At 74.4% G+C, this 55178-nt stretch carries 52 protein-coding genes and 1 pseudogene (1 of these 53 cut by a window edge); 25 read left to right on the forward strand and 28 right to left on the reverse strand.

What is annotated here, in order from left to right; translation table 11 throughout:
* Window positions 1-140: 140 nt before the first annotated feature.
* From AB0J21_RS20820 to AB0J21_RS20830, 3 genes are all read right to left on the reverse strand, one after another.
* Window positions 141-455, reverse strand: a complete 315-nt coding sequence (locus tag AB0J21_RS20820) for a hypothetical protein (RefSeq protein WP_363147506.1) — start codon at window positions 453-455, stop codon at window positions 141-143.
* Between the two features lie 62 nt (window positions 456-517).
* Window positions 518-775: a DUF5133 domain-containing protein gene (locus AB0J21_RS20825; RefSeq protein WP_363147507.1), complete on the reverse strand. Its 258-nt coding sequence runs from the start codon at window positions 773-775 to the stop codon at window positions 518-520.
* 140 nt (window positions 776-915) lie between these two features.
* On the reverse strand, window positions 916-1638 hold the full coding sequence (locus AB0J21_RS20830; RefSeq protein WP_363147508.1) for a siderophore-interacting protein: 723 nt from the start codon (window positions 1636-1638) through the stop codon (window positions 916-918).
* 174 nt (window positions 1639-1812) lie between these two features.
* Between AB0J21_RS20830 and AB0J21_RS20835 the strand changes: the two genes are divergently transcribed.
* Window positions 1813-4503: a GNAT family N-acetyltransferase gene (locus tag AB0J21_RS20835; protein WP_363147509.1), complete on the forward strand. Its 2691-nt coding sequence runs from the start codon at window positions 1813-1815 to the stop codon at window positions 4501-4503.
* 14 nt (window positions 4504-4517) lie between these two features.
* Here the strand turns inward: AB0J21_RS20835 and AB0J21_RS20840 are convergent, their stop codons facing one another.
* Together AB0J21_RS20840 and AB0J21_RS20845 are read right to left on the reverse strand one after the other, a co-directional pair.
* Window positions 4518-5369: an aminoglycoside phosphotransferase family protein gene (locus tag AB0J21_RS20840; RefSeq protein ID WP_363147510.1), complete on the reverse strand. Its 852-nt coding sequence runs from the start codon at window positions 5367-5369 to the stop codon at window positions 4518-4520.
* Window positions 5370-5406: 37 nt separating this feature from the next.
* Complete coding sequence (locus AB0J21_RS20845; RefSeq protein WP_363147511.1) at window positions 5407-5763, reverse strand: PRC-barrel domain-containing protein; 357 nt, start codon at window positions 5761-5763, stop codon at window positions 5407-5409.
* 188 nt (window positions 5764-5951) lie between these two features.
* Here AB0J21_RS20845 and AB0J21_RS20850 point away from each other — a divergent pair, with 188 nt between their 5' ends.
* Together AB0J21_RS20850 and AB0J21_RS20855 are read left to right on the forward strand one after the other, a co-directional pair.
* Window positions 5952-7976, forward strand: a complete 2025-nt coding sequence (locus AB0J21_RS20850; RefSeq protein WP_363147512.1) for an NB-ARC domain-containing protein — start codon at window positions 5952-5954, stop codon at window positions 7974-7976.
* A gap of 372 nt (window positions 7977-8348) precedes the next feature.
* The gene (locus AB0J21_RS20855) at window positions 8349-8879 is read left to right on the forward strand and encodes a GNAT family N-acetyltransferase (RefSeq protein ID WP_363147513.1); all 531 of its coding nucleotides are present in this window, start codon (window positions 8349-8351) and stop codon (window positions 8877-8879) included.
* Between the two features lie 3 nt (window positions 8880-8882).
* Here AB0J21_RS20855 and AB0J21_RS20860 read toward each other — a convergent pair whose 3' ends face one another.
* The 3 genes from AB0J21_RS20860 to AB0J21_RS20870 are packed head-to-tail and all read right to left on the reverse strand — an operon-like array spanning window position 8883 to window position 10224.
* Window positions 8883-9290, reverse strand: coding sequence for a GNAT family N-acetyltransferase (locus AB0J21_RS20860; RefSeq protein ID WP_363147514.1), 408 nt, complete (start codon window positions 9288-9290; stop codon window positions 8883-8885).
* Window positions 9287-9817 carry a hypothetical protein gene (locus AB0J21_RS20865; RefSeq protein WP_363147515.1) on the reverse strand — a complete coding sequence of 177 codons (531 nt, stop codon included), beginning with the start codon at window positions 9815-9817 and terminating at the stop codon, window positions 9287-9289. Before AB0J21_RS20865 ends, AB0J21_RS20860 begins: the two co-directional genes overlap by 4 nt.
* A 38-nt stretch (window positions 9818-9855) precedes the next feature.
* A complete protein-coding gene (locus AB0J21_RS20870) occupies window positions 9856-10224 on the reverse strand; it encodes a hypothetical protein (protein ID WP_363147516.1) in 369 nt (122 codons plus the stop codon).
* A gap of 77 nt (window positions 10225-10301) precedes the next feature.
* On the opposite strand from AB0J21_RS20870, the gene AB0J21_RS20875 reads away from it, so the two are divergent.
* The gene (locus tag AB0J21_RS20875) at window positions 10302-10871 is read left to right on the forward strand and encodes a response regulator (RefSeq protein WP_363147517.1); all 570 of its coding nucleotides are present in this window, start codon (window positions 10302-10304) and stop codon (window positions 10869-10871) included.
* Window positions 10872-10909: 38 nt separating this feature from the next.
* Here AB0J21_RS20875 and AB0J21_RS20880 read toward each other — a convergent pair whose 3' ends face one another.
* The 3 genes from AB0J21_RS20880 to AB0J21_RS20890 form a co-directional block, all read right to left on the reverse strand.
* Window positions 10910-11401, reverse strand: coding sequence for a glutathione peroxidase (locus AB0J21_RS20880; protein ID WP_363147518.1), 492 nt, complete (start codon window positions 11399-11401; stop codon window positions 10910-10912).
* Window positions 11402-11450: 49 nt separating this feature from the next.
* On the reverse strand, window positions 11451-11873 hold the full coding sequence (locus AB0J21_RS20885) for an ATP-binding protein (RefSeq protein ID WP_363147520.1): 423 nt from the start codon (window positions 11871-11873) through the stop codon (window positions 11451-11453).
* Between the two features lie 183 nt (window positions 11874-12056).
* Window positions 12057-13649 (reverse strand): penicillin-binding transpeptidase domain-containing protein, encoded by a 1593-nt coding sequence (locus AB0J21_RS20890; RefSeq protein WP_363147521.1) that lies wholly within the window; start codon window positions 13647-13649, stop codon window positions 12057-12059.
* 179 nt (window positions 13650-13828) lie between these two features.
* Here AB0J21_RS20890 and AB0J21_RS20895 point away from each other — a divergent pair, with 179 nt between their 5' ends.
* Together AB0J21_RS20895 and AB0J21_RS20900 are read left to right on the forward strand one after the other, a co-directional pair.
* Entirely contained in the window at window positions 13829-14770 is a 942-nt protein-coding gene (locus AB0J21_RS20895; protein WP_363147522.1) for a LysR family transcriptional regulator, read from the forward strand.
* Between the two features lie 53 nt (window positions 14771-14823).
* Window positions 14824-15672, forward strand: coding sequence for a serine hydrolase (locus AB0J21_RS20900; protein WP_363147639.1), 849 nt, complete (start codon window positions 14824-14826; stop codon window positions 15670-15672).
* 14 nt (window positions 15673-15686) lie between these two features.
* On the opposite strand, the gene AB0J21_RS20905 is transcribed toward AB0J21_RS20900, so the two are convergent.
* Entirely contained in the window at window positions 15687-16826 is a 1140-nt protein-coding gene (locus AB0J21_RS20905) for a homoserine O-acetyltransferase (RefSeq protein WP_363147640.1), read from the reverse strand.
* Window positions 16823-18193: a bifunctional o-acetylhomoserine/o-acetylserine sulfhydrylase gene (locus AB0J21_RS20910; protein WP_363147523.1), complete on the reverse strand. Its 1371-nt coding sequence runs from the start codon at window positions 18191-18193 to the stop codon at window positions 16823-16825. The genes AB0J21_RS20905 and AB0J21_RS20910 overlap by 4 nt, the downstream gene beginning before the upstream one ends.
* A gap of 514 nt (window positions 18194-18707) precedes the next feature.
* Here AB0J21_RS20910 and AB0J21_RS20915 point away from each other — a divergent pair.
* The 4 genes and pseudogenes from AB0J21_RS20915 to AB0J21_RS20930 all read left to right on the forward strand — a co-directional run.
* The gene (locus AB0J21_RS20915; RefSeq protein ID WP_363147524.1) at window positions 18708-19223 is read left to right on the forward strand and encodes a hypothetical protein; all 516 of its coding nucleotides are present in this window, start codon (window positions 18708-18710) and stop codon (window positions 19221-19223) included.
* A 94-nt stretch (window positions 19224-19317) separates the two neighbouring features.
* Window positions 19318-20787, forward strand: a complete 1470-nt coding sequence (locus tag AB0J21_RS20920) for an SPFH domain-containing protein (RefSeq protein ID WP_363147525.1) — start codon at window positions 19318-19320, stop codon at window positions 20785-20787.
* 172 nt (window positions 20788-20959) lie between these two features.
* Complete coding sequence (locus AB0J21_RS20925) at window positions 20960-21733, forward strand: metallophosphoesterase family protein (protein ID WP_363147526.1); 774 nt, start codon at window positions 20960-20962, stop codon at window positions 21731-21733.
* Between the two features lie 5 nt (window positions 21734-21738).
* Window positions 21739-22490: pseudogene (locus AB0J21_RS20930) on the forward strand (FAD-dependent oxidoreductase); the annotation flags it as partial.
* Window positions 22491-22963: 473 nt separating this feature from the next.
* On the opposite strand, the gene AB0J21_RS20935 reads toward AB0J21_RS20930, so the two are convergent.
* Window positions 22964-23914, reverse strand: a complete 951-nt coding sequence (locus AB0J21_RS20935; RefSeq protein WP_363147527.1) for an NAD-dependent epimerase/dehydratase family protein — start codon at window positions 23912-23914, stop codon at window positions 22964-22966.
* A gap of 192 nt (window positions 23915-24106) precedes the next feature.
* Between AB0J21_RS20935 and AB0J21_RS20940 the strand changes: the two genes are divergently transcribed.
* On the forward strand, window positions 24107-25651 hold the full coding sequence (locus AB0J21_RS20940) for an SDR family oxidoreductase (protein ID WP_363147529.1): 1545 nt from the start codon (window positions 24107-24109) through the stop codon (window positions 25649-25651).
* 51 nt (window positions 25652-25702) lie between these two features.
* Here the strand turns inward: AB0J21_RS20940 and AB0J21_RS20945 are convergent, their stop codons facing one another.
* Window positions 25703-26317, reverse strand: a complete 615-nt coding sequence (locus AB0J21_RS20945) for a DUF1707 domain-containing protein (RefSeq protein ID WP_363147530.1) — start codon at window positions 26315-26317, stop codon at window positions 25703-25705.
* A 164-nt stretch (window positions 26318-26481) separates the two neighbouring features.
* Between AB0J21_RS20945 and AB0J21_RS20950 the strand changes: the two genes are divergently transcribed.
* On the forward strand, window positions 26482-27591 hold the full coding sequence (locus tag AB0J21_RS20950) for a hypothetical protein (protein ID WP_363147531.1): 1110 nt from the start codon (window positions 26482-26484) through the stop codon (window positions 27589-27591).
* Window positions 27592-27688: 97 nt separating this feature from the next.
* Here AB0J21_RS20950 and AB0J21_RS20955 read toward each other — a convergent pair whose 3' ends face one another.
* A complete protein-coding gene (locus AB0J21_RS20955) occupies window positions 27689-27865 on the reverse strand; it encodes a hypothetical protein (protein ID WP_363147532.1) in 177 nt (58 codons plus the stop codon).
* 221 nt (window positions 27866-28086) lie between these two features.
* On the opposite strand from AB0J21_RS20955, the gene AB0J21_RS20960 reads away from it, so the two are divergent.
* Window positions 28087-28923 (forward strand): DUF1206 domain-containing protein, encoded by an 837-nt coding sequence (locus tag AB0J21_RS20960; RefSeq protein WP_363147533.1) that lies wholly within the window; start codon window positions 28087-28089, stop codon window positions 28921-28923.
* A gap of 415 nt (window positions 28924-29338) precedes the next feature.
* Here the strand turns inward: AB0J21_RS20960 and AB0J21_RS20965 are convergent, their stop codons facing one another.
* The 7 genes from AB0J21_RS20965 to AB0J21_RS20995 all read right to left on the reverse strand — a co-directional run bounded on the left by AB0J21_RS20965 (window position 29339) and on the right by AB0J21_RS20995 (window position 37498).
* Window positions 29339-30199: a SigB/SigF/SigG family RNA polymerase sigma factor gene (locus AB0J21_RS20965; protein WP_363147534.1), complete on the reverse strand. Its 861-nt coding sequence runs from the start codon at window positions 30197-30199 to the stop codon at window positions 29339-29341.
* Window positions 30200-30521: 322 nt separating this feature from the next.
* Window positions 30522-31793: an MFS transporter gene (locus AB0J21_RS20970; protein WP_363147535.1), complete on the reverse strand. Its 1272-nt coding sequence runs from the start codon at window positions 31791-31793 to the stop codon at window positions 30522-30524.
* 76 nt (window positions 31794-31869) lie between these two features.
* Window positions 31870-32364 (reverse strand): MarR family transcriptional regulator, encoded by a 495-nt coding sequence (locus AB0J21_RS20975; protein ID WP_363147537.1) that lies wholly within the window; start codon window positions 32362-32364, stop codon window positions 31870-31872.
* 122 nt (window positions 32365-32486) lie between these two features.
* Entirely contained in the window at window positions 32487-34397 is a 1911-nt protein-coding gene (locus tag AB0J21_RS20980; RefSeq protein ID WP_363147641.1) for an NAD-binding protein, read from the reverse strand.
* A gap of 286 nt (window positions 34398-34683) precedes the next feature.
* Window positions 34684-35670 (reverse strand): MDR family oxidoreductase, encoded by a 987-nt coding sequence (locus AB0J21_RS20985; RefSeq protein WP_363147538.1) that lies wholly within the window; start codon window positions 35668-35670, stop codon window positions 34684-34686.
* 74 nt (window positions 35671-35744) lie between these two features.
* Window positions 35745-36470 carry a response regulator transcription factor gene (locus AB0J21_RS20990; protein ID WP_363147539.1) on the reverse strand — a complete coding sequence of 242 codons (726 nt, stop codon included), beginning with the start codon at window positions 36468-36470 and terminating at the stop codon, window positions 35745-35747.
* On the reverse strand, window positions 36467-37498 hold the full coding sequence (locus tag AB0J21_RS20995) for a HAMP domain-containing sensor histidine kinase (protein ID WP_363147540.1): 1032 nt from the start codon (window positions 37496-37498) through the stop codon (window positions 36467-36469). Before AB0J21_RS20995 ends, AB0J21_RS20990 begins: the two co-directional genes overlap by 4 nt.
* Window positions 37499-37956: 458 nt before the next feature.
* On the opposite strand from AB0J21_RS20995, the gene AB0J21_RS21000 reads away from it, so the two are divergent.
* From AB0J21_RS21000 to AB0J21_RS21035, 8 genes are all read left to right on the forward strand, one after another.
* Complete coding sequence (locus AB0J21_RS21000; RefSeq protein WP_363147541.1) at window positions 37957-38271, forward strand: DUF3040 domain-containing protein; 315 nt, start codon at window positions 37957-37959, stop codon at window positions 38269-38271.
* Window positions 38272-38993: 722 nt separating this feature from the next.
* Window positions 38994-39479 (forward strand): TrkA C-terminal domain-containing protein, encoded by a 486-nt coding sequence (locus AB0J21_RS21005; protein ID WP_363147542.1) that lies wholly within the window; start codon window positions 38994-38996, stop codon window positions 39477-39479.
* Between the two features lie 6 nt (window positions 39480-39485).
* Complete coding sequence (locus AB0J21_RS21010) at window positions 39486-40709, forward strand: cation:proton antiporter (protein ID WP_363147543.1); 1224 nt, start codon at window positions 39486-39488, stop codon at window positions 40707-40709.
* 13 nt (window positions 40710-40722) lie between these two features.
* Window positions 40723-41793 carry a helix-turn-helix domain-containing protein gene (locus AB0J21_RS21015; protein ID WP_363147544.1) on the forward strand — a complete coding sequence of 357 codons (1071 nt, stop codon included), beginning with the start codon at window positions 40723-40725 and terminating at the stop codon, window positions 41791-41793.
* A 129-nt stretch (window positions 41794-41922) separates the two neighbouring features.
* Entirely contained in the window at window positions 41923-42960 is a 1038-nt protein-coding gene (locus tag AB0J21_RS21020) for a sporulation protein (protein ID WP_363147545.1), read from the forward strand.
* Window positions 42961-43091: 131 nt separating this feature from the next.
* Window positions 43092-43328 carry a twin-arginine translocase TatA/TatE family subunit gene (locus tag AB0J21_RS21025; RefSeq protein WP_363147546.1) on the forward strand — a complete coding sequence of 79 codons (237 nt, stop codon included), beginning with the start codon at window positions 43092-43094 and terminating at the stop codon, window positions 43326-43328.
* Between the two features lie 134 nt (window positions 43329-43462).
* On the forward strand, window positions 43463-43813 hold the full coding sequence (locus AB0J21_RS21030; protein ID WP_363147547.1) for a metalloregulator ArsR/SmtB family transcription factor: 351 nt from the start codon (window positions 43463-43465) through the stop codon (window positions 43811-43813).
* Window positions 43800-46382: an HAD-IC family P-type ATPase gene (locus AB0J21_RS21035; RefSeq protein ID WP_363147548.1), complete on the forward strand. Its 2583-nt coding sequence runs from the start codon at window positions 43800-43802 to the stop codon at window positions 46380-46382. Before AB0J21_RS21030 ends, AB0J21_RS21035 begins: the two co-directional genes overlap by 14 nt.
* A 19-nt stretch (window positions 46383-46401) precedes the next feature.
* Here the strand turns inward: AB0J21_RS21035 and AB0J21_RS21040 are convergent, their stop codons facing one another.
* A complete protein-coding gene (locus AB0J21_RS21040; protein ID WP_363147549.1) occupies window positions 46402-47901 on the reverse strand; it encodes an LCP family protein in 1500 nt (499 codons plus the stop codon).
* A 144-nt stretch (window positions 47902-48045) separates the two neighbouring features.
* Here AB0J21_RS21040 and tatA point away from each other — a divergent pair, with 144 nt between their 5' ends.
* Window positions 48046-48384, forward strand: coding sequence for a Sec-independent protein translocase subunit TatA (tatA, locus tag AB0J21_RS21045; protein ID WP_363147550.1), 339 nt, complete (start codon window positions 48046-48048; stop codon window positions 48382-48384).
* A gap of 72 nt (window positions 48385-48456) precedes the next feature.
* Here the strand turns inward: tatA and AB0J21_RS21050 are convergent, their stop codons facing one another.
* The 3 genes from AB0J21_RS21050 to AB0J21_RS21060 all read right to left on the reverse strand — a co-directional run bounded on the left by AB0J21_RS21050 (window position 48457) and on the right by AB0J21_RS21060 (window position 50607).
* A complete protein-coding gene (locus AB0J21_RS21050; RefSeq protein WP_363147642.1) occupies window positions 48457-48702 on the reverse strand; it encodes a hypothetical protein in 246 nt (81 codons plus the stop codon).
* A 190-nt stretch (window positions 48703-48892) separates the two neighbouring features.
* Window positions 48893-49522 (reverse strand): MBL fold metallo-hydrolase, encoded by a 630-nt coding sequence (locus AB0J21_RS21055; RefSeq protein WP_363147551.1) that lies wholly within the window; start codon window positions 49520-49522, stop codon window positions 48893-48895.
* On the reverse strand, window positions 49522-50607 hold the full coding sequence (locus AB0J21_RS21060) for an S-(hydroxymethyl)mycothiol dehydrogenase (protein WP_363147552.1): 1086 nt from the start codon (window positions 50605-50607) through the stop codon (window positions 49522-49524). The genes AB0J21_RS21055 and AB0J21_RS21060 overlap by 1 nt, the downstream gene beginning before the upstream one ends.
* 169 nt (window positions 50608-50776) lie before the next feature.
* Here AB0J21_RS21060 and AB0J21_RS21065 point away from each other — a divergent pair, with 169 nt between their 5' ends.
* From AB0J21_RS21065 to AB0J21_RS21075, 3 genes are all read left to right on the forward strand, one after another.
* Window positions 50777-51847: a hypothetical protein gene (locus AB0J21_RS21065; protein ID WP_363147553.1), complete on the forward strand. Its 1071-nt coding sequence runs from the start codon at window positions 50777-50779 to the stop codon at window positions 51845-51847.
* A 92-nt stretch (window positions 51848-51939) separates the two neighbouring features.
* Window positions 51940-53967 carry a hypothetical protein gene (locus tag AB0J21_RS21070; protein ID WP_363147554.1) on the forward strand — a complete coding sequence of 676 codons (2028 nt, stop codon included), beginning with the start codon at window positions 51940-51942 and terminating at the stop codon, window positions 53965-53967.
* Window positions 53968-54161: 194 nt separating this feature from the next.
* Complete coding sequence (locus AB0J21_RS21075; protein ID WP_363147555.1) at window positions 54162-54380, forward strand: hypothetical protein; 219 nt, start codon at window positions 54162-54164, stop codon at window positions 54378-54380.
* Window positions 54381-54440: 60 nt separating this feature from the next.
* Here AB0J21_RS21075 and AB0J21_RS21080 read toward each other — a convergent pair whose 3' ends face one another.
* A protein-coding gene (locus AB0J21_RS21080; RefSeq protein ID WP_363147556.1) for an NAD(P)-dependent oxidoreductase crosses the window boundary here: on the reverse strand, window positions 54441-55178 show its 3' portion. 156 nt of this gene lie beyond the right edge of the window; 738 of the gene's 894 nt are visible here — the last part of the coding sequence; its start codon lies off the right edge, out of view; the stop codon is at window positions 54441-54443.

The following is a 55178-nucleotide window of genomic DNA, read 5'->3' on the forward strand; positions in this document are numbered from 1 at the left end:
GGCGGGCCCCGCGTGCCTCCCGCCCCCTGTCGCCCGGGGGGGGGGGGGGCCGCCCCGGGGGGGGGGGGCCGGGCCCCCCGGGGGGGGGGGGCGCCCCCCCCACCCCCCCCCCCCCCGCCCGTACACCTCGTCCGGCGCCCTCACTCGGGGCTCCCGGCCTCCTCGGCCGGCTGCGGCGCGGGGCCCGTCGCGGGGGGCCCTCCCGCCGGGGGCGGTCCCGCGGGTGCCTGCGGGGCGGGGGCCCCGGTGGCCCACGGGCCCTGCGGGGCGGGGGCGGCCCGGCGGACGGGCGCCTCGGGGGCGGGGGCCGGCGAGAAGGCGGGGCCGGAACCGTGGGCGGCCCCCAGGGTCTGCTCGGCCTTCCTGCGGATGTCGTCCGCGACCTGCCGGGTGTCCGTCAGGACATCGCCCTGCTCCTCGACGAGTTGCTGGTAGATGGGTGTGGGGGAAGACACAATCTGGACTCTCTGCCTTATCAGGGGCTTTCGTGCGTCGGCCCCTCGCGGGGGCGACGGGCTCACGCGGTGAGGATGGCAGACGCCTCGCCGGTCGCCGACCGGGGGGTCCTCTCCTGCGGCACGGCCTCGGCGACCCGGGCCCGGGCGACGGCCAGGGCGGCGTCGATCGTACGGGTCCCGGTGGAGACGCAGAGGGTGTAGGTCACGTCGTCGAGCTGCCGGCGGGTCTCGGCGGTCGGCCGGTCCTGACCGGTGAGCGATGCGTAACGGGCCAGGAGCTTGCGCAGGACGACGGGGTGAGCGAGCAGCACGGTCACGTCCCTTCTTTCACACCGAGGTGCGAGACACGGAGGATTCTTGTGCTCGGTTACCCGGGGAGGTGTAGACCATGCCTACCCATTTCGGCCATTCGTTCGAGCGATCCCGGCCATATCCCCCGGAGCCCGGGACGGCGAGGTCAGGGACGCCAGTATCCGAGAGCGTGGATCTGGCGTCTGGGCGCGGTGAGCACGGAGCGCGCCCGCGCGGCGAGAGCCCGGGTGGTGACGGTGTCGCAGGCGATCCACACGTACACGCCGGAGGGGTCCTTGACGAGGCCCGGCAGGGCGGAGCCCACCTCCTCGACGAGCCTCGCGCCGGCGCGCTCCCGGGGAACCCTGCGCACGTCGTGCCGCACCGGGTCGGCCCGCACCGCAAGCCGCTCGTCGGAGGCGTGCCGCGTCTCCAGCCAGACGGTGGCCGGGATGGGGCCGAACGCGTCGAGAAGGGAGTTGACGGCGGGCAGTGAGGCGGTGTCACCGACGACGAGGAGCTGCGCGGGAAGCGGATCGGGGGCCGTGAAGGCCGTGCCCTGGAGCGTCGCGTCGATCGTGTCGCCGGGCCGGGCGGAGCGGGCCCAGTCGCCCGCCGCGCCCGGGTGCAGGGCGAATTCGAGGGAGAAGGTGCCCGCCGCGGGGTCGGGGTCCACGAGGGTGTAGGCACGCTGGTGCGGTCTGCCCGAGCGGCTGAACCAGACGCGGACCCACATCGTCGGATGGGTGCCCGCCGCCGCGAGCAGGCCGCCGTCGGTGAAGTGCACCCGCAGGTAGTGCTCGGTGACGTACTCGGCCCCGGTCACCGTGAGGGTGAAGTCCTTGCCGCGCAGCAGTTTGAGGACCGCGCCCTCCCAGCCGTGCCCCATCGGCCGCCCTCCTGTCGACGGGCGTCGTCCGTGATTGCCGACGCCCCGCGAACCCACTAAGTTAGGTCAGCCTAACCTCATGGGCGGCGGGTCGGTACGCGTGTACGGCACCCGCTTCGAGTGATCCCCCGGCCCGGACGGCCTTTCGGGGGCCGGAACGGCAGGGAGCGTGGCATGACGGTCGAGGTGCACCGGGACCGGTGGGGCGTACCGAGCGTGCGGGCCGGGGACGTCCTCGCGCTCGCCCGCGCCCAGGGACGTGAGACCGCCCGGGACCGGGGCTGGCAGATCGAGGTCGAACGCCACCGCGCGCAGGGCACCTCGGCCGCCTTCCTCGGCGAGGAGGCCCTGGAGTGGGACCTGTTCGCCCGCAGGGCCCGGCTCGCCGACACCGCGCGCCGCTGCGTGGAGCGTCTGGACCCCGCGACGCTGAGCTGGCTCAGCGCGTACACCGAGGGTGTCTCCGAGGGGCTGGCCGGGGCGGGCTCCCTCGCCCCGGAGTTCGCGGCCGCCGGGGTGCGTCCCGGCCGCTGGGAGCCGTGGGTGCCGCTCGCGGTGTGGCTGTCGACGCACGTGCTGTTCAGCGGGCTGCCCTCGAAGTTGTGGCGGGACGTGGCGCGGCGCGCGCTGGGTCCCGCGGCGGTCGGCTGGTTCGCCACCGACGGTCCCGCGACGGCCGGCAGCAACGGCTGGCTGCTGCCCGGCTCCCGCACCGCCTCGGGCTCCGCCCTGCTCGCCGGGGACCCGCACCGGATCATCGAGGCGCCCGGGGTGTACCAGCAGATCCACCTCGCCTGCCCGGAGTTCGACGTCGTGGGACTCGCGATGCCCGGCGTCCCCGGGATCGCGCACTTCGGGCACACCGGTTCGGTCGCCTGGGGCATCACCAACGCCATGGCCGACTACCAGGACCTGTACCGCGAGAAGCTGCGCCGGCGCGGCGGCCGGGTCGAGGCGCGGGGCCCCGAGGGCTGGCGGGAGGTCGCCGCGCACACCGAGACCGTCGAGGTCCGGGGCGGGGAGCCGGTCACCGTGGAGATCGTCGAGACCGGACGCGGACCCCTGGTGGCGGGCGGCGCGGACGAGGGGACGGGCGTGAGTCTGCGTCACGTCCCGCGCGTCGAGGGCGATCTCGGCTTCTCCGCGCTGCTGCCGCTGTTGCGGGCCCGGACCGTGGCCGACGTGGACGCGGCCGTGGACGCCTGGGTCGAACCGGTCAACGTGCTGATGGCCGCCGACACCGCCGGCGGGCTGCTGCACCGGGTCGCGGGCAAGGTCCCGGTGCGGCACCGGGACAACGGCTCGGGCACGGTGCCGGCGTGGCAGGCGCGGTACGCGTGGCAGGGGCGGTTCGCCGAGCCGCCGCGTGCGGCGGTGCCCGAGTGCGGGGCGGTGATGGCCAATCAGGCCGGTCTCGCCGCACCGCTCGGTGTCGAGTTCGCCGCACCCCACCGTGCCGCCCGGATCAGGGAGTTGCTGGATTCGCGGGAGCGGTGGACGGCGCGCGACATGGCCGCCGTGCACACCGACACCCACCTGGGCTCCGCGCGCACGCTGCTCGCGCTGCTGCCGCGGGCCGACGAGCTGGACGCGGCGGCCGGGGCGGTACGGGAGCGGCTGCTGCGCTGGGACCGGTCGATGGCCGCCGACTCGGCGGACGCCGGTCTCTACGCCTCGCTGCGGGGCACGGTCGTGCGGCGGCTGACGGCCCATCCGGTGTTCGCGCCGCTCGCCGCGCTCGCCGCCGAGGAGGGCGCCCGGCTGCCCGCGGTGTTCGCCCCCTGGCTCGCGTTCCCGCCGCGCGTGGCCTTCGCGCTGGACACGTTGCTGACCCCGGGCGCCGTGCCCGGTCTGGACCCGGCGGCCGAGGTGGCGGGCGCCCTCGCCGAGGTGGCCGGATCGGGTGAGCGGGCCCGCCCCTGGGGGGAGGCGCATGTGCTCGCCGCGTGGCAGGCGCTCCCGGAGCCGGCCGCGCCGGGGCCGGGGCTGAGCGGCGACCACGACTGCGTCCTGTCCACCTCCGGGGTCCCCGGCCTCGCCGAGCACGCCTGGCGTGGCCCGGCCGCCCGCTGGGTGTGGGATCTGGCCGACCGGGCGGACAGCGGCTGGGTGGTGCCGTTCGGCGCGCACGGGACGCCCGGGCACCCGCACGCCTACGACCAGTTGCCGCTGTGGCGCAAGGGTGCCCTCGTCCCCGTGCCCGCCGCGGCCACCCGACCGGCCGGGGCCGCCGGACCCGGCCCCTCCCCCGCACCCGGCGTACAGAAGGAGTCCCCTCTCATGGCGACAGATTCCACGGCGGCGGACGTCACGCCCCTGCACGAGGAGGCCGTCGAGGGCTTCGGCACCGTGACGGTCGTCCCGGTCGACCCCAGGCGCGACGGCGGGCTGATCCACCGCTGGGTCTCGCAGGAGCGGGCGAGGTTCTGGGGGATGGTCGGCAAGAGCCGGGAGGAGGTCGAGGACATCTACTCCTACCTCGACTCCCTGACGACGCATCACGCCTATCTGGTGCTGCGGGACCGTGAACCGGTCGGGCTGTTCCAGACGTACGAGCCGGCCGCCGACGTGGTCGGCGAGTGCTACGAGGTCGCCGAGGGCGACTTCGGGGTCCACCTGTTCATCGCCCCCGCGGAGCACGGCAGGCAGGAGGGGTTCACCGGGGTCCTGCTCCCGGTGTTCCTGCGCTTCGTCCTGAAGGAGCCCTCCCGCCGGCGCATCGTGGTGGAGCCCGACGCGCGCAACGAGAAGGCGGTGGCCCGGCTGGTGCGCACCGGGTTCGAGCTGGGCCCGGAGATCGACTTGCCGGACAAGCGCGCCCGCCTCGCGTTCCTGCGCAGGGAGACGGCGGCCGGACTGCTCTGAGGCCGGGGCCGGGCTCAGTCCCCGAGCCGCTGTTCGGCGAGGCCGAGCGCGTGATCGACCTCCCCGGGCCCGAAGTGGCGTACCGCCCAGTCGGTCGTCCGCAGGCTCATGTGGGCCCACAGCGGGCGCAGCCGCTCGGGGGCCACGGCGTCCAGGAGCGCGTCCAGACGCCGTACGACCCCGGGCGGAGCGCCCTGCGCGTGCGCGCCGAACCGGAGGGTGACGAGGTCGAGGAGTCGGTCGCCGCGCCCCGCGCCGTCCCAGTCGATGACCGCGGTGACCGTGCCGTCGACGGTCAGCAGATTGCCGGGGTGGAAGTCGAGGTGCACGGCGTCGTCGCCCGCGAGGAGCCGGGGTCCTTCGACGGCACGTACCCGGCGTTCGAGCGCCGCCGTGCGCGGGCTGTGCAGGCGCAGTGGTCCGTGGAGGCAGAAGCCGGGGCCGTCCTGGTCGAGATGGAGCGCGATCCGCGGCACCTCCGGGCGGCCGGCGAGGAGACCGGCCTGCCGGTCGAGCAGGGCGAGCGCCTGATCGAGCAACCGGTGGTCGAGGCGCTCGGCGGGCGTTCCGGGCAGGAGTTCCTGCACGGTGACGGTGTCCGGCCCGACCTGGGCGGACAGGAGCGTCGCCGGGACGGGGGCCCCGGCCGCGCGCACCGCCTCGGACACCGCCTGCGGCCCCGCCCGGTAGTCCTCGGCCCGTACCCCGGGGCGCCGCTTGAGGACGTGACGGCCCCCGTCCGCGCCCCTGACGTAGGCGGCGCCGACCTGCCCGCCGGGGCAAGGGCCCAGGACCGTGTACCTGTGCCCCGTCGCCTCGTACAGCTCGTCGACGAGCGAGTGCGCGTCGAGACGTCTCACGCGCACGGTGTCCGCCACTCCCCCGGCTTTCCCGGTACGGAGTTCAGCGTCGGCCCAGGCGCCGCGCACCACCCGGGTCGACCTGGTAGGTCAGCTCGTAGTGGGCGAAGATCTTGGGCTCGTCGTCGGCGAGCAGTTCCCCGTCGGTGTCGATCGAGGGGGCGTCCTTCACCGTCTTCTTGTCGTAACGGACCTTCAGCTGCCCCGGCCCGACGGTCGCCCCGTCCAGCGGGACGAAGACGAGCCTGCGTTTGGTCGGCAGTCCGACCACCACCGTCCCGAACGCCGGGAGGTCGGTGGCGGTGTCGACGTAGATCGCCTCCAGCGAGCCGATCTTGTGGCCCTCGGCGTCCACGACGTCGTGACCGCGCCAGTCCCGGATGTCCCCGGCTTCGAACACGTCCTGCCTCCTCCTGCTGCTGTCCCCGCTCGGTGCCCGCCCCTCTGCTGAGGTCGGATGCCCCGGGGGCGACCGGCCATACGCGGGTGAGCGTACCGGCCGGTGCGGCGCCTGCGCGGAAGCCGCGACGGACCGTGCCGCGACTGCCGGGTTTTCGCCGGGCTCACCGCATGGTCCACACTGTCCGGATGGTGGGGGAGCTTCCCGAGGAGAGCAGTACCTTCGTCGGGCGTGAGGGTGAACTGAAGCTGCTGGTGGAGGCCTTGTCCTCGTCCACGCGCCGGCTGGTGGCACTCACCGGCGGTGGCGGTATCGGGAAGTCCCGGCTGGCGCTGGCCGCGGCGCGTGCGGTCGAGGACCGGTTTCCCGACGGTGTCCGCTGGGCGGACCTGAGCCCGGTGACCGGGGACCGGCTGCTGGTGTCCGCCGTCTCGAAGGCCGTGGGCCTCGCCGACCAGACGCCCCGTCACCCCGTCGAGGCGCTGTGCGCGTTCCTCGCCACCAGGCGACTGCTGCTCGTCCTGGACTCCGGGGAACAGGCGTGGGCGGCCGGCCGGGACCTCGTGGGCGACCTGCTGACGGCGTGCCCGGGGCTCACCGTCCTGGTGGCCTCGCGCCGCTGCTTCGGTCTGGCCGAGGAGAAAGTCCTCGAACTCGGTCCGCTGCCGGCGGACGGCCCGGACGCGCTCGCGCTGTTCACCGAGCGGGCGGTCACGTGCCGGGGGCGGCTCGCACACGCGGACCTCGCGGAGGCGGGCCGGATCTGCCGGCGCCTCGAAGGCATCCCGCTGGCCCTCGAACTCGCGGCCGCGCAGACCGCGCACGCGACACTCCGGGAGATCTCCGCGGGCCTCGGTTCGCGCCTGGACACCGGGGCGGCCGCTCCGGACGGGCGGCCGGAGCGGCATCGCACGATGGCGACCGCGATCGGCTGGAGCCATGAGCTGTGCCGGCCCGCCGACCGGCTGCTGTGGGCCCGGCTGACGGTGTTCGGCGGGAGCTTCGACCTGCCCTCGGCGCGCGCGGTGTGCACGGGCGGGCCGTTGACCGAGACCGGGGTGAGCGAGGGACTGGAGCGGCTGACGGCACAGTCCGTACTGCACCGGCGGGGCGGGCGGTACTGGATGCTGGGCGCCGTGCGGGACTACGGCCGGCGCTGGCTGACCGCGCTCGGGGAGCACCAGGAGGTCGCCGGGCGGCATGCGCGGCATTTCCTGCGGCTGCTGCGGCTGGCCGACGCGGAGTGGCTCGGGCCGCGGCAGATCACCTGGTTCACGTGGTCGCGCGAGGCGTACACGGATCTGTGCGCGGCGCTCGAACACCTGCTGGGTGAGCGGCCGGACGAGGCGCTGGACCTCGCGGGCCGGACGGTCTTCTTCTGGACCTGCTGCGGACGGCTGCACGAGGCGCGCGCCTACCTGGAGCTGGCGCTGTCCCAGCCCAGCACGCCCGGCCCGCACCGCACCCGGGCCATGTGGGCGCTGGGCGTGGCGCTCGCGCTGCACGGCGAGTACGCGTCGGCGCGGGAGCTGAGCGAACGGTGCGGGTTCGCGGCAGCCGAGGACGGCGACGCGGAGGGGGTGCTGGGCGCCGCCTACGCGGGCGGGCTCACGGCACTGCTGGCCGGACGGCCGCAGGAGGCGCTGCTGATCGTCGACACGGCGCTGTCCGCCGCGCCGGGCCCCGATCTCGCCTCGGGGTCGCGGCTTCGCTGCCTGCTGGTACGGGTCTTCGCGTACACGGCGCTCGACAGGCTCGCGGAGGCCGGGGCCGAGGCCCAGCGGCTGCGCAAGGACTGCCTGGCGATCGGGGAGCGCTGGACGCTGTCGTACCTGGACTACCAGCTCACGCTGATCCGGCTGTCCCAGGACCGTCCCGTGGAGGCACTGCGGTACGCGCGGGCCTCACTGGAGAGCAAGCGCGCGATCGAGGACGCCTTCGGCTCGGCGCTGGGCCTGGACCTGTTGACGGCCGCGCTGAGTGCGGCGGGCCGGCACGAGGCGGCGGCCCGGATGGCCGGGGTCGCCGACTCCTACTGGCGCACCACGGGCCACCCGCAGCGCGGTACTCCGGAGCTGGCGCCCCTCAGGGAGCGGTTCGAGCAGCTCGCGCGGCAGTCGCTCGGGGCGCCGCGCTACGAGGGGGCGTTTCGCGCGGGGCTCGCCGCCGACCACCGCGAGGCGCTCGGCGCCTGGCTGGACGGCGAGCACTGACCCGGCTTCCGCCGGGGCGACCGGGGCGTGGCCGGTGGTGCGGAACGGACGGCGGCCCCCGGGGCGGTCGGGAAACCGCCGGGGGCCGTCGTCCTCAGGCTCTGCACTCGGGATCACCGCGGCCAGGGGAAGGTGTGGGTTTCCTCATGGCCGCCGTCCCTCCCGGGCGCGGGGCACCTGATCGGGGGTCGACGTACGACGTGGTCTGTCTCTGGCCTTCATCGTGTACTCCCCTGCTCGCTCGGGGGTGTGTCGTCCTTGAAGGCCGCGTGCCCCTGCTTCCGGCGGGCAAACCGGCGCGGGGTCGCGGAAACCTCGGCTCTCGCTCGATCCCCGTGACGCGCGGCGGGCGGGAGGACGGAGAATTCCGCCATGGAACACGAGAGGGCGGCGTACGCGGCAGTGGACACGGACGGTGGCGCGGAGGCTCCCGTCGTCCTGGTGCCGCTGGCCGTGGGGCACGCGGAGGCGATGGCGGAAGTACTGGCCGATCCCGCGCTGTACACGTTCACCGGCGGGAGCCCACCGGACGCGGCGACGCTGCGGGCGCGGTACGCGCGCCAGGTGGCGGGTTCGCCCGATCCCGCGGTGACCTGGCTGAACCTGCTGATCGTGGCGGAGGAGGGCGGTTTCGCGGGCTATGTGCAGGCGACGGTCACGGACACCGGTCGCCGCGCGGAGCTGGCCTGGGTCGTCGGTACCGCGTGGCAGGGCCGGGGCCTGGCGCGCCGGGCCGTCGCCGTACTGGTGCGGCGGCTCGCCCGGGACGGGGTGCGGGAACTGGTGGCGCACGTGCACCCGCACCACCTGGCCTCGCAGTCCGTGGCCCGCGCGGCCGGTCTCGCCCCGACGGCCTTCGTGGTGGACGGCGAACAGCGGTGGGAGGGCCGCGTCGCTCCGTGAACCTCAGCCGGCGGTCCGCTCGTAGCGCAGCTCGGTGAGCACGGGACCGCCGTAGTCGTCGAGCCGTTCCGCCCCGTCGGCCCGGTATCCGGCGCGTTCGTAGAAGCGACGGGCGCGTGTGTTGCCCGCGAGCACCCACAGCCGGGTGCGGTGCTCCACGCGGGTGTGCACGGCCTCGATGAGGAGCCGGCCCACTCCGGTGCCGATGCGGTCGGGTTCGGCGTAGAGGGCGTACACCTCGCTCACGCCGGAGACGGTTGCGCTGTGCTCGTCCCGGTAGGGGCCCATGCTCACCCAGCACAGCGGCGCGCCGTCCTCGTCGACGGCGAGCAGGTCGGTGACGGTGGCCCGGCTGCGCCGGAACCAGTCGGCGCGGGCGCGGGACACCGCGCCACGCCGTCCGCCGGTCACCCGCCGTCCCTCTCCTCCTCGATCTCCGGGCGGGCCCTGGGTTTGTAGCCGAGGCGTACGGCCCGACGCTCCAGCAGTTCGAAGGCCGTCTGGGGGAAGGGGTAACCCCAGTGCCCGATCATGCCGGCCGGGTCGGTGGACAAGGTCCGCACGACCCGTAGGGCAGCGGCGAACCGCAGCACGAACTCGTTGAACGGAACGTGCGCGCGGAAGACGACGCTGCCGCGTTCGGCGCTCCACACCTGGGCGGCGTCGCCGGGCTCGTCCTGGTGGAAGGCGTGCACGACCACGCTCAGTCCGCCGTGCGGATCGCTCACCAGGTCGACGAAGTGCCCTCCCGCGACCTCCCGCTGCCAGCGGCAGCTCACCGACCTCCTCCCCTCCAGGAGGAGGTTCACGGAATCGACCAGTTCCGGGAATCCGTCGTTCAGCCAGTGGTTCCTGATCTCGACGCTTTCGACGCCGTCCGTCAGGCGCAGGGTGCACCAGCCGTAGGAGAACTCGATTCCCACGTCGAACGATCCCATTCCGCGAACCTCCTTTTCCGGGGGAAGGCCGTGGGCTCTCAGCCGTAGGCCGCGCAGCCGGACCAGTTGTTGCCGACTCCGGCACCGGTGTACATGGTCACCACGTCCTTGCTGCTCTTGTCCCAGACTATGACGGCGAGTCCGCCACTACTGTTCGTGATCTTCTTGGCCTGGTACGGACAAGCACGCGCGGAGGTCGCGGACGGCGGTACGGCCTGCGTCGCGGTACTGGCGAAAGCCGGGGTGGTCAGCGTCAGGCCGACGAGCGTGGTCGAGATGGCCGACTCGGCTCCCCTGTCAGGCAGTTGCGGGGCCGCCGGAGGCGGTTGCGCCCGGGCGGTGGCGTCGCGGGTGTGGCGCACCCTGGCGAAGGGGTGGCGCGGGTGGCCGGTTTCCGCCCACGCCAAGGGGATCAGGGCCGTTCGGACCGGTGCCCGTGTACGCGGCGGGCATATGCTGGACCGCCACGACGAGGGGGCAAGTGATGCCGTCGGACGCCCGAATCCTCTTGGTCGACGACCACCGGGACACCCTGTTCGCCCTGGAGAGCGTGCTGGCTCCGCTCGGCCGGCCGGTCGTACTCGCGCAGAGCGGGGACGAGGCCCTGAAGACCGTGCTGCGCGGCGGGGTGGGGCTCGTCCTGCTGGACGTCGTGATGCCCGGCACCGGCGGGCTCGACGTGGTGCGCTACATGCAGGGCGTGGACCGGGCGCAGGACGTCCCCGTCGTCCTCATCACCGGTCTCGGCCCGGACCGTGAACTGTCCCAGCGGGCGCACGAGTTGGGGGTGGCCGATCTGCTGGCGAAGCCGGTGGACCCGTGGACCCTGCGGACCAAGGCACGCTTCCTGCTGCGGCAGTACGAACGGGTGCGGGGGCTGGAGGAGGAGCTGCGGGAGCTGCGGAGCGGCCCGGAGGGGCACGGCAGGCCGCGACCGGGCGGGCCCCGCACCCCGGGGAGCGGGGAGGAGCCGGCCCCGGGGCGCCCCCGTCCGCAGCAGCCGCCGGCCGGCGGGGCGCGGCCGCGTTCCCCGCTGGACGCGCGCCGGGGCTGAGCGGGCGGAGAGCACCGGGGCCCGTGCGGGGCGCCGGATCAGGCGGCAGGCAGGGCCTGCTCGATCACCGCGAGCACCTCGGGGGCGTCGGGCTCGGTCTGCGGGGCGAACCGGGCGAGGACCTCGCCCGCACCGTCGATCACGAACTTCTCGAAGTTCCACCGGATGTCGCCGGTGTGGCCCTCGGCGTCGGGGGCGTCCACGAGCTGCTGGTACAGGGGGTGCCGGTCCTCGCCGTTGACCTCGGTCTTCTCGGTCAGCGGGAAGGTCACGCCGTAGGTGGCGGAGCAGAAGGAGGCGATCTCCTCGGCGCTGCCGGGCTCCTGGCCCATGAACTGGTTGCAGGGCACGCCGAGTACGGAGAATCCCCGCGCGGCGTAGGTCTCGTGCAGCCGCTCCAGGGCGGTGTACTGCGGGGTGAGGCCGCACTTGGAGGCGACGTTGACGATCAGCAGGGCCTTGCCCCGGTACTGGTCGAGTGCGGCGGGGCCGCCGGTGAGGGCGTCGATCTTCACATCGTGGACAGTCATGTCCCGCATCGTACGACCGGGCCACGGGGGGCCGGACCGGTGGTCGGGTTCAGTCGGAGCCGACCGGCAGGACCGCGAGGACGGTCTTCCCGCCCCGCCTGCCGGGGCTGACCGTGACCCGGTCGGCGAGGGCGTGCACCAGGGTCATCCCGCGGCCACGCTCGGCGACGGTGCTGCCCGGCAGGGCCACGGGCAGGTGGTCGCCGTCGTCGTGGACCTCCACCACGAGCCGCCCGGTGCGGGCGCGCAGCCGAAGACGGCAGGCGCTGTTGCCGTGTTCGGCGGCGTTGGCGACGAGTTCGGAGACGACCAGTTCCGCGTCCTGCGCCCGCGAGCGGGAACAAGCCGCCCCGGACGCCGCGCCCGGCCGTCCGTCCAGGAAGTCCCTGGTCATGTGGCGGGCCCAGCGCGCCGAGGCCGGGGTCCGGGGCAGTGCGTACTCGACCTGGGCGTACCGCCTGGCGCGGTCCACGGTGCTCACCTTCCCGGGCCCTTTCCGTACGGCCGTCTCGTCCGGCCGTACGGAAAGGGCGATGCGTCGTCCCCCTCCGTCTTCCCGCCCAGGTGATCGATAGTCGGCCACGCGTACGAGAAGGACGGGGAGTGCGGGGCGGTGACGGGGGCGGGAGTCGGCCACGCTGAGGGCGCCGACCGGTCAGTCCGCCACGGCCGCGAGCAGGTCGCGGGTGACCGGTCCCGCGGACTCGGAGCCGTGGCCGCCCTCCTCGACCACGACGGCGACCGCGACGTCGCCGCGGTAGGCGACCATCCAGCCGTTCGCCTCGCCCTCCTCGGTGACCTCGGCGGAACCGGTCTTGGCGCCGACGTCCCCGGGCAGGTCCCGCAGGACGGTGGCGGTGCCCTCGGTGACGGTGGCCCGCATGAGGGTGCGCAGCTGGGTGACGGTGTTCTCGGAGAGGGGGCTGGTGCGGGCGGTGGCCTTCGCGCGGGCCCCGGGCACGACGTAGGGCTGGTGGAAGCGGCCGGACACGGCCGTCGCCGTGACCGAGGCCATGACGAGCGGGTTCGCCTCGGTGCGGCCCTGCCCGAAGACGGCGGCGGCCTTCTCGGTGTCGTCCCCGGGGACGGGCACCTTGCCGTCGAAGGTCGGCACCCCGGTGTGCCACTCCTGGCCGACGCCGAAGCGGGAGGAGGCGAAGGAGGTCAGTTCGTCGTCGGCGAGCCGTTCGCGCAGCGAGATGAAGGCGGTGTTGCAGGAGTGGGTGAAGTCGTCGCGGAAGGAGGCCCCGGGGATCTCGGAGGTCTCGACGTTGTGGAACTGCTTGCCGACGGTCAGATACTTCGGGCAGGGCACGGAGTCCCCGGGGGCCACGGCCTTCTTCTCGATGAGGGCGGCGGAGGTGAGGACCTTCATCGTGGAGCCGGGCGCGTACCGGCCGAGCAGGGCCCGGTTGAAGCCGGTGGCGGGGTTGTTGGCGACGGCGAGCACTCGCCCGTCGGAGATCCGCAACGCCACCAGCCCCGCGTTCTTCCCCTCGGCGCGGGCCGCGAGGGACTTCTCGGCGACGGACTGGAGGGCGGCGTCGAGGGTCGTGCGCTGCTCCTTCCTCTGGGTGCCGCGCGGACCGAAGTGCTTCTCCACGCGCAGCTTCTCGCCGGTGACCCGGTCCACGAGCCGTATCTCGCCGCGGGCGGCACCCTTGCCCGGGGCGAGCGAGAGCGCGACCGGCAGGGAGGGCGCGGTGCCCGGGCCGAGAGGCTCGCCCCGGGCGTCCAGGACCTTCGGAGCGGCTGTCTCCTCACGTTCCAGACCGAACTTGGCCCGGTCGCTCAACCGAGGGTGCACGAGCGGGAGTTCCCAGTGCACCACCCATTCCTTCCCCTCCTGCTGCGCGCGGCGGACGGTGATCGCCGAGCGGTAGGACCAGGCGCCCAGGCCCCGGACGGTCAGCCGCGCGGCGAACGGGACGCGCGCCCCGTCCTTCTCGGTGCTCGCCCGCCCGGCGGTGAGCCGGGACGTGGTGATGTCGAGCCCTTCCGTGAAGTTGCGCAGGGTGCGCGCCGCCGCCTCGGGGGTGTCGGTGCGGGCGGCGGCGCGGTCGTAGCTCCCGGCCGCCCAGTCCGTGAGGAAGCCCCGTGCGGCGGCGACGGCCGCCGCGTCGACGGACTCCTCGTCCTGGTCGCCGGGCAGCAGCGAGCAGCCGCCCAGCAGGAGCGTGGTGGCCAGGGCGAGCGGCAGCGGGGCCCGGCGGCCGCTGCGGCCCGGGGTGCGCTGGGTGGTGGTCATCGTGGTCCTCCCCGTGGGATCCGGGACCCGCGTCCGCGCCGGGTCCGCGCACCGGCGGCCGGCCCCGGTCCGGGACCGGGCGGTGCCGGTACGGCGCCCAGCAGAACAGAGTCCGGCCGCTCGGGTCCAAGAACCGGAACACGCACACGGTCATACGGAACTGACTATGATCCCTGCTCATGGACCTGTTGCGGCACTTGCGCTACTTCCGCGCGGTCGCCGAGGAGGAGCACTTCGGGCGGGCCGCCGAGCGGCTGCGGCTCACCCAGCCCTCGCTGTCGCAGCGGGTGCGGCGACTGGAGGAGGAGCTGGGACTGCGGCTGCTGGACCGTACGAGCAGGGGCGCGGTGCCCACGCCCGCGGGCCGGGCGGTGCTCGCCGAGAGCGCGGGTCTGCTGGAGGCCGCCGACCGGCTGGAGCGCACGGTGGCCGATCTGCGCAGTGGCACGGCGGGGACGCTGCGGGTCTCGGTGCCCCGGCAGTTGGGCGCGCGGGCGCTCACCGCGCTGCTGCTGGGCCACCGGGAACGCTCTCCGGGAGCGGAGGTCGAGATCCACGAGTCGGACACGGTGCGCCAGGTGCGCGGCCTGCGGTCGGGCGGTACGGAGATCGCGCTCGTACGGCAGCCGTGCCCCCCGGAGGGCCTGGAGTTCGGTCCTGCGCTGCGCCAGCCGCTCGGGGTGCTGCTGCCGCTGGGCGAGGCGGGGCCTGGTCCGGTACCGGCCGTCGCGCTGACCGGCCGGCCGCTGGCGCTGCTGCCGACGGACGGCGCCCCCGGGCTGCGGGCGCGTACGCTCACCGACTGCGCGCGCCACGGCTGGACGCCCTCCTCGGTGCGGGAGACCCCGGGCCTGGACCTGGCGCGGGCGCTGGTACTGTCCGGCGACACCGTGGCGCTGCTGCCCGAGGTGCCGGACGCGGCTGGGACGGTGTGGCGGCCGCTGGCTTCCCCGGCCCCGGTGTGGGAGGTGCGCGCGGCGTGGCCCGCCGCGGGCGGTACGGCGGCGGCCCGGCTGTTCGCCGACACCGCGTACCACTGCCTGCGGGAGAGCGCCGGTTTCCTGCCCGAGCCGCCGTCCCGTCCCCTGTTCCCCCGCCCCGCCTCGGAGTTCCCGCTGTGACCACCGATCCAGACCCCGCCCGCGGCTTCGGAGCCGCCGCGGCTCCGCGCCGTATCGAGGAGGTCCTCACGGAAGCGGGCCTGCTGGCCTCGTGGCACGTCAGGGACGTCGACGCGGAGGCCGAACTGGGCCGGGGGGCGGACGCCCCGGTGGCCACCGCGAGTGTGCACAAACTGTTCCTGGTGACCGCCCTGTTCCGGGAGGCGGCCGCCGGGCGGATCGACCCCACCGCGCCCGTCGAACTGCCGGTCCCGGGCCGCTCCCCCGGGCGTACGGGGCTGTCGGTCATGCGGGACGCGGCGCGGCTGTCGCTGCGGGATCTGGCCTCGCTCGCGGTGGCGGTGAGCGACAACGCGGCGGCCGACGTCCTGTGGGACCACGTCGGGATGGACACCGTGAACCGCACCGTCGCCGAACTCGGCCTGCGCCGCACGGTGTCCGCGCAGCGGTACGGGGAGCTGGCCGCCTCGGTCGCCGAGGACGCGGGGGAGGGCGGGGCGGCGGCGCTGCTCGACCCCGCCTCTCCCGTCCGGGTGCGGGCCCTGGACCCGGCGTCCGGCAACCGCAGTACGGCGCGGGACACGACCGCGCTGCTGGCGAAGGTGTGGCGCGGGGAGGCGTGCGCGGGCCCCTGGGGCGAGGAACTGCTGCGGGTGCTGGGGCTGCAGACCTGGCAGCACCGGCTCGCCTCGGGCTTCCCGTTCGACGACGTACGGGTGTCGGGGAAGACCGGGAGCCTGTTGAGCCTGCGCCACGAGGCGGGGGTGGTCGAGTACCCGGACGGCCGCCGCTACGCCGTGGCCTTCTACACGCGTGCCCTCTCCCCCGCCCTGGCCCAGCCGCGCGCCGACAGCGCGATCGGGACGGCGGCCCGTCTCGCGGTGGATGCCCTGCGCGGTTGAGTCGCGCGGCACCTTCAGCAGGATTCCAGCAACTCCCGCACGAGTGAGCCGACTTGCTCCGTCTCGACCAGGAATCCGTCGTGCCCGTAAGGCGATTCGACGATCCGGAGGGTGTCGGCCCCCGGCAGGCGGGCGGCGAGTTCGGCCTGCTGGGCGAGCGGGTACAGGCGGTCGGAGTCGACCCCGGCGACGAGCGCGGGCATGCCGGCGCGGGCCAGGGCGGCGCCGGTCCCGCCCCGGCCGCGCCCCACGTCGTGGGCGTCCATGGCGGCGGACAGCGTGAGGTAGCTGCCCGCGTCGAAGCGCCGGGCGAGCTTGTGCGCGTGGTGGTCGAGGTAGGAGGCGACCTCGAACCCGCCCCCGGGCCGTACGGCGCGGCCGAAGCGGGACTGGAGCTCCGGTTCGCTGCGGTACGTGAGGTGGGCGACGCGCCGGGCGAGTCCGAGGCCGCGGTGCGGTCCCCGGCCGGGGCCCGCGTCGTGGTAGCGGCCGCCGCGCCAGCCGGGATCGGTGTGGACGGCCTCGCGCTGGATCGCGGACCACGCGAGCTGTTCGGCGGAGGCGGCGGCGCAGGTCGCGAGCAGCAGCAGGGAGCCGGTGCGCCGCGGCCGTCCGACGGCCCACTCCAGTGCCCGCATGCCGCCCATGGAGCCGCCGATGACGGCCGCCCAGCGGCCGATGCCGAGCGCGTCGGCGAGCGCGGCTTCCGCGGCCACCTGGTCGCGCGGGGTCAGGGGCGGGAAGTCGGGGCCCCAGGGCCGGCCGCCGGGTCCCGCCGACGCGGGTCCGGTACTGCCCTGACAGCCTCCGAGGACGTTGGGCGCGACGAGGAACCAGCGGTCGGTGTCGAGGGGGCGGCCGGGCCCGATCAGCGCGTCCCACCAGCCGGGCGAGGGATGGCCCTCACCGGCGGGGCCCGCCGCGTGGCTGTCGCCGGTGAGGGCGTGCAGCAGCAGGACGGCGTTGGCGGCGTCGGGCGCGAGCCGGCCCCACGTCTCGTACGCGAGGCTCACTCCGGGCAGGGGTGGCGCGCCCTCCAGCGGCAGCGGCGCGGACATCCGCAGCCACGAGCGCCGACCCGGCGGGTCCCCCTCCCGCCAGGCGCCGGTGGCGGGAGGGAGCGCGAGAGGGGCCGGAGCGGCGGAGGGGTTCAGGACGCCGCCTTCGCCGCCCGGAAGCCGCTGTCGAGGTCGGCGAGCAGGTCGTCGACGTGCTCCAGCCCGACGGAGAGCCGCACGAGCCCGGGGGCGGTCCCGGTCGCGCGCAGTTGTTCCTCGTCCAGCTGGCTGTGGGTGGTGGAGGCGGGGTGGATGATGAGGCTGCGCACGTCGCCGATGTTCGCGAGGTGGCTGAACAGCCGTACCCCGTCGACGAACCTGCGGCCCGCCTCGACGCCGTCCCGCAGTTCGAAGGAGAGGACGGCGCCGCTGCCGCGCGGCAGGTACTTCCGGGCCTCTCCGTACCAGCGGCTCTCCTGGAGGCCGGGGTAGTGGACGGCGGACACCTCGTCACGCCGCCTCAGCCACTCGGCGAGGGCGAGCGCGTTGGCGCTGTGCCGCTCGACGCGCAGACTCAGCGTTTCGATCCCCTGGAGCAGCAGGAAGGCGGAGTGCGGGGAGAGCGCGGGCCCGAGGTCGCGCAGGAGCTGGACGCGCAGCTTCACGGCGTAGGCACCGGGGCCGAGCGCGGACCAGTAGCGCAGCCCGTGGTAGCTGGGGTCGGGGGCGTCGAACGCGGGGAAGCGGTCGGGGTGCGCGCCGAAGTCGAAGGTGCCGCCGTCCACGACGACCCCGCCGATCGTCGTTCCGTGTCCGCCGAGGAACTTGGTCGCCGAGTGCACGACGACGTCGGCGCCGTGTTCGATGGGCCGCAGCAGGTACGGGGTGGGCACGGTGTTGTCGACGACGAGCGGGACGCCCGCCGCGTGCGCGACGTCCGCGACGGCGCGTACGTCGAGGACGTTGCCGCGCGGGTTGCCGAGGGTCTCCGCGAACAGGGCCTTGGTGGTGGGGCGGACGGCTGCGCGCCAGGCGTCGAGGTCGTCGGGGTCCTCGACGAAGGTCACCTCGATGCCGAAGCGCGGCAGGGTGTGCCGCAGCAGGTTGTAGGTGCCGCCGTACAGCGAGGCGCTGCTGACGATGTGGTCGCCGGCCCCGGCGAGGTTGAGCAGGGCGAGGGTCTCCGCGGCCTGACCCGAGGCGAGGGCGACGGCGGCGACCCCACCCTCCAGGGCGGCGAGGCGCTGCTCCAGGACGTCCTGCGTGGGGTTGTGCAGACGCGAGTAGATGTTGCCCGGCTCGGCCAGCGAGAAGAGGTCGGCGGCGTGCTGGGTGTCCCGGAAGACGAAGGACGTGGTCTGGTAGATCGGCACGGCCCGCGCCCCGGTCGCCGGGTCGGGTACGGCGCCCGCGTGGATCTGCCGGGTCTCGAAGGACCAGCCGTCCTCCGGCTGTGCGGGGGCGTGTTCCGCGAGGGCGTCCTCGGTGACGGAGTCGGCGGTGGGCTCGGCCGGGTGGCTCATGGTGCCTCGCACGGTGGTTGCGGCGGGTGGGTGGGGCGGGACCGACTGCACAGCCCCGGAAAGCAAGGCAAGCAGCAGGGCCCGGCGCGGGAAAGCCGCTCGCCGCTCTGGCCACGAAGCTGCAATGCCCTCGCAACACGGCTTCGCACACGGGCGATCCGGAGTTTCTTCGGGAGGGTGCGCAACCGATGGGGCACGTCGGCACGTCGTCCAGGTACGGCGACCGGCGTGGACTCTTCGGACGCGGCGCGGGTCCTGTCGAGGGAGACCCGCAATAAGGAACACGTAAAGATTGCCGGGTTACGGCACTGTGGCACCGGGAGCGCCCGTGGGATGATCCACGCGGTCCGGCATCCACGCGGCCTCCGCCCGGCACGGGCCGGCCGCCGGCCGCGGACGGCTTCGATGGCCGTCTTGGCATGGGGCGGGCCCTCTTCGACGCGGAAGCACGGGGACATACGGGGACACAGGCGTTCGGGAAACGCGGGAAGCATGGGGGGAAGGGATGACGGCCATGACGTGGTTTCTCGTGACCGGGGTGGCGGGGCTGGCCGTTCTGGCCCTGTCGCTGGCCTTCGACGGCCTGCTGGAGGGTTTGTTCGACGGGGTGTCCGTCGTGGACGGCCTGCTGGACGGGCTGTTGTCGCTGCCGGTGCTCGCCGGAGCGGTGTCGATGCTGGGCTTCGCGGGAGCGATCACCCTGGGCACGACGGGGCTCGGCGTGGGGGCGGCCGTGGCGGTGGGTGCCGTGGCGGGTGTCGTCGCGGGCTGGGCGACCTGGCGTTTCAGCCGGGCGCTGATGCGGGATCAGACCACCCCGACGCCCAGGGGCGCCGACCTGGTGGGCACCGCGGGGGCCGTGGTGACGGCCATCCCGGCGGACGGCTTCGGCGAGGTGCTGCTGCGCCTGGCGGGCCAGCCGGTGAAGTACGCGGCGCGCAGCGCCGTGGCGGTGCCGCGCGGCACCGAGGTGTGGGTGGAGTCGGCGCTGTCGTCGACCTCCGTCCAGGTGCGGGCCGTGGAGCGCTGAGGCGGCTGACCGCCTCGCACCGCAGACGTACGACGGGCCGGTCTTCGGCCTGTCCGGATCAACCGTCCCGACGGGGGGACGGAGGGGAAGCACTATGAGTCCTGTACTGCTGGCCGTGGTCGGCATCGTCGTCCTGGTCGTACTGATCGGCCTGGTCGTCATCACCCGCTACAAGGTGGCGGGTCCCAGTGAGGCGTTCATCGTCACCGGCCGCCGGGGGAAGTCGGCGACCGATCCGGAGACCGGCCGGATCTTCACGGACAACAGCGGCCAGAAGGTCGTGGTGGGCGGCGGCGTGTTCGTCGTGCCCTTCGTCCAGCAGCGGTTCACCCTCGACCTGTCCTCGCGGCACATTCCGGTCGCGGTGCGCGGTGCGGTGACGCTGCGCGGGGTCAAGGCGCATCTGGAGGGTGTGGCGATCGTCAAGGTCGGCGGCACCGAGGACTCGATCCGGGCGGCGGCGCAGCGCTTCCTGATGCAGCAGGGCGGCATCGTCGGTTTCACGCAGGAGGTGCTCTCGGGCGCGCTGCGTTCGATCGTGGGCCGCATGTCGGTCGAGGACATCATCCGGGACCGGGCCGCGTTCGCCGGGCAGGTCGCCGAGGAGGCCGAGGCGAGCCTGTCGGGTCAGGGCCTGGTCCTGGACGCCTTCCAGATCCAGGACATCACGACCGAGGGTTCCTACCTGGAGGACCTGGGGCGGCCGGAGGCGGCGCGCGCCAAGCAGGAGGCGGACATCGCGGAGGCGGTGGCCCGGCGCGCCTCGGAGCAGGCGCGGCTGAAGGCGGCGGAGGAGATCGCGATCGCCGAGCGGACCTTCGCGCTCAAGCAGGCGGAGATCAAGGCGGAGACCGACGAGGCGGCGGCCCGCGCGGCCGCGGCCGGTCCGCTCGCGCAGGCGGCCCGCAACCAGGACGTGCTGGCCGAGCAGGAGAAGGTGGCGCAGCGTCAGGCGGCGCTGACCGACCGCGAGCTGGACACCAAGGTCCGTAAGCCCGCCGACGCGGCGCGCTACCAGGCCGAGCAGGAGGCAGAGGCCCGGCGGATCGCCCAGGTCAAGGAGGCCGAGGCGGACGCGCAGCGGGCCAGGGTCACCGGTGAGGGCCAGAAGGCGCAGCGTGCGGCGCTCGCCGACGCGGTCCGCCTGGAGGGTGAGGCGGACGGCGCCGCGATCCTCGCGAAGGGCGCCGCCGAGGCCGAGGCGATGCGGAAGAAGGCGGACGCCTTCGCGCAGTACGGTGACGCGGCGGTGCTGCAGATGCTGGTCGAGGTGCTGCCGCAGGTCGTGGCGAAGGCGGCGGAGCCGCTGAGCGCGGTCGACAAGATGACGGTGATCTCGACGGACGGAGCGAGCCGGCTGTCGCGCACGGTCACCGACAACGTCGCCCAGGGCATGGAGCTCCTCGGCTCGGCCACCGGGGTCGACCTGCCGGAGCTGCTGAAGAACCTGGTCGGCCGGCAGGGCGGCCTCGACGGTCTCATCGGCAAGGGCGCGGACGGCGAGGCGCGGGGCCCGAAGCCGCAGCGTGCGTCGGAGGACGGAAAGATCGAGGTGACCGGCTGACACCGGTTCGTCCAAAGGCTCACCGGCCTCTGTTCTCCCCCTGCGGGAGGACGGGGGCCGGTGCTGCTTTTCCGGGGCGGTGACCGCAGACGGGGGTGGGGCGACCGGTCTAGGCTCTCTGTCGAGGCGCAGGTGTCCGGCGCCCTGACGTCCGTACCAGAGAGGCGGTCCCGTGGTCGCGAGTGTCGCGGTGCTGTCCGACATCCACGGTGTACTGCCCGCGCTCGAAGCGGTGCTGGCGGAGCCCGAGGTGCGGGCCGCCGGGCTGGTCGTGGTCACCGGGGACCACGCGGCGGGCCCGCAGCCGGTGGAGGTGCTGGACCGGCTGGGCGCCCTGGGAGACCGGGCCCTGCTCGTGCGCGGCAACGCGGACCGGGAACTGGTCGCGCTCCGCAGGGGCGCGCCCCCGGTCGTCGGCACCCCGCCGATCGACCTGTGGGCGGCCGGGCAACTGACCGAGGCGCACGTGCGGTTGCTGGCGGGACTGCCGCACCCGGTGGTCCTGGAGGTGGCGGGCTTCGGGAAGGTGGTCTTCTGCCACGGCACCCCGCGCGACGACGACGAGGTGGTGCTGGTCGACACCCGGCTGGAGCGCTGGGCGGAGGTCTTCGCCAAACTCCCGCAGGACGTACGCACCGTGGTGTGCGGGCACACCCACATGCCCTTCGTGCGGCTCGTCGACGAACGGCTCGTGCTCAACCCGGGGAGCGTCGGCATGCCGTACGGCCGTCCCGGTGCCTCGTGGCTGCTGCTGGAGGACGGCCGGGTGGGTCCGCGCCACACCCGGTTCGACCTGGACGCGGCCGTGGAACGCGTGGCACGGGAGTCGGGCTTCCCCGGGGCGCGCGCCTGGGCGGAGCACTACGTGCGGGCCCGCACCACCGACGCCGAGGCCCTCACCGCCTTCGGCCCTCGCGACGGGCGGCGGACCGGCGGGGGCGGCTAGAGCGGGCGCTGCGCGGGGAGTTCCGGTCCGCGCTGTGGTGCGAGCGGGACGCGGGCGTCGAACCGCGCACGGCCCAGCTCGCCCTGAAGGAGGCCCTGCCGGCCTCCGGCAGGTACACCTTCCTCGGGGGCCGTGAGGTCCGCGAGGTCACCGGCACCGGCGCGGTCCGGGACGACCACGGACAGGTCCACGCCGGAGACGTCGTGATCCTCGCGACCGGCGCCTGGCTCGGCGGACTGGTGCGCGAACTGGCGGGCCCGGACCCGCCGGTGCGGCGCGTGCGGCTCCAGATGATGCAGACCGGTCCGCTCGGCGAGCCGCTCACCACCTCGGTGGCCGACGCCGACAGTTTCCGCTACTACCCCGCCTACGCGGTCGAGGCGCTCGACGCGCTCAACTCCGGGCACCCGCAGGAGCCCACCGCCACCCGGCACCGCATGCAGCTGCTGATGGTGCAGCGCCACGACGGCGGCCTGACCATCGGGGACACCCACGAGTACGAGCACCCCTTCGCCTTCGACACGGTCGAGGAGCCGTGCGACCACCTCAAAGGGATCGTCGAGTCCTTCCTCGGCCCCCGCTCCCCCGGGTGCGCCGGCGCTGGGCGGGGGGCTACGCCCAGTGCACCGACACCTCCCGTGTCGTGCACCGCCAGGAGGTGCGGGACGGGGTGTGGCTCGTGACCGGGCCCGGCGGTCGCGGCATGACCTGCTCCCCCGCGATCGCCGAGAAGACCGCCGACGCGCTCGGCTGGTGACTCCCGTGCGGGAAGAGGCCCCGCCCACCCGCCGTGGCCGGCGGTCTCGGCCTCGCCTGTTCCCGCTCCGCGCGCGAGGGGCACCGGGGTGTCACCGAGTGGCGCGGCTGGACTTCACGACCGACGAGTTTTGGACGGCGGCGGAGCGGGGCGAGGGGCGCGCGTTCACCGTGCGCGCCCGGAACGTCTTCGCGGTCGCCGACGGGGAGGAGCGGGTCGGCCCGCGGCTGCACCGGCACCTTCGACTCGACCCTCGTCTCCCCCCGCCTGGCCGGTGACCGGCGGCCGGGACGCCGCTGACGTTCACCGCCGACGCGCTCTCCCGGGTCGGAGCCGTGATCCTGCGGGTCCCCGGCGCGTACGGGTCCGCTTCCGCTGCGCGGGCGGCAGCAACTGGTACTGGACCGTGGACGGGGTGTCGGTCTCCGCGGCCTGGGAACGCGGGCCGGGTGGCCGGGGTCGCTCCCGCCCGCTCAGCCCCGCTGCTTCGCGAGCAGTCCCCGGTACCAGTCGAGCGTCGCGTCCAGCGCCCGCTCCAGTGGGGTGGGCGCGGCCCCGAAGGCGTGCTCGAAGGCGCCCGAGTCCACGATCTGCGGTTCGGTGTGCTGGTAGAACATCTCGGCGTACTCCGCCATGAACACCTCGTCGAAGGGGCCCGTCGGGCGGGGCTCGGCGGCCACGGTCACCTTGAGGGGAGCGCCGACCCGCCGGGCGATCAGCTCGTGGATCTCGCGGGTTGACCTGGCCGGGGCGGTCGGCAGATGCCACACCCGCCCGTCCCCCTCGGCCCGCTCCCCCAGGGTGGCCAGCGCGGCGGCGACGTCGCCGATGTACGTGTAGCTGTGCGGCAGTTGGATGTCACCGAGGCCGAGAACCTCCCCGCCGGTGAGCGCGGCGGGGAAGGTCGCGGCGCCCAGCGAGGAGTTGAGCACCCCGGGCCCGAAGAAGTCGGCGGAGCGGCCGAGGACGACGCGGGCCCGGCCCTCGCGGTGCGCGGCGAGATACCGCTCGTCGAGTGCGGCCCGCATCAGGCCCTTGCGGCTCGTGGCCCGCCACGGGGTCCGCTCCGTCATCACGGCGCCACCGGTCTCGCCGTACGGGTAGAGCGTGTCGAGGACGACGAGGCGGGCCCCGCTCTCCTCGACCGCGCCCAGTACCGCCTCCTGGACCTTCGGCATGACCTCGACCTGGAGGTGATAGGCGACGTTGACGGCGTGGTGGACGACGGCGGCGCCCGCCACCGCCTCCCGTGCGCCCTCCGGGGTGCTGACGTCGGCCGCGAAGCGTTCGACCCCCTCCACCGGGGCGCCGGTGCCCCTGCGGTCCACGAGGCGCACCGGGTGTCCTCGGCGGACGAGTTCGGCGGCGAGCGCGGAACCGGCCGGCCCGGCGCCGAGCACCGTGTGCATGGCGTGCGTGGTCATGTGTCTCCCCTGTCGGTCGGTGTGGTGTGCTGCCCGGCGCCCATGGACACCCAAGCCGTGTGAGCATTGCTCACTCTTGTTAGAGACCATAACAGTCGCCACGAGCACTCACCGGCGCGTGACGAGGTTTCCCCGTGCGGGGGCCACAGACCTGGGGCACGGTGGGACTCGGGCCATGTCGAGGAGGCTGTTGTGCGCTGTCTGGTGACCGGGGCGACGGGATACATCGGGGGCCGGCTGGTGCCCGAACTGCTCGACGCGGGGCACACCGTGCGCTGCCTCGTGCGCAGCCCGGAGAAGCTGCGCGACCACCCGTGGGCCGACCGGGTCGAGGTGGTCCGCGGCGACGTCACGAAGGCGGACTCGGTGCGGGCCGCCATGGACGGCGTGGAGTGCGCCTACTACCTCGTGCACGCGCTCGGTTCGGGCAAGAGCTTCGAGGAGACCGACCGCGAGGCCGCCCGTATCTTCGCGTCCGCCGCCGAGGAGGCGCAGGCCCGCCGCATCGTGTACCTCGGCGGGCTCACCCCCGCCGGGGTGCCCGAGTCCGAACTGTCGCCGCATCTGCGCTCGCGCGCCGAGGTGGGCCGCATCCTGCGGGCGTCCGCCGTGCCCACGGCCGTACTGCGGGCCGCCGTGGTCATCGGCTCGGGCTCCGCCTCCTTCGAGATGCTGCGGTACCTGACGGAGCGGCTGCCGGTGATGCTGACGCCGAGCTGGGTGCGCACCCGCATCCAGCCGATCGCGGTCCGGGACGCCCTGCGCTACCTCGTGGGCGCGGCCGAACTGCCTCCCGGCGTGGACCGGGACTTCGACATCGGCGGCCCGGACGTCATGACGTACCGCGACATGATGCAGCGCTACGCGGCGGTCGGGAAACTGCCCAAGCGCCTGATCCTGTCCGTGCCGATGCTCACCCCCGGCCTCTCCAGCCACTGGATCGGGCTGGTCACCCCGGTGCCGCGCGGGATCGCCCGGCCGCTCGCCGAGTCCCTGCGCTACGAGGTGGTGTGCGCCGACCACGACATCGCCCGCTACGTTCCCGACCCGCCGGGCTCCCCGCTCCCCTTCGACGAAGCGCTCCGTCTCGCCCTGCAACGCGTCAAGCAGGCCGAGGTGACCACCCGGTGGTCCTCCGCCTCGGTGCCGGGCGCGCCGAGCGACCCGCTGCCCACCGACCCGCAGTGGGCCGGCGGCAGCCTCTACACCGACAAACGCCAACGGCCCGTGAACGCCTCCGCGCAGGCCCTGTGGTGGGTCATCGAGGGCATCGGCGGCGAACACGGCTGGTACTCGTTCCCCCTGGCCTGGGCGGTACGCGGCTGGCTGGACCGGCTGTTGGGCGGGGTGGGCCTACGCCGGGGCCGGCGGGACGCGCAGCGGCTGCGGGTCGGCGACTCGCTGGACTTCTGGCGCGTCGAGGAGATCGAACCCGGACGGCTGCTGCGGCTGCGCGCCGAGATGCGGATGCCCGGCCCGGGCTGGCTCGAACTGGTGGTGGACCGCGACGTGCGGGGGCGCACGGTGTACCGGCAGCGGGCGCTGTTCCATCCGCGCGGGCTGCTGGGTCACGCGTACTGGTGGAGCGTCTCGCCCTTCCACGCCGTGATCTTCGGCGGTATGGCGCGCAACATCGCGCGCGCCGCCGAGCGCGCGGAGCGCGGCCAGCCGGTGTCGGGAAAGCCCTCGCCACGTGGACGGGGAACGGAGCCGCGGTTCAGGCGCGCGGGGGCCTGAACCGCCCTTCGCGCGGTCTCGGCACTCGTGGGGCCGCGAGGCTCCGGGGGCTCAGGCGGGCGGGTTCCTCTGGAGACGTCGGCGCTCGACGGCATTCGGATGCCGTACGCGGACCCCCGCCATGCCGCCGGTGCCGACCAGACGGACCAGCGGGGTGCCGGGCCGCCGGTCGGGGGTGGTGCGGTTCTTGAGGCCGCCCAGCCCCGGATCGACGCCCGTCACGTCGACCGCCCAGCTCTCGGGGACGACGATCCGCACCCCCGCCATCTCCCCGTACACCTCGATGGTGATCTCGGGCAGCGCGCACCGGGTCCGGGTGAAGTCCAGCCGTACGCCGCCCAGTCCGCCGTGCGCGACGATGCGCGCGGGCACCACCCAGTCCCCCGCGCGCTCCTGGCCGTGCACACCGCCGCGCAGAACCAGGGGCTCACCGGAGGCGTCCGGCGCTGTCGGCGTGTGGCGGCGGCCGGGCAGGTCGGCGGTGAGCGGGGCCAGTTCCCCGTAGGTGCGGGCGCTGAGCGCGCGCTCGACCCGCTCCTCCAGTTCGTCCAGCTCCAGCCGGCCCTCACCGGCCGCCTCGCGCAACAGGTCGACGACCGCGTCCCGGTCGGCGTGGGAAGCGCGCAGTTCCGGTTCGTTCGGTGGTTCGGCGGCCCCAGCAGTCATGCGGTGATCATAGGGAGCAAACCGGGGCGGGGACCAGAGCCGGTCGCCGCCCGGTTCCGGCCGCCGACGGTGCGCGGGGGCCACCGGGCGGCCCCTCCCGGGCTGCGTGCGGAGCCCGGTGGTGCGAGGCTCGAACACAAGGACCGACCGTTTGGGAGACCCTTGTGCGAGACACCTTCGAGCTGAATCCGGACATCCTGGCCGCGCTGCGCGCCCCGCGCCCGTACCCGGCCGTGTCCCTTCTGCTGCCCACGCACCGGGCGGCGCCGGAAAACGCCCAGGACGGCATCCGGCTGCGCAATGTCGTGGGCGAGGCCAAGAGGCGGCTCGCGCACGATCCGGCCGTGGACAAGGAGACGCTCCAGGCCATCGAGGCGCGGATCGACACGGCGGTCGCCTCGGTCGACCTGTCGCAGGTCACCGAGGGAACCCTCCTGCTCGTCTCCACTCAGGACTACGAGGTGTGGCAGCTGCCCACCACTCCGGAGGAGCGGGTCGTCGTCTCGGACACGTACCTCACCCGCGATCTCGTCTCCTCCTGGCTCCACGAACGGCCGTACTGGGTGCTCGTGCTGTCGGAGGAGTGCAGCAGGCTGTGGCACGGCGCGGGCGAATCGCTCAGCGAGGTGACCGGATTCGGCTTCCCCGCCGAACCGGAGCTGCCCGACCAGCGGGACGCCCTGCCGGGGGCGAACTTCGGCACCATGCCCTCGCCGTACCGCGAGGAGCGCCTGCGCCAGTACCTGCGCGACGTGGACGACAAGCTGATGGAGCCGCTGCGTACGGGGAAGGGGCCGGTGCACCTGGTGGGCCTCGCCAATGCTCTGAACACCTTCGCGGAGCGCTCGCGCAACGCGGAGCGGATCGGCGCGCGGGTCGAGCGGGGCGGCGCGGACAAGGCCCCCGCGCACACGCTGCTGGAGATCCTGGGTCCGGCCCGGGCCGAGTACACCGCCTCGCAGCAGCGTGCCGCGCTGGAGCGGCTGAGCGAGGCGATCGGGGCGCGGCGGTTCGCGGCCGGCACCGACGAGATCTGGCAGAACGTGCAGGAGGGCCGCGTCCAGCTCCTGCTGGTGGAGGACAGCTTCCAGGTCTCCGCGGTCCCGGAGGCCACCCATCTGGTGCCCTCGTCCTCCCCGGACGACCCGGACGTGGAGGACGATGTCGTCGACACCCTCGTCGAGTCGGCGCTCGGCACGGGGGCCGAGGTGGTCTTCGTCCCGGACGACGCGCTGTCCGGTCACGGCAGGATCGCGGCCGTCCTCAGGTACTGAACGGGACGCGAGCCGTCCCGGCCGACGGCGGGGCAGGTGCGGACGACGGTGCACGTCGTCCGCGCCCGCCCCGCCGTCGCGTGCTGACCCTGCCGGGTCAGCGGTGACGCCTGCGGGAGCCGAGGGCGGCGCCCGCGCCGCCGAGGTGCGCGGCGAGCACGGCGAGACCCACGAGGGCCAGGCTGGTCGGGGCGAACACCGCGTCGGTGCTGGTGGAGGTCGCGTTCAGCAGGAAGGCCACGAAGAACAGGGCGGCGGCCACGTAGGCGAGCATGTCGGGCTCCCTGGGTTCTGGCGGCGCGGGGGCCGCTCGGAAGAGGGGACGGCCGGTCGGCTGTTCCCGGTGCCGCCTCGGCGGACCGTGCGGCGTCACGGCGAGGGCGGGGGTCGTTCGGGGGATCGGGGCCCGTCTGCCCCGGAACCGCGCCTTCACACACCGTGTTCGCCCGGGGCCGGACGCCGTTTCCCGGGTGGGGGCCGGGGCATCCGGGCTCCATGACTCCCGACTCGACGACGTGGCGCGGACGGGCCAAGGCCCGTCGCGCGGCGAACAGTTCAACGGTGGACGCCGGGGCGCGCGCCGGATTCGTGGCCCGCGGCGTGATCTACGTACTCATCGGCGTACTCGCCCTGCGCATCGCCTTCCACCAGAGCGACGGCAAACAGGCCGACCGTTCCGGGGCGCTGGCCGAGATAGCGGAGAAGCCCTTCGGTTCCGTCCTGCTGTGGGTCCTGGGGACAGCGGTGGCCGGGATGGCGCTGTGGCGGCTGTCCGAGGCCGTGTTCGGCTCCTCGGGCCCTGACGGCGGCAAGGCCCACAAGCGCCTGATGTCGGCCGGGCGCGCGGTGTTCTACGGCTTCGTGTCCTTCTCCGTGCTGTCCTTCGCGGCGGGCGGCAAGAACAGCGGTTCCTCCGACAAGAGCTCGAAGGACATCACGGCCCATGCGCTGGAGTGGACCGGGGGCCGCTGGCTGGTGGGCGCCGCCGGGATCGGGGTGGCCGTCGCGGGTGTCTGGATCCTGGTGCGGGCGGTGATGCGCACGTTCCGCAAGCACCTGAAGACGCAGGACATGTCCCGGCGTACGCGGCAGGCGGTGGACGTGCTCGGGGTGTTCGGCGGCGGCGCGCGCGGGGTGCTGTTCGCGACGGCCGGGATCTTCGCGGTGGTCGCGGCCTGGCAGTACGAGCCGGGCAGGGCCAAGGGGATGGACGACACGCTGCGGTCCTTCACCCGGACGCCGGTCGGCCCGTGGCTGCTGGTCGTCGTCGCCCTGGGGCTCATGGCTTTCGGCCTGTTCTCCTTCGCGAGCGCCCGGTGGCGCCGTACCTGAGCGAGCGGGCCGGTGTCGCCGCCGTTCGTCCCCGCGGGAAGGATTCGTCCTCGCGGGAAGGATTCGTCCTCGCGGGGCGGAGGGGAAGCACGGGGAGCGGTGGGCGGGCCGCCCGGCACGGCGTCGGGGACCCGCCCACCGCTTCGGGCGTACCAGGACCGGTTGCCCGCTCCGGGCGTACCGGGAACACCGCCGGAGGCGACCCGGGGCGGGGCTCGCGCGAAGAAGAGGTGCGGGGGCTCCCTGCCTCCGGACGCCGCACCGGGACGTTGCCGCGCAGGCCCCCGGACAGCCGGGCGAGTCCGGTGGCGGCAGGCGGACAAGCGGCTGCCCCCGTCTTCCGGCCGGTGAGGGGAGCCGGGAGAACGGGGGCAGCCGCTGTCCTGAGGGGGTGCCGCCGGAGCGAGCGGACCGGTCAGTCCTGGGACATGAGACCGGCGCGCAGGTTGCCGAGCGTGCGGTTGAGCAGCCGGGAGACGTGCATCTGGGAGACGCCGAGCCGCTCGCCGATCTGGGCCTGGGTCAGCTCCTGGCCGAAACGCAGCTCCAGGATCTGGCGGTCGCGCGGCTCCAGGCCGGCGACCAGCGGAGCGAGCGCGTGCAGGTCCTCGACGAGTTCCATGCCGGGGTCCTCGGCGCCGATGAAGTCGGAGAGGACCGCCTCGCCGTCACCGCTGTCCTCGCCGCCGATCGCCGCGTCCAGCGAGGAGGAGGAGTAGCCGTTGGAGGCGAGCTGGGCCTCGACGACCTGCTGCTCGCTGAGGTTCATGAGCGCGGCCAGCTCGGCGACCCTGGGGGCGCGGCCCAGCCGGGTGCTGAGCTCCTCGTTGGCCTTCGCGAGTTCGACGCGCGCCTCCTGGAGCCGGCGGGGCACGTGCACGGCCCACGTCGTGTCGCGGAAGAAACGCTTGATCTCACCGACGATGTACGGGACGGCGAAGGTGGTGAACTCGACCTCACGCGAGAGTTCGAACCGGTCGATCGCCTTGATCAGGCCGATCGTGCCGACCTGCACGACGTCTTCCATGTCGTCACCGCGGCTGCGGAAGCGGCGGGCCGCGAAGCGGACCAGCGACATGTTCATCTCGATCAGGGTGTTGCGGGCGTCCTGGTATTCACGCGTCCCCTCCTCCAGGCCGTCGAGCCGGTCGAAGAAGAGCTTCGTCAGAGCCCGCGCGTCGCGCGGGGCGACCTTGTGGGGCTCGTCGATCTCGGGGAGGAGAGGAGCAGCTTCGGTCCGTGCCTCTTCAGCCGCGACGGTCCTGACCGCACCCATAGGAACCTCCAGAGTTTTCATGTACGCCACACTGCGCGGCGCGCTGCGGCCCGTGTACCCCGGTCCGCACCACGTATACGTGAAACTTCTCGACCAGTTTTCTCGCGCTCCGGGGAGCGGCGCGGCAGAACGGGCTGCCGACTCCTGTCTACCCGGTACGGCGCAGCGCGCCCCTGGCGGGGGTGTGTTCCGGCCAGGGGCGACGGCGCACTCGCGCCCCGGACACGTCATGACATCTGCGCATGAATACGGTCCGGGGATGCCCTTGCGGGCGTCCCCGGACCGGGGCGGGCGCGGGTTCTTCCGGGCGCGGGGCGGCCGGTCAGGTGGCCGAGCCGATGTCCTCCGCCTCGGCCTGCCGCTCCAGTTCCTCCTCGCGGTTCCCGGCCGCGGAGTGCCGGGCGGCGTCGGCCGCCTGGTTGCGTTCGGCCTCGGCGAGCATGGCGTGGCCGGTCGCGAGGACGGCGATGCCGACGACGACGGCCGCGGCGCCGACGTAGAACGGCACGTGCATGTCGTAGTGCTCGGCCAGCTTCCCGGCGACGTACGGGGCCAGACCGCCGCCGATGAAGCGGATGAAGCCGTAGGCCGCCGAGGCGGTGGAGCGTTCGACGGGGGCGACCGTCATGACCGCCTGGGTCGTGATGGTGTTGTTGACGCCGATGAAGCAGCCCGTGACGATCACCGCGACGATCAGCGTGGTCCGGTTGTCGGTGAACAGCCCGATGACCAGGATGTCGACGGCGAACAGGGCGAGGTTGAGGTAGAGCGCCTTGGCGATGCCCAGCTTGGACTGGAGCCAGGGGGCGCCGAAGACCGAGAAGAAGGCGACGAGCACGCCCCAGCCGGTGAACACGTAGCCCAGCTTGTGGGTGTCCAGCTCCATCGGGTACGGCGCGTAGCCGAGGACGGTGAAGAAGCCCCAGTTGTAGCAGAGCGCCATGAGGCCCATGGTGAGCAGGCTGCGGTGGCGCAGGGCCTTGATCGGGTCGAGGACCGAGGCGCGGCGTTCCGGCTTGGGGGTGGGCTGGACGAGCACGATCGTCGCGAGGAGCGCGATGGCCATGAGGACGGCCACGCCGAAGAACGGGCCGCGCCAGCTGATCGCGCCGAGTTCCCCGCCGAGCAGGGGGCCTATCGCGATACCGATGCCGAGGGCCGTCTCGTAGAGGATGATGGCGCCCGCGAAGCCGCCGCTGGCCGAGCCGACGATGACGGCGAGGGAGGTCGCGATGAACAGGGCGTTGCCCAGGCCCCAGCCGGCCCGGAAGCCGACGATCCCGTTGATGCTTCCGCTGGCTCCCGCGAGGGCGCTGAAGACGACGATGACGCTCAGCCCCGCCACGAGGGTCTTCTTCGCCCCGATGCGGCTGGAGACGAATCCGGTGAACAGCATCGCGACGGCGGTCACCACGAGGTAGCTGGTGAACAGCAGGGAGACCTGGCTCGGGGTGGCGTGCAGGCTCGTGGAGAGGGCCGGGAGGATCGGGTCCACGAGACCGATCCCCATGAAGGAGATGACGCAGGCGAAGGCCACGGCCCAGACGGCCTTCGGCTGCTTGAAGGGGCTGACTGTGCTCGGATGGGAGGACAAGTGCTGCTCCAGAGGGGAAAGCCCGCCCCGGTGCCGGGGCCCGGGGGACGGGCGGTGCAAGGGTTCAGCCGCTCGCTCAGCCCGGGGAGGCGTCCGCGTCCGGCAGGGGTTCGGCGGCGGGCCACTGGGTCCTGACCGCTGTCTCCAGCAGGCGTTCCAGGGCGGGCATCGCCATCCGCGCGGCCGAGACCAAGGTGTCGCGCTCCTCGTCCGGCAGGGTGGCGAGCAGTCCGTGGAGCCGCTCCAGGCGGGTGCCCCGGCGCTCCTCGACCCTGGCCCGCCCGGCGTCGGTGACCGAGACGAGGACGGCCCGGCCGTCCTCGGGACAGCGGACCCGGCTGACCAGCCCCTGTTTCTCCAGCCGCTGGACGAGCTGGGTCATGGAGGGCTGGGAGACGCCCTCCTCCGTCGCGAGGACGGTGAGCCGGGTGGGCCCCCCTCGGGCGAGTCTGCTGAGGGTGAGGGCCGCCGTGAAACTGATGTCGCGCACCGTCAGATGGCGTACGGCGAGGGCGGTCAGCCCTTCGAGGAGTGCCGCGACGTCGCTCTGGCTCTGGTGGTTCGCGTCCATGGAGAAGTATGTATCACGCACCTATATAGGCGTGTCCATGGGTGATGCACGGAGTGACGCGTCTCACACTCCTCGGCGGAATTACCGCCCCGCCCCGGCCTGGCCTGGCACGTGGAGGGCGCTCAGTGGCCCGAGTCGGCCGTCGTCTCGCGGCCGGGGCGGTCGCGCCGGCCCAGCAGCCGGCCGAGGCCGTGCCGGGTCGCGGCGAGGACGACCCGGTCCTCGGCGCGCAGGACGTAGCCGGGGTGCAGGTCCCACACGAGACCGCCGCCCTCCTCGGCGGGCCGCTCGCTCAGGTCGGGACGGCGGTCGCCGGGCCGCGCGGTGTCGAGCGCGATCACCCGCCAGGCGCCCGGCCGGAAGGCCTCGGCGACCGTGCGGCCCTGGAGTTCGGGACGTCCCGCGACATCCAGCGCCGCGAACAGCAGGACCCGGCGTTCGACCGGGATCGCCCCGAGGATCTGGCGCCCCATCATGGCCCCCGCGAAGGCGGGCGCGGCGAGCGAGGAGACGCTGCGGCTGCGGGTCAGGGCACCGGGATGCGCGGCGCGCAGTGTCCGGTAGACGGCGGTCGCGAAGTCGTCGTCGAACAGGCGCAGCGACACCCGCAGCCGTGGATTGAGCGAACGGGCGTAGAGCGCGGCCTCCAGGTTCGTCGTGTCGACGCTGGTGACGGCCAGCAGGGCGGCGGCCCGGCCGATCTTGGCGGCTTCGAGGACCCCCTCGTCGGCGACGTCGCCGATCACGCAGGGCACCCGCAGCCGGCGGGCCAGCGGGATGCCACGCGCCTCCGGGTCCTCCTCGACGCACACGACGGGGATGTTCATCTCGTGCAGCCGGGCCAGGACCCGGGAGCCGACCTTGCCGAGGCCGAGCAGCACGACGTGCCCGGCCAGGCCGCGGGGCGGGCGGCGCAGCGTCGAGGCGGTGCGGAAGGTGCCGAGCCCTTCGAGGGCGGCGGCGACGAGCACGGGCAGCAGGAGCAGCCCGACCAGGCCGTTCAGCAGTTGCAGCACCTGCCGGCCCCGGCCGTCCTCCAGGGCGGGCTCGTTGATGGCGAAGAGGTCGAGCAGGGTCATGTACGCGGCGTGCAGGGGGTGGTCGCCGGTGAGGAACTTCGCGGTGGCGGTGAGGGCGACGACGGCGGCGGCGAGCCCCGCGATGGACCAGCGCAGTCGCGCGGAGAACAGCGAGCCCAGCGGTACCCGCCAGCCGGCGAGCGGTCCGGGGTGCCCGGTCCCGGGGCGGCCGATCTGCTCCAGGACGACGGTCTCGCGTCCCGTCGCGGCGGCGACCTCGGCGTCGTCGGGCAGCAGCCGCGGCCCGTCGGTGCTGCTGTCCGAGCCCTCGGCGCCGCCCGGGTCGCCGATGGTCGCGGACAGCAGGGCGAGGGTGGCCAGGCCGGGGGCGGCGACGTCCTGTCCGCCGGCCGGGCGGCGTTCCGCGGCGCGCAGCAGGATGCCGTCGGCCTGGATGACCTTGCTGGTACCGGCGACGGCGGAGGCGGCGAGCGCGGGGGCGGCGGTGGCCGCGTCGGAGAGCACGGTGACGCTGGAGACGCCGGCGTCGAGACCGGCGAGGACCGCGGCCTGGTCGAGCAGTTCCTCCAGTTGCTGACCGAGCCGCCGGTTGTAGAGCCGGATCACAAGGCGCAGTCGCGGATTGAGCCGGCGCGCGCGCAGGGCCGCGTGGATGTTGGCCTCGTCGTCGTCGTGGACGAGGGCGAGCGCCTGGGCCCGGCCCACCCCGGCCTCGGTCAGCGCCTCGTCGTCCAGGTGCGCGGCCTCGACGACGGTGATGTCCCCGGTGGGCGCGGCCCCGGCGGGCGGCTGCGGGGCCGGGGTCCGGCTCATCGCGGAGGTCATACGGTCCAGGAGGGCCGAGGCGCGGCCCAGCGCGCGGCCGGAGAACGCGGCGCCGGTGGCGAGCCCGCCGGGCGACGGGGGCTCGATGAGGGTGACCCGCTCGCGGTAGACGTCGGCGAGTTCGGCGGCGATCCTGGGCGCGAGGGCGTCGTCGCCCGCGACCACCATGTGGTGCTCGGGGGCCGGGGGCGCGGTCTGGGTGGGGAGAGCGGGCACGGGCACCACCCTGCCTCATGGGCGTGCCCGCGCGCACCCGGCCGGCTGACCGGCCGTCTGATCCCTTGCCCCGCAGGGCAGTCGGGGTCACACGCCCGCGTGCTCATCGTACGAGCAGCTGGGCCACCGGCCCAGGACGTCGACCCCGACGACCAGCCGCTCGGCCCTGGTGCCGGACGGCCTCTGCCGGGTGGGGCGCCGCACCCGCACCGTGGACGGGCCCCTCCCCCGCCCCCGCTCAGGCGTTGACGTCGACCACGGTGCGGCCCCTGACGCGGCCCTCCAGGATGCGGCGGGCGGTGTCCGGGACCTCGTCGAGGCCGATCACCGTGATCATGCCCTCCAGGAGGGCCGGGTCGAGTTCCTCGGCGAGCCGCTCGTAGGCGCGCACCCGGCGTTCCATCGGGGCGTAGACCGAGTCGACGCCCAGCAGGCTGATGCCGCGCAGGATGAACGGGGCGACCGAGGCGGGCAGGTCCAGGCCCTGCGCCATCCCGCAGGTCGTGACGGTGCCGCCGTAGCGTGTCGCCGACAGGACGTTGGCCAGCGTGTGGCTGCCGACGGTGTCGACGGCGGCGGACCAGCGTTCCTTCGCCAACGGCTTTCCGGGGCCGGACAGTTCCTCGCGGTCCACGATCCCGGCCGCGCCGAGGCCGCGCAGGTAGTCGCCCTCCTCCTCGCGGCGCCCGGTGGAGGCCAGGACCTGGTGGCCGCGCCGCGCGAGCAGGGCGATGGCCACCGAACCGACGCCGCCGGCCGCCCCGGTCACCAGGACCTCGCCGCTGTCCTTGGTCACCCCGGCGTCCTCCAGGGCGAGGACGCTGAGCATCGCGGTGTACCCGGCGGTGCCGATCGCGGCGGCCTGCCGGGTGGTGAGGCTCCCGGGCAGGCGTACGAGGTGTTCCCCGCGCACCCGGGCCTTCTGCGCGAGGCCGCCGTCCGTCTTCTCGCCCGTGCCGAAGCCGTTGAGTACGACGCGGTCGCCGGGGGTGAAACCGGGGTGCTCGGAGGACTCGACGGTGCCGGCCAGGTCGATGCCGGGGGTGAGCGGGAAGCTGCGGACGATGCCGCGCCCGGAGACCGCGAGGCCGTCCTTGTAGTTGACCGTCGAGTACTCGACGCGGACGGTGACGTCGCCGTCCGGCAACTGGTCCTCGTCGAGGGTCTCCAGTGCGGCGTGCTGCCCCTGGTCGTCCTTGGTGACACGGATGGCGCGGAACGACATGTGGCGGTTCTCCTCGGCGCTGCGGGGGTGGACTGTTCCCCGTCAGTGTGCCCCTCCCGTCCCGTCCGTCACGGTCAGGGCTCGACGAGTCCGGCGCGGATCGCGTAACGGGTCAGCTCCAGGCGGTCCTTGAGGCCGAGTTTGTGCAGCAGGTTCGCGCGGTGCCGTTCGACGGTCTTCACGCTGATCACCAGGAGCGCCGCGATGTCCTTGGAGGAGTGCCCTTCGGCGACGAGTTTCAGGATCTCCTCCTCGCGGTGGGTGATCGTCCGGTCGGCGGAGGGGTCCTCGCCGCGCCGGACCCGCTCCAGGTAGTGCCGGATGAGGGCGCCGGTCGCGCCGGGGTAGAGGAAGGGCTCGTCACGCATCGCGGAGCGGCACGCGGCGAGCAGGTCCCGGTCGGCGAGCGACTTGAGCACGTAGCCGCCGGCCCCGGCCTTGAGCGCCTCGAAGAGGAACTGCTCGTTGTCGTGCATCGTCAGGACGAGCATCCGCAGGCCCGGCATCGTGCGGGACAGTTCCCTGGCGGCCTGGAGCCCGGTCATGCGGGGCATCGCGATGTCGAGGACGGCCAGGTCCGGCCGGTGCAGGCGGGCCTGTTCCACGGCGTCCGCGCCGTCCCCGGCCTCGGCGACCACCGTCAGGTCGGGTTCGCCGTCGAGGATCAGCCGCAGCCCGCGCCGTACCAGGGCGTGGTCGTCGGCGAGCAGGATGCGGGTGGCCGCGGCGGCCGGCCGGGCCCCGAGAGCGGTGTTCGTCGCGGGTGCCGGGGGCGACGCGTCCGTGGCGACTGTGGTCATGGCAGAGTCACATGCTGAGTGCGGGGGCCGCCGGGGGCGAGGTCCGGTGCGGGGCCCGTCCGCTCGCCAGGCGGATCGACGGGCCGGGGCGCCGCGGGGGCGCTCAGGCAGATCTCGGTGCCCCCGCCGGGGGCCTCGCCGACCTGGAGGGTGGCCCCGATGAGCAGGGCCCGCTCCCGCATGCCGCGCAGACCGGCGCCCTCGGGGGCGGCGTCCACCCCCCGGCCGTCGTCGCGCAGCCGCAGTTCGACGCCGCCCGGGAGGCGGCGCAGGCTCAGGTCGAGGTGGCGGGCGCCCGCGTGCCGGACCGTGTTGGTGACGGCTTCCTGGGCGACGCGGTAGAGGACCAGCTCCACGTCCTCGGTCAGGCGCGGGAGTTCGGGGTCGAAGCGGCGCGCGACGCTCAGCCCGCTGCCGGCCGGCACCTCGGCGAGGAGGGAGGCGAGGGCCGAGCGCAGACCGAGTTCGTCGAGGACGCCGGGGCGCAGACGGCGGGCGATCCGGCGGATCTCGTCGAGTCCGCCGCGCGTCGTCTCCTGCACCTGGTGCAGCCGTTCGGCCAGTCCGGGCGGGGCGCCCTTGGCGGCGCTCTTGAGTTCCAGCAGGACGGCGGTGAGGGTCTGGCCGACCTCGTCGTGCAACTCCTGGGCGATGCGCCTGCGTTCGCCCTCCTGTGCCGACAGGGCACGTGCGGCGCTGGTGGCCCGTTCGGCCTCCAGACGGTCCAGCATCGTGTTGAACGCGGTGATCAGCCCGGCGACCTCCCCGTGCCCGGAGACGTCGGGGCGCCGTCCGGGTCGCAGCAGGTCGGTCGTGGTCATCGCCCGGTTGAGGCGCTGGAGCGGGGCGAGACCGACGCGCAGCAGGGCCGCGTTGGCGCTGAGCATCGCGGCGAGACCGACGGCGAGGATGAGCGCCTCGGTCAGGACGACGGGGGCGGAGACGGTGACGGGTCCGAGCAGGAGCATGCTCGTCGCGGCGAGCAGCACGGCGGCGTTCAGCAGGAAGATGCGCCAGAACAGCGACATCGCTCGGCCTCCTCGTGGATTGTCCGGGCGGCGGGTCCGCGGGCACGGGGCGGCTCGCGGAGCCCCGGGCACGGCGCGGGGCGGTGTCCCGCCCAGCCTGGCGCATCGCCGTGGGCCCCGTCCATCCGTGGTGACACCCATTCCGGAGGTCGCCGCGGCGTGGGGGGCCCACCCCGGGACGGGTGCGCGGCGCGCTCCCCCCGGGGTGGGCGGTGACCCCGATGGCGGCGGGGGCGGAATGCGGGGAGGGTCGAAGCAGGTGCCGCGACGCCGCTCGCAGCGGCAGGGGCCCGGCCGCGACCGCCGCCCCGGGCCGGGGAGGGCGCTCGGCGACCGGGGCCGGGTGCGAGGTGTGGCGGGGGCGTGAGGACGGAATGCCCTTGGTACGTCGCCCCGGACGGTGGACCGTACGGGCCGCCGTCGCGCGGCCGTGGGCCGGCACGAGAGAGGGGCGAGCGATGGACGACCGTTTCGACGAGAGGCTCACCACCCTGGAGCGCGAGCTGCGCCGCGAGGACCCGGGACTGGACCGCGCCCTGCGCACCGGCCGGCCGCGCCGTGTCGTACGGGGCTGGGCGGTGCTGCTGCTCGCGGCGGCGTTCGCCGTCCTGCTGGGCGGGCTGGCCGCGGGCCACGGACTGCTGCTGGCGACCGGCCTGGTGGCCGCGGGGATAGCGGCACACCTCCTGGAGCGTCCGCTCACACGATCGCGCCCCGGCCTCGGAGAACCGCCCCGGGCCCCTTGCGGGGACGGACCGCCCGGGGGGCGGTGACCACCCGCCCTCCGGTCCACGACCGCGGCGTGCCCGGCCTGCCGATCGGCAGGCCGGGCACGCCGCGGTCGTGGTCGAGGTGCGGCAAGTCAAGAGAGCCGCGCGGGCGCAAACACCTTGGTCGCCCGCGAAATTCCCTCCCGGCGTAACGCCCTGAACCTCCCCGCAAGGGCGATTTGTCGCCATTGCCGTACGTTAAAGTACTGGTCAAATAACAAGCTCGGTCAGCCGCTTCGGCGCTGCCGGGCATTCGCGCGGCCGAGGTCGGGGACCTCGGCGTCGCAGGCCAGGGAGGGGGCATCCCATGGAGACCGAACGGCTCACCGGCCGCGCGCCGGCGTTCCTTCGTCCCTCCGGCCGGCACAAACACACCCCGGCCACCGCTGTGCGCCCCCGGGGCCGTGGGCGGATCGGAGTCCGGCCGCGCGACGCCGTACCCCATAGCGCTTCCGCCCGCTGAGACCGGGCGCCGGACCCTCCGCCGTCCCCGACCGCCGCTCCCCTCCGCCCCCTGATCCCGCGTCCCGGGGTCCGTCCCCGTGTCCCGCCGCCCCGCATCAGGAGCCGTACACACGGAAGCCAGCACCCCCGGGACCGCCCGTACCGACGCACGGGTGTTCTGTGCGCCCTCCCGGGATGGCACGGTATGGGGGCCGCGCGGCCGCCGCCGCCCGGCCCGTCACCATGCGTCCCCGCATCCGGAACACCGTACGGAGTTTTCGATGGAGCCCACCGCTCACTTCCGCAAGACCGCTCTCCCAGGGATCGGAGCCCGCTACGACCTGGACACCGAGTCCGGCAGGCACGTGTCCGTGGTGGTGCACCAGGACGGCCGCCGGATCATCGGGCTCCACGACCCGGAGGACGAGGACAGCTGCCTCGACAGCGCGCAGCTCGACCCGGCGGAGTCGCTGGCCCTGGCCGGTCTGCTCAAGCCCGACCCGGTCAGGTACCTGCACAGCCACGTGGAGATCGACCTGGTCACCGAGCACATTCCGGTGACGAAGCGGTCCCCGTTCGCCGGCCGGGTGCTGGGCGCCACGCAGGCCCGTACCCGCACCGGCGCCTCGATCGTCGCCGTGCTGCGGCGCACCGACGCCGTCCCCTCTCCGACCCCGGACTTCCGCTTCGCCATCGGGGACGTACTCGTCGTCGTCGGCACCCGCGAGGGCGTGGACGCCGTGGCCGAACTGATCACTGGAGGATGACCCCTCGTGCACGACACGACTGAACTGCTGATAGAGCTGGGTGCGATCATTCTCGGCCTCGGCCTGCTCGGGCGCCTGGCCGGGCGCATCGGCTTCTCCCCCATCCCTCTCTATCTGCTGGCGGGCCTGGCCTTCGGGCACGGTGGTTTCCTGCCGCTCAACGCCAGCGAGGAGTTCGTCGCGACGGGCGCCGAGATCGGGGTGATCCTGCTGCTGCTCCTGCTGGGCCTGGAGTACAGCGCCTCCGAACTCGTCACCAACCTCAAGACGCAGTACCCCTCGGGCATCGTGGACTTCGTCCTCAACGCGCTGCCCGGGGCGGTCTGCGCACTGATCCTCGGCTGGGGTCCGGTGGCCGCCGTGGCGCTCGCCGGGGTCACCTGGATCTCCTCCTCCGGGGTGATCGCCAAGGTCCTCGGCGACCTGGGCCGGCTCGGCAACCGTGAAACCCCCGTCATCCTCGGGGTCCTGGTCATCGAGGACCTCGCGATGGCCGTGTACCTGCCGATCCTGACCGCGCTGCTGGCCGGGCTGAGCCTGGGCGGCGCGAGCCTCGCCCTGCTCATCTCGCTCGGCACCGTCGGTTTCGTGCTGTACCTCGCGCTGCGCCACGGCCGCCTCATCAGCCGCATGGTGTCCTCCGACAACCCGGAGATGCTGCTGCTGGTCGTGCTGGGCCTGACCGTGCTGGTCGCCGGGGTCGCGGCCGAGCTTCAGGTGTCGGCCGCGGTCGGGGCCTTCCTCGTCGGCATCGCCCTGTCCGGTGAGGTCGCCGAGGGCGCGCACAATCTGCTCGCGCCGCTGCGTGACCTGTTCGCCGCCGTGTTCTTCGTGTTCTTCGGCCTGTCCACCGACCCCGCGGACATCCCGCCGGTGTTCCTGACGGCGCTGATCCTGGCCGTCGTCACGGTCTGCACGAAGATCGCCACCGGTTGGTACGCGGCGCGCCGCGCCGGGGTCAAGCGCGCCGGACGCTGGCGGGCCGGCGGGACGCTCGTGGCGCGCGGCGAGTTCTCCATCGTGATCGCCGGTCTCGCCGTCGGCGTCGAGCCGCGCATCGGGCCGCTGGCCACGGCGTACGTCCTGATCCTGGTGATCGTCGGGCCGCTCACCGCCCGCTGGACCGAGCCCCTGGCCCGCAGGCTGCTGGGCCGCGCACGGCCGGCCCCGGCCGAACCTCCCGCCGTTCAGAGTGCCGAGACCCCGGACAGCACGGCCGCGGCGAACTAGGGGAGGTGCTCTCGTGCAGCCGAGAGAGATTCCGGACACGTACACCGAGGGGTTCCGCGAGACGCTCGCCGAGGTGGCCCGCACGGGGCGCCGGCTGAGCCGGGAGGAACTGACCGCGCGCCGCAGCCTCGGCGAACAGGCCGCCGAGGACGGCTACGGGCTGCGCTCCCTCGTCAACGGGCTCCTGACGGCGGCCCGGGCGAACTGGCCCGCGCCGCCCGGGGTCTCGGGCTCCTCGGGGCCCGAGGTGCTCGCCGCCGTCGAGCAGGCCGTCGACGCGAGCGCCGAGGGCTACGAGCGCGCCCAGCGGCTCGCGGTGCGGCACGAGGAGGCCGCGCGCCGCGAGTTCATCGACGACCTGCTGCACGGCCGCGCCGACCAGGGGCGGCTCGCGGAGCGCGCCGAGCGCTTCGGGCTGCGGCTCGCGCACTCCCACGTGGTCGCGGTGGCCAGGGGCTCGGAGCCCTACGACGACGGGCATCCCGTGGCGCGCTCCGTGGAGGCGGCCGTGTTCGCCCGGTTCGGTGACCGCAGGACCCTGCTGACCACCAAGAACGACCTGCTGATCTGTGTCGTACCGGCCGGACAGGAGGAGATGGCCCGGTTCTTCGCGAAACAGGCGTACGCCTCCGCCGAGGACTGCCGAGCGGCCGTCGGCCGCCCCCATCCGGGCCCGGGCGGGGTGGTGCTGTCCTACGAGGAGGCCGTCGGCGCACTGGACATCGCGGACCGCATGGGCTTCGACAACCCGGTGCTGTCCTCGTCCGACCTGCTGGTGTTCCCGGTGCTGATGCGGGACCGGCAGGCGATGTTCGACCTCATGGACACCGCGCTCGGCCCGCTGAAGGCGGCGCGCGGAGGGCCGAAGCCGCTGCTGCGGACGCTCACCGTCTACTTCGACGCGGGCTGCGTCTCCGCCGAGGCCGCGCGCCGCCTCAGTCTGAGCGTGCGGGCGCTGACCTACCGGCTGGAGCGCATCCGGGCGCTGACCGGCATGGACCTGAACGACGCCATGGACCGCTACTCCCTGCACACCGCGGTCATCGGGGCCCGGCTCTTCGGCTGGCCCGGCGAGGACATCTGAACGCGCCCGACGGGCGCCGCGTCAACCGCGTCTGACGCCCCGTCGGGCGGCGGTGACCTGCGCCTCTATGCTCTACACGGCTGTAGACGGCGCGAGGGACGCGCCGGTTGTCCGCGGGAGGAAGCCACGATGGTGTTCACACGACTGCTCGGTTCGCTCGGGGTGGGCGGGCCCACGGTCGACACGGTGCTCGCGCCGGGCCCGGTCCTGCCCGGCGGGACGCTGTCCGGCGAGGTCCGCGTCGAGGGCGGCAGGGCGGAGGCCCGGATCGAGGGCATCACGCTCGAACTCGTCGCCCGGGTCGAGGCCGAGACCGAGGACGGCGAGCACGAGGGCGGGGTCGTCTTCGAGCGGTACCTCGTCGGCGGCGGGCTGCGGATCGCCGAGGGCGAGCGCGAGACCGTGCCGTTCTCGCTCGTCCTGCCCTGGGAAACGCCGCTGACCGAGCTGTACGGGCAGCCGCTCGGCATCGTGCTCGGGGTCCGCACCGAGGTCGCCGTCGCGGGCGGCCGGGACAAGGGCGACCTCGACCCGCTGACCGTCGGCGCGCTGCCCGCGCAGGAGGCGGTCCTGGAGGCCTTCGGCCGGCTGGGCTTCGGCTTCCGCTGTGCCGACCTGGAACTGGGGCGGATCGGCGGCACCGGTCAGCAGCTGCCCTTTTACCAGGAGATCGAGCTGACGCCTCCGCCGCGGTACGCGCACGCGGTCAACGAGATCGAGGTGACCTTCCTCGCCTCGCCGGGCGGCATGGACGTCGTCCTGGAGGCCGACAAACGCGGCGGCCTGTTCTCCGAGGGGCACGACACCCTCACCCGGTTCACCGTCTCCCACGAACAGGCCGGGCAGCTGGACTGGACGAGCGAGGTCGACGGCTGGGTGAGCCGGCTCGTGGAGCACCGCGCGGTCTACGGCGACCACGCCTCGTACGGCCACGGGGACCCGTACGGCGGGCAGCACTCCGGGCACGAGGGGCACGGCGGACACGGCGGACACCGCTCGGGCCCGGGGGTCGGCGCGGCGGTGGCCGCCGGGGCGGCGGGCCTCGCGGTCGGGGTCGCGGGCGGGCTCGTCGCGGCGGAGATCGTGGACGAGGTCGGCGACTTCTTCGAGGACGAGGACGAGGACGAGAACGAGAACGAGGACGAGGGGGGCGGCGACGAGGACTGAGCCCCTCCGCCCGGCCCGCGCCGGAGGATCTGGTCCGGCCCTGTGCGCTCCTGTAGATTCGGCTCCGACCAGCCGCCGGGCCGCCGACCGCGCCCCGGCCCCGACCGCCTTCCGGGGAGACACCACCCGCGATGTTCGGCATCAGTGAGATCGCCCTGCTCCTCATCGTCGTGATCGTCGTCCTGGGAGCGAAACGGCTGCCGGACCTCGTGCGCTCGGCGGGCCGGGCCACCCGCATCCTCAAGAGCGAGCGCCGCACCATGAAGGACATGGACACCCCCGGTCCGCAGGAGGCACCGGGACAACCGCGCACCATCCGGGCGCGACCGGGCGACTGGACCGAGAAGCCCAGGGACCCGGCCGCCTGAACGAGGCCGGAACCGGCCGCGCCGGGCCCCGCCGGAAGGCTTCCGGCGGGGCCCGGGCCCGCGCAGGGGGCCGTTTCGCCGGTGCCTACACTGTGCTCGGGCCCGGCACCGGCCCGGCGGAACGGAGAGCGGCGATGGCCAGGGACAGCGGCGGGTACGAGGACGATCCGTCCGTCGGCGTACTCACGGACGCGGCCTCCGTCTTCGGTCTCCTCGCCTCTCCCGCGCGGCTGCACATCGTCTGGGCGCTGGCCGGGGGCGAGAGCGATGTGACGGGGCTCGCCGAGCGTGTGGGCGGGGCGCTGCCCGCGGTCAGCCAGCACCTGACCAAACTCAAACTGGCCGGTCTGGTCGGTGCCCGTCGCGAGGGCCGGCGACAGGTGTACTACGTGTGCGATCCCGATGTCGTCGCCGTGGTCCGGCTCGTGATCGGCGGCCTCGACGGGCGCCGTGCGACTCCGGCGGCCCGCCGTGACCTCGCCTGACATCGCCGCTCCCCCGCTCCAGGTGCTGCGCCGCCTGGGCAGCGGCCCGCTGGGACTGACCGAGCAGGAGGCCGGGGACCGGCTCGCCCGGTACGGGCCCAACACCCCTCCTGCGCCCCGCGCCCGGCACGGGCTCCTCGTCCTGGCCCGGGGGCTGCGCGACCCGTTCACCGCCGTCCTGCTCTGCCTGGTGCCGGTCGCGGCGGCCGTGGGCGCTCTCGGCACGGCGGGGGTGACGGCCGCGCTGGTGGCCGCGAGCCTGGTCCTGCGGGCGCTGGGCGAGGACCGCGGCCGGCGCTCCGCCGCCGCCCTGCGCGCGCTCGTGGCCGGTACGGCGGCGGTACGGCGCAGGGAAGTCCCGGGCGGCGCGGCCCGGGTGCGTGAGGTGCCGGTGTCCGAGCTGGTGCCGGGAGACGTGGTCCTGCTGGGCCCCGGCGACCAGGTTCCGGCGGATCTGCGGCTGCTGCGCACGCACGGGCTGCGCGTGCACCGGGCGGCGTTCACCGGGGAGAGCGACGCGGTCGCGAAGACGGCCGTCGACTTCCCGGCCCTGGCGGCACCGGAGGGCGCACGGCCTTGGCCCGCCGCGCTGGACGCGCCGGGGCTGTGCCTCCAGGGGGCCTCGGTCGCGGCCGGTACCGCCACCGGGGTTGTGCTCGCGACGGGCGCGGACACCCGGCTGTCGGGCGCCTGGCGGGCGCCGGCCGGGCGCCGTATGCCGAGCGCCTTCGACCGTTCGGTGCGCGGCATCGCGTGGACGCTGGTGCGCTTCATGCTGGTGATTCCGCCGCTCGTCCTGGCCGCCGACGCGCTCGCCCAGGGCCGCGGGGCGCAGACCCTGCCGTTCGCGGTCGCGGTGGCCGTCGGCCTCACACCCGGGATGCTCCCGGTCGTCACGACGCTCGCCCCCGCCCGTGCGGCGGGACGCCTCGCGCGGGAGCACGGGGTGATCGTGAACCGGCTGTCGGCACTGCACGACCTGGGCGGTACGGAGGTGCTGTGCGTCGACAAGACGGGCACGCTCACCACGGACCGGCCCGTCGTGCACGGCAGTCTCGGCCCGTACGGCGATCCGGAGCCCGAGGCGTTGCGCTGGGCCGCGGTGACGGCGGCCTGGACCCTGGAGTTGGCCGAACTTCCCGGCCCGGCCCCGCTGGACGCGGCCGTCCTGGCGGCGGCCGCCGCCGAGGGCCACGACCCGTTCGCACTGGACGGGGTGGACGCGCTGCCCTTCGACCCGGAGCGACGCCTCGCCCTGGCCGTGGTGCGTACCCCGGGGACGGCCGGGAGGCACACCCTCGTCGTCAACGGCGCCGTCGAGAGCGTCCTCGACCGGTGCGCGCTGTCCCCCGGGCAGCGCGCCGACCTCCACGCCCGGGTGAGGGCCGCGACGGAGAGCGGGCTGCGGCTGCTCGCGGTCGCCCTCGGTGAACGCGCGGCCCGCACCCGTCCGTACACCCCGGCCGATGTGCGCGGGCTGCGCCTGGTGGGCTTCGTCACCCTGCGGGACGAGCCGGCCCCGAGCGCGGGCGCGGCGCTGCGCGGGCTGGAGCGGCAGGGGATCGACGTACGGGTGCTCACCGGAGACCAGCCGGGGACGGCGGCACGGGCCTGCCGTGACCTGGGTCTCGACCCGGGGGCCGTGGTCAGCGCGGCGGACCTCGACGCGCTGCCCGCCCCGGCGCGGGAGGAACTGGTCGCCCGCACCCGGGTGTTCGCCCGCTGCTCGCCCGCCGACAAGGCGCGGATCGTCGGCCTGCTGCGCGCTTCGGGCCGGACGACGGGTTTCCTCGGGGACGGCGTCAACGACGTGCCCGCGCTGCGCGCCGCCGACGTGGGCCTGTGCCCCTCGGGTGCGGTGGACCTCGCGCGGCAGAGCGCGGATCTCGTGCTGAGCGGCAAGGACCTGACGGCGGTGGGACACGCGGTGGGGGCCGGCCGGCGCAGTACGTCGACGGTCCTGGCGTATCTGCGGCTGACGCTCTCCTCGAACCTGGGCAACGTCCTGTCCATGCTGGTGGCCGGCCTGTTGCTGCCCTTCCTGCCGATGCTGCCCGCGCAGGTGCTCGTGCAGAACCTGTGTTTCGACGCCGCGCAGCTCGCTTTCGTGGGGCGGGGCACCCGGCCGCGTGCCTCGGCGGCGCCCTCGGTGCTGCGGGTGCCGGAGCTGTTGCGCGCCGTCGTCCGGTTCGGGCTGCTCAACGCGGCTGCCGACCTCGCGACCTTCGGCGTGCTCGCGTTCACCCTGCGGCACTCCGGCGGTGCTGCCGGGGAGGCGGGTTTCCACTCGGGCTGGTTCACCGAGAACCTGTTGTCGCAGGCCGTGTTCCTCATGCTGCTCGGTCCGGGGCGCCGCCTCGCGCGCGGACCGCTGCTGCGCGCGGCGGGCGCGCTGGCCGGGACCGGCGTCCTGCTGCCGCTCGGCCCGGCGGGCGCGGCACTGGGTCTGGTGCCGCTGCCCGGTCCGTACTACGCGGTGGTGGGTGCGGGCTGCGCGGTGGCGGGCGCGGTGGTCCTGCTGCGCGGCCGGGTGAGGGGCCCGGGCCCGGGAGGCGGGGACCGCCCCTGAGGTGCCCCGCGCGCCGTGATCAGCCGTACGAGACGTCCTCGCAGGGGTTCTCGTCGGCCGAGCGGGCGTCGGAGCCGACGGGTGCGGACTTGGCCGGGGCGACGGGTGAACTCGGTGCGGCGGCCGGGTCGTTGGCGTAGGAGCTGCCGAGCGTCACGGTCACGCCGGGTTCCTCGGCCGCCTTCAGGGTGGCGCCGGGGAACCAGCGCGCGGTGGTCTGTGCGGCCTTCTTCGCGCCGGGACCGTAGGCGATCGTCGTCGTCGCGTGCCCCTGGTCGGGCGAGGTGGCGGTGGAGGCGACCGTGAACCCGCCCGTGCGCAGCACGCCGGCGGCGCGGGCGGCGAGACCGGGGACGGTGGTGCCGTTGCGCACGCTCACCGAGATGCCGGCGCCGGTGGCCGGGGCCTCGTCGGCGGCCTTCGCCTCGCCCGTCTTCCCGGTCTTCTTCTTCGGCGGGTCCCCGATCGGCTTGTCCCGCCGCAGCGCGGACCACAGGGCGTCCGCGCCGGGCTGGACGACGGCGACCCGGCTGCCCTCGTACCGCCAGGGCACCGTCACGAACTTCGTGTTGTGCAGGTCGACGTTCTTCATGGAGAGCGCGAAGGACAGCATCTTGTCGGCCGAGCCGAGTCCGGGGTCGACGGTCGTGGAGTCGGTCGCGGCCTCCGCGAGGGGCAGCAGTCTGGTGGGGGTCAGCCCCTTCTCGCGCACGGTCTTGAGCAGCGCGGAGACGAAGGCCTGCTGACGTTTGATGCGGCCGATGTCGGAGCCGTCGCCGATGCCGTGCCGCAGCCGGACGTAGTCGAGGGCCTGCTGTCCGGAGACCTTCTGCGTCCCCTCGTGGAAGACGAGTTCGCCCCGGGTGGGGCGCTTGGGGCTCAGGTCCCGCTGGTAGATGTCGTTCGGCAGGCACACCGGGACGCCGCCGACCACCGAGGTGAGCTTGGAGAAGCCGTTGAAGTCGACCACCACCGTGTGGTCCACGCGCAGGCCGGTCAGTTTCTCGACGGTGTTCTGGGTGCAGGCCGGGTTGCCCTCCGGGGTCTCGCCGGTGGAGAAGGCCGAGTTGAACATGGCCTCGGCCCGCGGCGCGCTCCAGCTGCCGTCCGGCAGCCGGCAGCGCGGGATCTCTACGAGCGTGTCGCGGGGCACCGAGACCGCGACGGCATGCCGCCGGTCGGCGTAGACGTGCAGCAGGAAGGCGGTGTCCGAGCGGCCGATGTCGCCCTCGCCGCCACCGAGCTCCTTGTTCTTTCCGGAGCGACTGTCCGAGCCGATCACCAGGACGTTCTGGCCTCCGCCGCCGGCCGCGGGGCGGTTGTCGGACAGCCCGTCACCGCTGAACGTACTGATCTTCCCGCCGAGCTTGAACCACACCCAGCCGAAGCCACCGCTCGCCAGCACGGCGAAGGCGCCGACGACGGCGAGGGCCATGAGGACCTTGTTGCGGCCGCCGCGCGGCGCCGGGCGACGGGCCATGTGCCCGGCGCCACCGCTCGCACCGTCCCTGCGTGTCATGCGCACACACCTCTGTCCGTCCGGGCCGTCCGGGGGAGGCGCGCCACCCACCCCACAGTTGTACAGTTGCGCAATGTAGCAATCTTGCCGGTGGGGAACCGTACACCGGTTCCCCCAAGCCCTGAGACGAAGAATGAGGCGCTCATGTTCCGTAACGCGTTGGAGCCCTGGCACCTGGCGGTCGTGGTACTCGCCGCCGTCCTCCTGTTCGGCTCGCGCAAGCTGCCGGACACGGCTCGGGCGCTGGGCAAGTCCCTGCGCATCCTCAAGAGCGAGACGGCCGCGCTGCGCGCGGAGAACGCGGAGCCCCCGGCGGCCACGGACACGACCGGGAGCACCGCGCCCGCCGGGGACCCGGGGACCGCCGGGGCCCGGGAAGCGGGCGCCGGCTTCTCGACGGTGCGACAGGACCCGGCGGGCGGTGCGGGTACGGCCGACGCGGACCACCGGGGCGCCGCCACCACCGCGTCCGTCCCCCGCTGAGCGCGCCCACGTCCGGGCTCGGAGCGCCGGACCGGCCGGGACGGCGGGCTCCCCGGGGGCGCTGCGCCCCGTTCAGGGCGTGGCTCCGTCGAAGCCGTACCGCAGCGGTTCCTCACGGACGCGGGGATCGCGCCGGTAGACGTACAGGGCCTCGACCCGCAGCCCGGCCGCACCGGGCTCCTCGTCCACCGGGCAGGGCAGCGTCACCTGCACCACACCCGGGCGGTCGGCGACCCTCATCCGCAGTCCGTCCGCGGGCCCTCCGTCGAGCACCGCGGCCTCCCATCCCTGCACTGCGCCCGTGGACGCCGTATCCATTGACATGCCAGAGAGTTTAGGGCTTGCGCAATAAACGTCGTTCGCGGCGTTCGGACGGTGTCGCCCGGCCCGGGCCCGCGACGACACCGCGGGCCCGGGCCGGGACGTCCTCCGCTCCCGTCGGGGCGGGCGCCCCAACGGCTCGGGGCCGCACAGCCGTTCCCGGCGGCGCGGCCCTCTCCGTGCGGGGTCAGTGCCCCCGGTCGATCCACTCCTGGACGTGGCCGGCCTCGGCGCCGATCGTGGTGCTGTCACCGTGTCCGGTGCGCACGACGGTGTCGGCGGGCAGGGTCAGCAGCTTCTCCCGGATCGAGTCCACGATGGTCGGGAAGTCGCTGAAGGAGCGGCCGGTGGCCCCGGGCCCGCCCGCGAACAGCGTGTCCCCCGTGAAGACGGTGCCGAGGTCCGGCGCGTACAGGCACACCGCGCCCGGCGCGTGCCCGGGGGTGTGCAGCACCGTCAGTCCGGTACCGCCGACGGAGATCCGCTGACCGTCCGCGAGGGGGCCGTCCGGTACGAGGCCGGGGTGGGTCAGCTTCCACAGTTCGGTGTCGGCGGGGTGCAGCAGGACGGAGGCCCCGGTGAGGTCCGCGAGGGCGGGCGCGGCACCGACGTGGTCATCGTGGGCGTGCGTGCACACGATCGCCGTGACGCGGCGTCCGGCCACCTTCTCGGCGATGGCCTCGGCGTCGTGCGCGGCGTCGATGACGATCACCTCCTCGTCGTCGCCGACGAGCCACACGTTGTTGTCGACCTCCCAGGTGCCGCCGTCGAGTGAGAAGGTGCCTGAGGTGACGAGGTGGTCGATGCGGGCGGCCATCAGAAGACCACCACCGAACGCAGCACATCGCCCTCGTGCATCCGCGCGAAGGCGGTCTCCACCTGGTCGAGCGCGATGGTCTCGGTGACGAACGCGTCGAGGTCGAGCCGGCCCTGACGGTAGAGGTCGATGAGCATCGGGAAGTCGCGCGAGGGCAGGCAGTCGCCGTACCACGAGGACTTGAGGGCGCCGCCGCGGCCGAACACGTCGATGAGCGGCAGCTCGATCTTCATCTCGGGGGTGGGCACGCCCACCAGGACGACGGTCCCGGCGAGGTCCCGGGCGTAGAACGCCTGCTCGTAGGTCTCGGGGCGGCCGACCGCCTCGATCACCACGTCGGCGCCGAAGCCTCCGGTCAGCTCGCGGATCGCGTCGACCGGGTCGCTCGTGCGGGAGTTGACGGTGTGGGTCGCGCCGAGCCTCCTGGCGGTCTCCAGCTTGCGGTCCTCGACGTCCACCGCGATGATCCGCGCGGCTCCGGCCAGCCGCGAGCCCATGATCGCCGCGTCGCCGACACCGCCGCAGCCGATGACGGCGACGGTGTCCCCGCGCGTGACGTTGCCGGTGTTGATGGCGGCGCCGATGCCCGCCATGATCCCGCAGCCCAGCAGTCCGGCGGCGGCCGGGGAGGCCTCCGGGTCCACCTTGGTGCACTGCCCGGCGGCGACCAGGGTCTTCTCCGCGAAGGCCCCGATACCGAGGGCCGGCGTCAGCTCGGTGCCGTCCGCGAGGGTCATCCTCTGTGTGGCGTTGGCCGTGTCGAAGCAGTACCACGGGCGCCCGCGCTTACACGCCCGGCACTGGCCGCACACCGCGCGCCAGTTGAGGACGACGTAGTCGCCGGGGGCCACCTCGGTGACGCCCTCGCCGACCGACTCGACCACTCCCGCGGCCTCGTGGCCGAGGAGGAAGGGGAACTCGTCGTTCACCCCGCCCTCGCGGTAGTGCAGGTCGGTGTGGCACACCCCGCACGCCTGGATCCGCACGACGGCCTCGCCCGGGCCCGGGTCCGGGACGGTGATGGTCTCGATCCGCACCGGCTCGCCCTTGGCCCGCGCGATCACGCCCTGTACCTGCTGTGGCATCTTGAAGCCTCTCTCTTTCGGGGTGGGGTCGCCCGTCCGTGATTGTCTCGCAGCCGGGTCCCGCAGGCGCCCAGGGGGCCGTTCCCCGCAGGTCGCGGCGGCAGGTGCGTGCCGCCGGGCGGGCCTGTGCCACAGTGAAGGCCACATCCGGGGGCGGCAGGGGGACGCGATGAAGGTGGGGCGGGCGCGCGAGGCCGCCGCCGACTGGGTGGCGCGGTACGCCCGTGTCCTGCCGGACTTCCGCGGCGCCTACTTCACCGGCTCGACGCTGCTGCTGGACCGGGACGCGGACCTCGCGCCCTCCTCCGACGTCGACGTCGTGGTGCTCGTGGACCGCGCCGAGGCCCCGCCCAAGCCGGGGAAGCTGGAACACCGGGGCGCGCTGCTGGAGGTGACGTACGAGCCGTGGAGCACGGTCGTCACGCCGGAGGCGGTGCTCGGCGACTACCACCTGGCCGGTCCCTTCGTACGGGACTGTGTGATCGCCGATCCGAGCGGGCGGCTGGCCCTTCTGCGGGAGCGGGTCGCGCGGGACTTCGCCGACCGCTTTTGGGTGCGGCGGCGCTGCGCCGAGGCCGAGGAGCGGGTACGGGGCCGGCTCGGCGCGCTCGACGGGGCGGCGCCCTTCCACGAGCAGGTCACGGCCTGGTTCTTCCCTACCGGGGTGTCCGCGCACGTCCTCCTGGTCGCCGCGCTGCGCAATCCGACGATCCGGCTGCGCTACCCGGCGGCCCGCGAGGTGCTGAGCGACTTCGGCCGGCTGGACCTGTACCCGGCGCTGCTGGAGGCCCTGGGCTGCGCGCGACTGCCGGCCCCGGTGGTGCGGCGGCACCTGGCCACGCTGGTGGAGACCTTCGACGCGACGGCGCAGGTGGCGCGCACGCCGTTCCCCTTCAGCTCGGACCTGACCGCGCGGGCCCGTCCGATCGCCGTGGCGGGGAGTGCGGCGCTGATCGCGGAGGGACTGCACCGGGAGGCGGTGTTCTGGATCGTGGCGACCCTGGCCCGCTGCCACACGGCGCTGGCCGCGGACGCCCCGCAGGAGCACGAGCGCCGGTGGCCGGCCTTCGCCGAGGTCCTCGCCGATCTCGGCGTCCGCACACCCGCCGATCTGCACTGGCGGGCCGAGTCCACCGTGCGGGACCTGCTGCCCCGGGTGAGCGCGGCGGCCGAGGAGATCATGGCGGCGCACCCCGGGATACGGGGCCGGGGCGGACACCTGCCCCTCTACCACAAGTGACGGAAGCGCACTCGTGATGTGACGGTCCGACGAATCACTCGTTTGACGCAGCGAAGGTTCCCTTCCGCCGCCGTCATCCGAAAGGTTCTCCCATGCCCACGTCCTCGCGGCAACAGTCCCGCTCCCCCGGGGAGCGCATCGACCTGGACCAGGCCGAGGCGGCTCTCGTGGAGCAGTACGCGCGGCTCGTGCGCCTCGCCTACCTCGTCCTGCCACCGGCCGTGGGCCGGCACCGCCGCGTGCTCGCGGCGCACGGCATCGTCCAGCGGGCCCTGCCCGGCACCGGTTCCCGGCTGCTGCGGCCCGCGCCGCGCCGGGTGCCCTCACCGCGCGGCGCGCGGGACCGCCCGGGGTACGCGTGGGTGCGGGAGCAGATCCTGCGGGAGGCCCTGGCCCATGAGCGGCGTCCGCGCTGGTGGCCGGGGCGGCTGCCGCCGCCGCGCGTCCTGCGCCCCGGTCTGCCCGTCGTATGGGGTCTGCGTTTCTTTCCCCGGGCGGGCGGCACGGAGGAACTGGCGCTGGACCAGGCGCTGTCGAAGGCGGACGGGGTGACGCGGGCCGCGCTCGCGCTGTCCGCCCTGGAGGGGCTGCCCGAGCCCGGGGTGCGCGAGGTGCTGTCCCGGCTGGGCGTCACCGACACCTCGACGCCCGTCGTGCTGGCCGGCCGGCTGGCCCGGGAGGCCGAGGGCGACCCGGCCGCACTCGTGCGCTCCGCCGAGTTCGACCCGTCCTCGGTACGGACGCGGCCGACGGACCTGCTGCGGCGCAGGCACCGGGTGCGGCTCGGGATGGCCCTGGGCGCGGCCGTCGTGGCGGCCGCTCTCCTGCTGACCCTGTTCGGTACGGGCGCCGCGACCCTGCCCTCGGCCGGTCCCGCCCCGGTCCCGCGCGGCACGGGCGCGCTGGACCCGCGCGGGGTGGTCGACGAGAAGGAGGTGCCGTGGGACGACACCTCCCGCGTCGACTTCACGGCCTGGCCCACCCGCGGGGAGCGCACCGGTGACGAGGAACTGCTCGCGCGGGCGCTGAACGCGTGGGCGCGGGCCGCGCGGGCGGTGCGCGGTGCGGCGGCGCGCGGGGAGCACGAAGGGGTACGCGTCACCCGCGCCCCGGGCACCCCCGTCGACGCGCCGCCCCGCTCCCCGAAGCTGCTGTTCGCGGGGGACGTGGACGGGTCGGCCGTGGTCCTGCTGCACGACGGGCAGCGCGCGGTGCGCTACGCCCGGCCGCTGGACGGCAAGGGGGACGCGGCCCTGGATCTCGTCCGCACCGACGACGCGGACGTCACGACGGCGGCGGCCCTCGTGCTGAGCCGCACCCGGGCCGGCACCCGCTATCTGACCGCGCCGTGGGTGGCCAGGAGCACGACCAGGGACCTGCTGAGGCCGGACACCCCGGCGGCGGCCCTCGCGGTGTCGCGCTCCGGGGTGAGTGATCCGGTGCCCGGCGCGCCGGCCGGCGGTTCCTGCGCCCGTCTGCCGGTGCTTCAGCTGCGCTCCTCCGCGCGGATCGTGGAGAACCACTCCTTCCTGCTGGCCGACCTCGGGGACCTCACGCCGGTGCACCTGACGTACACGCCGCTGCCGGGCTCGGGCGCCCCCGCGCGTCAGCCGCGTGAGGCGACGGGTCCGGCGGCCCTGCTCGCGTGGGCCCGGCTGGGCTGCCGGCTCGACGCGATGCGCGGACTCGGGGTCCGCTCCGTCAACACGTGGGACTTCGCGCGGCAGGACCTGCCCGAAGACGGCGGCCGCGCGGTGTGGGCCTGCACGCGCGCCGACACGTGGCGCGGACCGGGCGACGTCCTGCTGTCGCTGCGCACCCCCGCCTCCTCCCCCGCCGCGCCGGTGGACGTCGTGGGGCGGGCCCGGGCGACGGCCGCGTGCAGCAGGTTCGGCCGGCACGTGGTGGCCGGGACGCACTGGCGCTCCCCGGCGGGTCACTGGTACGTCGTGGGCGCGGGCAGCCGCGCGGTGACGGCTCTGCGGGCGCGGGGCGCGGTGAGCGGCGTCCAGCGCGGTACGACCTTCGCGCGCCGGGCCCCCGAGGACGCGCGGGTGCGACTCACCGGGAGCCTCGCGGACGGCGGCACCCTGCGGGAACTCTCCTACGAAAAGGGGTAGTTCGGTCCCGAGCACCCTGGCCCCGGCGACGCGGCGGTCGGGGCGGCGTCCCGGCCGCAGGCCCCGGCCGAGGGCGGGCCGGGCAGTGCATTCAGGCCATCCACCCACGTCATCATCGCCACTTGTGGCCCACCCGCTCACCCGGCTCTCCGCGTCGGCGCGCATTTCGGGGTGGTGGCGGCGACACTGTGGCGATGACCGACGATCAGCGGGGCCAGGACCCGTACACGGAGAAGGGCCTCTCGGAGGCGTACGCCGAGGAACGCCGCCGGGCCCGCCTGGTGCTGGCCGCCCGCGCGCAGAACGCGGAGGACCTGTCCTTCCTTCTGGAGATCCTGGACCTGCGCCCGCAGCGGGAGCGCCCGGCCCGGGACCGTGAGCAGCGGCGCGGGGAGGGCGGCGAGTCGCCGTAGGCCCCGGCGACCACTGCGCGCGAGGCGGGCCGGGCCGGACGCCGGTCCGGTCCGGCCGGGTCAGCCGGCCTCGGGGCCCTCGGGCCCCGGCCGGCCCGCGAAGTACGTCGCGATCATGTCCTCGTCCCCGTGTCCCTCGCGCACGGCGCGGGCCGAGCGCTCGGCGGCGGCCGGGAGCATGTCGAGCCGCAGGCCGCTGTCCCGTACGGCCGCGAGGATCAGCTCGGTGTCCTTGAGCGCCGTGGACAGGGCGAAGCTGGGCGTCAGGTCGCCGGACAGCACGGCCTCGGTCTTGGTGCGCAGGTACGGGCTGTCGAGCGGCCCGCCGGAGACGACGTCGAGGAACGAGCGCGGGTCCACGCCGAGGCCGTCGGCGACGTTCAGGGTCTCGGCGACCCCGCCGACCAGGGTGGTGAGCCACGTGTTGGTGACGAGTTTGAGCCGGGTCGCGGCGCCGGGTTCCGCACCGGCCCACACGGTCTTCCGCCCGATGGCCGAGAGCACCGGTTCCACGGTCTCGCGAGCGGTTTCGGGGCCGGACACCAGGACGGTCAGCGCGCCCTGTTCGGCGGGCTGCTTCGTGCCGGACACGGGGCTGTCGAGGTAGACCAGGCCCCACTCCTCGCCTCGTTCCGCGAGGGAGCGGGTGGCCTCGACACCGACCGTGGACACCTGGAGCCAGATCTGTCCGGGACGCAGCCCGGGACGGGCGGCGTCCATGGCGGACTCGACGGCCGCCCCGTCGTTCAGGACGGTGAGGAGGACGTCGGCGTCCCGGACGGCGGCCTCGGCGCTCGC

Source organism: Streptomyces sp. NPDC049954 (assembly GCF_040656295.1).
GTDB lineage: Bacteria > Actinomycetota > Actinomycetes > Streptomycetales > Streptomycetaceae > Streptomyces.

What these genes read in the sequence shown, in the direction of transcription:
- AB0J21_RS20975 (WP_363147537.1), bottom strand. Translation starts at nt 32,364, where the DNA reads ATGGACGCGAACCACCAGAGCCAGAGCGACGTCGCGGCACTCCTCGAA.
- AB0J21_RS20880 (WP_363147518.1), bottom strand. Translation starts at nt 11,401, where the DNA reads ATGACTGTCCACGATGTGAAGATCGACGCCCTCACCGGCGGCCCCGCC.
- AB0J21_RS20980 (WP_363147641.1), bottom strand. Translation starts at nt 34,397, where the DNA reads ATGGTGGTCGCGGGCGACGACGCCCTCGCGCCCAGGATCGCCGCCGAA.
- AB0J21_RS20910 (WP_363147523.1), bottom strand. Translation starts at nt 18,193, where the DNA reads ATGAGCCACCCGGCCGAGCCCACCGCCGACTCCGTCACCGAGGACGCC.
- AB0J21_RS21050 (WP_363147642.1), bottom strand. Translation starts at nt 48,702, where the DNA reads ATGGATACGGCGTCCACGGGCGCAGTGCAGGGATGGGAGGCCGCGGTG.
- AB0J21_RS20945 (WP_363147530.1), bottom strand. Translation starts at nt 26,317, where the DNA reads ATGACTGCTGGGGCCGCCGAACCACCGAACGAACCGGAACTGCGCGCT.
- AB0J21_RS21065 (WP_363147553.1), top strand. Translation starts at nt 50,777, where the DNA reads ATGAAGGTGGGGCGGGCGCGCGAGGCCGCCGCCGACTGGGTGGCGCGG.
- AB0J21_RS21030 (WP_363147547.1), top strand. Translation starts at nt 43,463, where the DNA reads ATGGCCAGGGACAGCGGCGGGTACGAGGACGATCCGTCCGTCGGCGTA.
- AB0J21_RS20935 (WP_363147527.1), bottom strand. Translation starts at nt 23,914, where the DNA reads ATGACCACGCACGCCATGCACACGGTGCTCGGCGCCGGGCCGGCCGGT.
- AB0J21_RS20895 (WP_363147522.1), top strand. Translation starts at nt 13,829, where the DNA reads ATGGACCTGTTGCGGCACTTGCGCTACTTCCGCGCGGTCGCCGAGGAG.
- AB0J21_RS21020 (WP_363147545.1), top strand. Translation starts at nt 41,923, where the DNA reads ATGGTGTTCACACGACTGCTCGGTTCGCTCGGGGTGGGCGGGCCCACG.
- AB0J21_RS20865 (WP_363147515.1), bottom strand. Translation starts at nt 9,817, where the DNA reads ATGGGATCGTTCGACGTGGGAATCGAGTTCTCCTACGGCTGGTGCACC.
- AB0J21_RS21005 (WP_363147542.1), top strand. Translation starts at nt 38,994, where the DNA reads ATGGAGCCCACCGCTCACTTCCGCAAGACCGCTCTCCCAGGGATCGGA.
- AB0J21_RS20830 (WP_363147508.1), bottom strand. Translation starts at nt 1,638, where the DNA reads ATGGGGCACGGCTGGGAGGGCGCGGTCCTCAAACTGCTGCGCGGCAAG.
- AB0J21_RS21075 (WP_363147555.1), top strand. Translation starts at nt 54,162, where the DNA reads ATGACCGACGATCAGCGGGGCCAGGACCCGTACACGGAGAAGGGCCTC.
- AB0J21_RS20920 (WP_363147525.1), top strand. Translation starts at nt 19,318, where the DNA reads ATGAGTCCTGTACTGCTGGCCGTGGTCGGCATCGTCGTCCTGGTCGTA.
- AB0J21_RS20890 (WP_363147521.1), bottom strand. Translation starts at nt 13,649, where the DNA reads ATGACCACCACCCAGCGCACCCCGGGCCGCAGCGGCCGCCGGGCCCCG.
- AB0J21_RS21055 (WP_363147551.1), bottom strand. Translation starts at nt 49,522, where the DNA reads ATGGCCGCCCGCATCGACCACCTCGTCACCTCAGGCACCTTCTCACTC.
- AB0J21_RS20990 (WP_363147539.1), bottom strand. Translation starts at nt 36,470, where the DNA reads ATGACCACAGTCGCCACGGACGCGTCGCCCCCGGCACCCGCGACGAAC.
- AB0J21_RS20955 (WP_363147532.1), bottom strand. Translation starts at nt 27,865, where the DNA reads ATGCTCGCCTACGTGGCCGCCGCCCTGTTCTTCGTGGCCTTCCTGCTG.
- AB0J21_RS20995 (WP_363147540.1), bottom strand. Translation starts at nt 37,498, where the DNA reads ATGTCGCTGTTCTGGCGCATCTTCCTGCTGAACGCCGCCGTGCTGCTC.
- AB0J21_RS21070 (WP_363147554.1), top strand. Translation starts at nt 51,940, where the DNA reads ATGCCCACGTCCTCGCGGCAACAGTCCCGCTCCCCCGGGGAGCGCATC.
- AB0J21_RS20915 (WP_363147524.1), top strand. Translation starts at nt 18,708, where the DNA reads ATGACGTGGTTTCTCGTGACCGGGGTGGCGGGGCTGGCCGTTCTGGCC.
- AB0J21_RS21040 (WP_363147549.1), bottom strand. Translation starts at nt 47,901, where the DNA reads ATGACACGCAGGGACGGTGCGAGCGGTGGCGCCGGGCACATGGCCCGT.
- AB0J21_RS21025 (WP_363147546.1), top strand. Translation starts at nt 43,092, where the DNA reads ATGTTCGGCATCAGTGAGATCGCCCTGCTCCTCATCGTCGTGATCGTC.
- AB0J21_RS20855 (WP_363147513.1), top strand. Translation starts at nt 8,349, where the DNA reads ATGGAACACGAGAGGGCGGCGTACGCGGCAGTGGACACGGACGGTGGC.
- AB0J21_RS20960 (WP_363147533.1), top strand. Translation starts at nt 28,087, where the DNA reads ATGACTCCCGACTCGACGACGTGGCGCGGACGGGCCAAGGCCCGTCGC.
- AB0J21_RS20875 (WP_363147517.1), top strand. Translation starts at nt 10,302, where the DNA reads ATGCCGTCGGACGCCCGAATCCTCTTGGTCGACGACCACCGGGACACC.
- AB0J21_RS21060 (WP_363147552.1), bottom strand. Translation starts at nt 50,607, where the DNA reads ATGCCACAGCAGGTACAGGGCGTGATCGCGCGGGCCAAGGGCGAGCCG.
- AB0J21_RS20985 (WP_363147538.1), bottom strand. Translation starts at nt 35,670, where the DNA reads ATGTCGTTCCGCGCCATCCGTGTCACCAAGGACGACCAGGGGCAGCAC.
- AB0J21_RS20835 (WP_363147509.1), top strand. Translation starts at nt 1,813, where the DNA reads ATGACGGTCGAGGTGCACCGGGACCGGTGGGGCGTACCGAGCGTGCGG.
- AB0J21_RS20850 (WP_363147512.1), top strand. Translation starts at nt 5,952, where the DNA reads ATGGTGGGGGAGCTTCCCGAGGAGAGCAGTACCTTCGTCGGGCGTGAG.
- tatA (WP_363147550.1), top strand. Translation starts at nt 48,046, where the DNA reads ATGTTCCGTAACGCGTTGGAGCCCTGGCACCTGGCGGTCGTGGTACTC.
- AB0J21_RS21000 (WP_363147541.1), top strand. Translation starts at nt 37,957, where the DNA reads ATGGACGACCGTTTCGACGAGAGGCTCACCACCCTGGAGCGCGAGCTG.
- AB0J21_RS20965 (WP_363147534.1), bottom strand. Translation starts at nt 30,199, where the DNA reads ATGGGTGCGGTCAGGACCGTCGCGGCTGAAGAGGCACGGACCGAAGCT.